The organism is Roseovarius salincola, assembly GCF_026891095.1.
Taxonomy (GTDB): Bacteria; Pseudomonadota; Alphaproteobacteria; order Rhodobacterales; family Rhodobacteraceae; genus Roseovarius; species Roseovarius salincola.
Genome location: NZ_JAPTNL010000011.1, coordinates 1 through 55,803 on the forward strand (window position 1 = coordinate 1; position 55,803 = coordinate 55,803).

59 protein-coding genes and 1 pseudogene (1 of these 60 only partly in view) are annotated in these 55,803 nt (G+C 62.4%); 31 read left to right on the forward strand and 29 right to left on the reverse strand.

The window, feature by feature from the left end; translation table 11 throughout:
• Positions 1-184: 184 nt before the first annotated feature.
• Positions 185-385: a hypothetical protein gene (locus tag N5A93_RS12380; protein ID WP_268955420.1), complete on the reverse strand. Its 201-nt coding sequence runs from the start codon at positions 383-385 to the stop codon at positions 185-187.
• A gap of 215 nt (positions 386-600) precedes the next feature.
• Between N5A93_RS12380 and N5A93_RS12385 the strand changes: the two genes are divergently transcribed.
• The 7 genes from N5A93_RS12385 (at position 601) to N5A93_RS12415 (ending at position 8,900) form a co-directional block, all read left to right on the forward strand.
• Positions 601-1,224: a VPLPA-CTERM sorting domain-containing protein gene (locus N5A93_RS12385; RefSeq protein ID WP_268955421.1), complete on the forward strand. Its 624-nt coding sequence runs from the start codon at positions 601-603 to the stop codon at positions 1,222-1,224.
• A gap of 669 nt (positions 1,225-1,893) precedes the next feature.
• A complete protein-coding gene (locus N5A93_RS12390) occupies positions 1,894-3,132 on the forward strand; it encodes an efflux RND transporter periplasmic adaptor subunit (protein ID WP_268955422.1) in 1,239 nt (412 codons plus the stop codon).
• On the forward strand, positions 3,132-4,337 hold the full coding sequence (locus N5A93_RS12395; RefSeq protein ID WP_268955423.1) for an ABC transporter permease: 1,206 nt from the start codon (positions 3,132-3,134) through the stop codon (positions 4,335-4,337). Before N5A93_RS12390 ends, N5A93_RS12395 begins: the two co-directional genes overlap by 1 nt.
• A complete protein-coding gene (locus tag N5A93_RS12400) occupies positions 4,334-5,011 on the forward strand; it encodes an ABC transporter ATP-binding protein (protein ID WP_268955424.1) in 678 nt (225 codons plus the stop codon). Before N5A93_RS12395 ends, N5A93_RS12400 begins: the two co-directional genes overlap by 4 nt.
• Before the next feature lie 34 nt (positions 5,012-5,045).
• On the forward strand, positions 5,046-6,623 hold the full coding sequence (locus tag N5A93_RS12405; protein WP_268955425.1) for an ABC transporter substrate-binding protein: 1,578 nt from the start codon (positions 5,046-5,048) through the stop codon (positions 6,621-6,623).
• 531 nt (positions 6,624-7,154) lie between these two features.
• On the forward strand, positions 7,155-7,748 hold the full coding sequence (locus N5A93_RS12410) for a hypothetical protein (RefSeq protein WP_268955426.1): 594 nt from the start codon (positions 7,155-7,157) through the stop codon (positions 7,746-7,748).
• 252 nt (positions 7,749-8,000) lie between these two features.
• The gene (locus N5A93_RS12415; protein WP_268955427.1) at positions 8,001-8,900 is read left to right on the forward strand and encodes a methylenetetrahydrofolate reductase; all 900 of its coding nucleotides are present in this window, start codon (positions 8,001-8,003) and stop codon (positions 8,898-8,900) included.
• A gap of 295 nt (positions 8,901-9,195) precedes the next feature.
• On the opposite strand, the gene N5A93_RS12420 is transcribed toward N5A93_RS12415, so the two are convergent.
• The 3 genes from N5A93_RS12420 to N5A93_RS12430 are packed head-to-tail and all read right to left on the reverse strand — an operon-like array spanning position 9,196 to position 12,297.
• On the reverse strand, positions 9,196-10,467 hold the full coding sequence (locus N5A93_RS12420; protein WP_268955428.1) for an MgtC/SapB family protein: 1,272 nt from the start codon (positions 10,465-10,467) through the stop codon (positions 9,196-9,198).
• A gap of 35 nt (positions 10,468-10,502) precedes the next feature.
• Positions 10,503-11,915: a dihydrolipoyl dehydrogenase gene (locus N5A93_RS12425; RefSeq protein WP_268955429.1), complete on the reverse strand. Its 1,413-nt coding sequence runs from the start codon at positions 11,913-11,915 to the stop codon at positions 10,503-10,505.
• 4 nt (positions 11,916-11,919) lie between these two features.
• Positions 11,920-12,297, reverse strand: a complete 378-nt coding sequence (locus N5A93_RS12430; protein ID WP_268955430.1) for a cupin domain-containing protein — start codon at positions 12,295-12,297, stop codon at positions 11,920-11,922.
• 142 nt (positions 12,298-12,439) lie between these two features.
• On the opposite strand from N5A93_RS12430, the gene N5A93_RS12435 reads away from it, so the two are divergent.
• On the forward strand, positions 12,440-12,769 hold the full coding sequence (locus N5A93_RS12435) for a sll1863 family stress response protein (protein ID WP_268955431.1): 330 nt from the start codon (positions 12,440-12,442) through the stop codon (positions 12,767-12,769).
• A 250-nt stretch (positions 12,770-13,019) separates the two neighbouring features.
• Here the strand turns inward: N5A93_RS12435 and N5A93_RS12440 are convergent, their stop codons facing one another.
• The 6 genes from N5A93_RS12440 to N5A93_RS12465 all read right to left on the reverse strand — a co-directional run bounded on the left by N5A93_RS12440 (position 13,020) and on the right by N5A93_RS12465 (position 15,698).
• A complete protein-coding gene (locus N5A93_RS12440; protein ID WP_268955432.1) occupies positions 13,020-13,484 on the reverse strand; it encodes a hypothetical protein in 465 nt (154 codons plus the stop codon).
• Positions 13,424-13,663: a bifunctional DNA primase/polymerase gene (locus tag N5A93_RS12445; protein WP_268955433.1), complete on the reverse strand. Its 240-nt coding sequence runs from the start codon at positions 13,661-13,663 to the stop codon at positions 13,424-13,426. The genes N5A93_RS12440 and N5A93_RS12445 overlap by 61 nt, the downstream gene beginning before the upstream one ends.
• Before the next feature lie 149 nt (positions 13,664-13,812).
• The gene (locus N5A93_RS12450; protein ID WP_268955434.1) at positions 13,813-14,157 is read right to left on the reverse strand and encodes a DNA ligase-like domain-containing protein; all 345 of its coding nucleotides are present in this window, start codon (positions 14,155-14,157) and stop codon (positions 13,813-13,815) included.
• A 54-nt stretch (positions 14,158-14,211) separates the two neighbouring features.
• Positions 14,212-14,442 (reverse strand): DNA ligase-like domain-containing protein, encoded by a 231-nt coding sequence (locus N5A93_RS12455; RefSeq protein WP_268955435.1) that lies wholly within the window; start codon positions 14,440-14,442, stop codon positions 14,212-14,214.
• Entirely contained in the window at positions 14,439-15,044 is a 606-nt protein-coding gene (locus tag N5A93_RS12460) for a DNA polymerase ligase N-terminal domain-containing protein (RefSeq protein ID WP_268955436.1), read from the reverse strand. Before N5A93_RS12460 ends, N5A93_RS12455 begins: the two co-directional genes overlap by 4 nt.
• Positions 15,045-15,119: 75 nt before the next feature.
• Positions 15,120-15,698 carry an HPF/RaiA family ribosome-associated protein gene (locus N5A93_RS12465; protein ID WP_268955437.1) on the reverse strand — a complete coding sequence of 193 codons (579 nt, stop codon included), beginning with the start codon at positions 15,696-15,698 and terminating at the stop codon, positions 15,120-15,122.
• A gap of 287 nt (positions 15,699-15,985) precedes the next feature.
• Between N5A93_RS12465 and N5A93_RS12470 the strand changes: the two genes are divergently transcribed.
• The 3 genes from N5A93_RS12470 (at position 15,986) to N5A93_RS12480 (ending at position 17,938) form a co-directional block, all read left to right on the forward strand.
• The gene (locus tag N5A93_RS12470) at positions 15,986-16,441 is read left to right on the forward strand and encodes a baeRF12 domain-containing protein (protein WP_268955438.1); all 456 of its coding nucleotides are present in this window, start codon (positions 15,986-15,988) and stop codon (positions 16,439-16,441) included.
• Between the two features lie 217 nt (positions 16,442-16,658).
• Complete coding sequence (locus tag N5A93_RS12475; protein WP_268955439.1) at positions 16,659-17,594, forward strand: DnaJ C-terminal domain-containing protein; 936 nt, start codon at positions 16,659-16,661, stop codon at positions 17,592-17,594.
• Positions 17,591-17,938 (forward strand): MerR family transcriptional regulator, encoded by a 348-nt coding sequence (locus tag N5A93_RS12480; protein WP_268955440.1) that lies wholly within the window; start codon positions 17,591-17,593, stop codon positions 17,936-17,938. The genes N5A93_RS12475 and N5A93_RS12480 overlap by 4 nt, the downstream gene beginning before the upstream one ends.
• Before the next feature lie 81 nt (positions 17,939-18,019).
• Here N5A93_RS12480 and N5A93_RS12485 read toward each other — a convergent pair whose 3' ends face one another.
• Genes N5A93_RS12485 through N5A93_RS12505 form a run of 5 tightly spaced genes read right to left on the reverse strand, consistent with a single transcriptional unit; the run spans position 18,020 to position 23,765 of the window.
• Positions 18,020-18,943, reverse strand: a complete 924-nt coding sequence (locus N5A93_RS12485) for a carbamate kinase (RefSeq protein WP_268955441.1) — start codon at positions 18,941-18,943, stop codon at positions 18,020-18,022.
• Positions 18,944-18,947: 4 nt separating this feature from the next.
• Positions 18,948-19,949 (reverse strand): ornithine carbamoyltransferase, encoded by a 1,002-nt coding sequence (gene argF / locus N5A93_RS12490; protein ID WP_268955442.1) that lies wholly within the window; start codon positions 19,947-19,949, stop codon positions 18,948-18,950.
• A gap of 22 nt (positions 19,950-19,971) precedes the next feature.
• Positions 19,972-21,057, reverse strand: coding sequence for an Acg family FMN-binding oxidoreductase (locus tag N5A93_RS12495; protein WP_268955443.1), 1,086 nt, complete (start codon positions 21,055-21,057; stop codon positions 19,972-19,974).
• A gap of 21 nt (positions 21,058-21,078) precedes the next feature.
• The gene (locus N5A93_RS12500; RefSeq protein WP_268955444.1) at positions 21,079-22,308 is read right to left on the reverse strand and encodes an arginine deiminase; all 1,230 of its coding nucleotides are present in this window, start codon (positions 22,306-22,308) and stop codon (positions 21,079-21,081) included.
• Positions 22,305-23,765 carry a YfcC family protein gene (locus N5A93_RS12505; protein WP_268955445.1) on the reverse strand — a complete coding sequence of 487 codons (1,461 nt, stop codon included), beginning with the start codon at positions 23,763-23,765 and terminating at the stop codon, positions 22,305-22,307. The genes N5A93_RS12500 and N5A93_RS12505 overlap by 4 nt, the downstream gene beginning before the upstream one ends.
• Positions 23,766-23,946: 181 nt before the next feature.
• Between N5A93_RS12505 and atpD the strand changes: the two genes are divergently transcribed.
• From atpD to N5A93_RS12555, 10 genes are read left to right on the forward strand one after another with little or no spacing between them, the layout of a single operon-like run.
• Entirely contained in the window at positions 23,947-25,347 is a 1,401-nt protein-coding gene (gene atpD, locus N5A93_RS12510) for a F0F1 ATP synthase subunit beta (RefSeq protein WP_268955446.1), read from the forward strand.
• A complete protein-coding gene (locus N5A93_RS12515; RefSeq protein ID WP_268955447.1) occupies positions 25,337-25,729 on the forward strand; it encodes a F0F1 ATP synthase subunit epsilon in 393 nt (130 codons plus the stop codon). Before atpD ends, N5A93_RS12515 begins: the two co-directional genes overlap by 11 nt.
• On the forward strand, positions 25,726-26,013 hold the full coding sequence (locus tag N5A93_RS12520) for an AtpZ/AtpI family protein (protein ID WP_268955448.1): 288 nt from the start codon (positions 25,726-25,728) through the stop codon (positions 26,011-26,013). Before N5A93_RS12515 ends, N5A93_RS12520 begins: the two co-directional genes overlap by 4 nt.
• Positions 26,006-27,229 (forward strand): cation:proton antiporter, encoded by a 1,224-nt coding sequence (locus N5A93_RS12525; protein WP_268955449.1) that lies wholly within the window; start codon positions 26,006-26,008, stop codon positions 27,227-27,229. The genes N5A93_RS12520 and N5A93_RS12525 overlap by 8 nt, the downstream gene beginning before the upstream one ends.
• On the forward strand, positions 27,226-27,510 hold the full coding sequence (locus N5A93_RS12530; RefSeq protein WP_268955450.1) for an ATP synthase subunit I: 285 nt from the start codon (positions 27,226-27,228) through the stop codon (positions 27,508-27,510). Before N5A93_RS12525 ends, N5A93_RS12530 begins: the two co-directional genes overlap by 4 nt.
• A complete protein-coding gene (locus tag N5A93_RS12535; protein ID WP_268955451.1) occupies positions 27,501-28,223 on the forward strand; it encodes a F0F1 ATP synthase subunit A in 723 nt (240 codons plus the stop codon). Before N5A93_RS12530 ends, N5A93_RS12535 begins: the two co-directional genes overlap by 10 nt.
• A 2-nt stretch (positions 28,224-28,225) precedes the next feature.
• Entirely contained in the window at positions 28,226-28,504 is a 279-nt protein-coding gene (locus tag N5A93_RS12540; protein ID WP_268955452.1) for a F0F1 ATP synthase subunit C, read from the forward strand.
• A 3-nt stretch (positions 28,505-28,507) separates the two neighbouring features.
• Complete coding sequence (locus N5A93_RS12545; protein ID WP_268955453.1) at positions 28,508-29,296, forward strand: F0F1 ATP synthase subunit delta; 789 nt, start codon at positions 28,508-28,510, stop codon at positions 29,294-29,296.
• A 17-nt stretch (positions 29,297-29,313) separates the two neighbouring features.
• Positions 29,314-30,846, forward strand: coding sequence for an alternate F1F0 ATPase, F1 subunit alpha (locus N5A93_RS12550; protein ID WP_268955543.1), 1,533 nt, complete (start codon positions 29,314-29,316; stop codon positions 30,844-30,846).
• Entirely contained in the window at positions 30,833-31,717 is an 885-nt protein-coding gene (locus N5A93_RS12555) for a F0F1 ATP synthase subunit gamma (RefSeq protein ID WP_268955454.1), read from the forward strand. The genes N5A93_RS12550 and N5A93_RS12555 overlap by 14 nt, the downstream gene beginning before the upstream one ends.
• Positions 31,718-31,992: 275 nt before the next feature.
• On the opposite strand, the gene N5A93_RS12560 is transcribed toward N5A93_RS12555, so the two are convergent.
• The 5 genes from N5A93_RS12560 to N5A93_RS12580 form a co-directional block, all read right to left on the reverse strand.
• Positions 31,993-32,154: a hypothetical protein gene (locus tag N5A93_RS12560; protein ID WP_268955455.1), complete on the reverse strand. Its 162-nt coding sequence runs from the start codon at positions 32,152-32,154 to the stop codon at positions 31,993-31,995.
• Positions 32,155-32,166: 12 nt separating this feature from the next.
• Entirely contained in the window at positions 32,167-32,715 is a 549-nt protein-coding gene (locus tag N5A93_RS12565) for an HdeD family acid-resistance protein (RefSeq protein WP_268955456.1), read from the reverse strand.
• Positions 32,716-32,762: 47 nt separating this feature from the next.
• Complete coding sequence (locus N5A93_RS12570) at positions 32,763-33,266, reverse strand: sll1863 family stress response protein (RefSeq protein WP_268955457.1); 504 nt, start codon at positions 33,264-33,266, stop codon at positions 32,763-32,765.
• A 67-nt stretch (positions 33,267-33,333) separates the two neighbouring features.
• Positions 33,334-34,104, reverse strand: a complete 771-nt coding sequence (locus N5A93_RS12575) for an SDR family NAD(P)-dependent oxidoreductase (protein ID WP_268955458.1) — start codon at positions 34,102-34,104, stop codon at positions 33,334-33,336.
• A 12-nt stretch (positions 34,105-34,116) separates the two neighbouring features.
• Positions 34,117-34,905 carry a hypothetical protein gene (locus tag N5A93_RS12580; protein ID WP_268955459.1) on the reverse strand — a complete coding sequence of 263 codons (789 nt, stop codon included), beginning with the start codon at positions 34,903-34,905 and terminating at the stop codon, positions 34,117-34,119.
• 324 nt (positions 34,906-35,229) lie between these two features.
• Here N5A93_RS12580 and N5A93_RS12585 point away from each other — a divergent pair, with 324 nt between their 5' ends.
• The 5 genes from N5A93_RS12585 to N5A93_RS12605 all read left to right on the forward strand — a co-directional run bounded on the left by N5A93_RS12585 (position 35,230) and on the right by N5A93_RS12605 (position 40,932).
• A complete protein-coding gene (locus tag N5A93_RS12585; protein ID WP_268955460.1) occupies positions 35,230-36,417 on the forward strand; it encodes a thiolase family protein in 1,188 nt (395 codons plus the stop codon).
• Positions 36,418-36,460: 43 nt separating this feature from the next.
• Positions 36,461-37,192, forward strand: coding sequence for an acetoacetyl-CoA reductase (gene phbB, locus N5A93_RS12590; RefSeq protein ID WP_268955461.1), 732 nt, complete (start codon positions 36,461-36,463; stop codon positions 37,190-37,192).
• Positions 37,193-37,237: 45 nt separating this feature from the next.
• Positions 37,238-39,124 carry a PHA/PHB synthase family protein gene (locus N5A93_RS12595; RefSeq protein WP_268955462.1) on the forward strand — a complete coding sequence of 629 codons (1,887 nt, stop codon included), beginning with the start codon at positions 37,238-37,240 and terminating at the stop codon, positions 39,122-39,124.
• Positions 39,121-39,654, forward strand: a complete 534-nt coding sequence (locus tag N5A93_RS12600; RefSeq protein WP_268955463.1) for a hypothetical protein — start codon at positions 39,121-39,123, stop codon at positions 39,652-39,654. Before N5A93_RS12595 ends, N5A93_RS12600 begins: the two co-directional genes overlap by 4 nt.
• Positions 39,655-39,723: 69 nt before the next feature.
• Positions 39,724-40,932 carry an acetate/propionate family kinase gene (locus N5A93_RS12605; RefSeq protein ID WP_268955464.1) on the forward strand — a complete coding sequence of 403 codons (1,209 nt, stop codon included), beginning with the start codon at positions 39,724-39,726 and terminating at the stop codon, positions 40,930-40,932.
• Positions 40,933-40,938: 6 nt separating this feature from the next.
• On the opposite strand, the gene N5A93_RS12610 is transcribed toward N5A93_RS12605, so the two are convergent.
• Positions 40,939-41,154: a hypothetical protein gene (locus N5A93_RS12610; RefSeq protein ID WP_268955465.1), complete on the reverse strand. Its 216-nt coding sequence runs from the start codon at positions 41,152-41,154 to the stop codon at positions 40,939-40,941.
• A gap of 151 nt (positions 41,155-41,305) precedes the next feature.
• On the opposite strand from N5A93_RS12610, the gene N5A93_RS12615 reads away from it, so the two are divergent.
• A complete protein-coding gene (locus tag N5A93_RS12615) occupies positions 41,306-41,773 on the forward strand; it encodes a CBS domain-containing protein (protein ID WP_268955466.1) in 468 nt (155 codons plus the stop codon).
• Here the strand turns inward: N5A93_RS12615 and N5A93_RS12620 are convergent.
• Entirely contained in the window at positions 41,757-42,443 is a 687-nt protein-coding gene (locus tag N5A93_RS12620) for a Crp/Fnr family transcriptional regulator (protein WP_268955467.1), read from the reverse strand. The genes N5A93_RS12615 and N5A93_RS12620 overlap by 17 nt on opposite strands.
• 269 nt (positions 42,444-42,712) lie before the next feature.
• On the opposite strand from N5A93_RS12620, the gene N5A93_RS12625 reads away from it, so the two are divergent.
• Positions 42,713-43,186, forward strand: coding sequence for a hypothetical protein (locus N5A93_RS12625; protein ID WP_268955468.1), 474 nt, complete (start codon positions 42,713-42,715; stop codon positions 43,184-43,186).
• 130 nt (positions 43,187-43,316) lie between these two features.
• Positions 43,317-43,532 (forward strand): dodecin family protein, encoded by a 216-nt coding sequence (locus tag N5A93_RS12630; RefSeq protein ID WP_268955469.1) that lies wholly within the window; start codon positions 43,317-43,319, stop codon positions 43,530-43,532.
• 62 nt (positions 43,533-43,594) lie between these two features.
• Here the strand turns inward: N5A93_RS12630 and N5A93_RS12635 are convergent, their stop codons facing one another.
• The 6 genes from N5A93_RS12635 to N5A93_RS12660 all read right to left on the reverse strand — a co-directional run bounded on the left by N5A93_RS12635 (position 43,595) and on the right by N5A93_RS12660 (position 53,810).
• Positions 43,595-46,255, reverse strand: coding sequence for a cation-translocating P-type ATPase (locus tag N5A93_RS12635; protein ID WP_268955470.1), 2,661 nt, complete (start codon positions 46,253-46,255; stop codon positions 43,595-43,597).
• A 106-nt stretch (positions 46,256-46,361) separates the two neighbouring features.
• Positions 46,362-47,486, reverse strand: a complete 1,125-nt coding sequence (locus tag N5A93_RS12640) for an ABC transporter permease (RefSeq protein ID WP_268955471.1) — start codon at positions 47,484-47,486, stop codon at positions 46,362-46,364.
• 4 nt (positions 47,487-47,490) lie between these two features.
• Positions 47,491-50,217 carry a ribosome-associated ATPase/putative transporter RbbA gene (rbbA, locus tag N5A93_RS12645; RefSeq protein ID WP_268955472.1) on the reverse strand — a complete coding sequence of 909 codons (2,727 nt, stop codon included), beginning with the start codon at positions 50,215-50,217 and terminating at the stop codon, positions 47,491-47,493.
• Complete coding sequence (locus tag N5A93_RS12650) at positions 50,207-51,196, reverse strand: HlyD family secretion protein (protein WP_268955473.1); 990 nt, start codon at positions 51,194-51,196, stop codon at positions 50,207-50,209. Before N5A93_RS12650 ends, rbbA begins: the two co-directional genes overlap by 11 nt.
• Positions 51,197-51,352: 156 nt before the next feature.
• On the reverse strand, positions 51,353-52,204 hold the full coding sequence (locus tag N5A93_RS12655; protein WP_268955474.1) for an isochorismatase family protein: 852 nt from the start codon (positions 52,202-52,204) through the stop codon (positions 51,353-51,355).
• Between the two features lie 58 nt (positions 52,205-52,262).
• The gene (locus N5A93_RS12660) at positions 52,263-53,810 is read right to left on the reverse strand and encodes a bifunctional aminoglycoside phosphotransferase/ATP-binding protein (RefSeq protein WP_268955475.1); all 1,548 of its coding nucleotides are present in this window, start codon (positions 53,808-53,810) and stop codon (positions 52,263-52,265) included.
• A gap of 356 nt (positions 53,811-54,166) precedes the next feature.
• Between N5A93_RS12660 and N5A93_RS12665 the strand changes: the two are divergent.
• Positions 54,167-54,599 (forward strand): annotated as a pseudogene (locus N5A93_RS12665) (transposase); the annotation flags it as partial.
• 98 nt (positions 54,600-54,697) lie between these two features.
• Here the strand turns inward: N5A93_RS12665 and N5A93_RS12670 are convergent.
• Positions 54,698-55,597, reverse strand: coding sequence for a MurR/RpiR family transcriptional regulator (locus tag N5A93_RS12670; RefSeq protein ID WP_268955476.1), 900 nt, complete (start codon positions 55,595-55,597; stop codon positions 54,698-54,700).
• 135 nt (positions 55,598-55,732) lie between these two features.
• Between N5A93_RS12670 and N5A93_RS12675 the strand changes: the two genes are divergently transcribed.
• A protein-coding gene (locus N5A93_RS12675) for an N-formylglutamate amidohydrolase (protein ID WP_268955477.1) crosses the window boundary here: on the forward strand, positions 55,733-55,803 show its 5' portion. The gene runs 709 nt beyond the window's last position; 71 of the gene's 780 nt are visible here — the first part of the coding sequence; its start codon is at positions 55,733-55,735; its stop codon lies beyond the right edge, outside the window.

Consider the following 55,803-nt stretch of genomic DNA (forward strand, 5'->3'; position numbering starts at 1 on the left):
CATAGGCGTATCGTTCCTCTTGGAAGTTCTGGCAGGCTTGATCACCCGCCACGATACGCCGCCTTCTCAAACCCCGTCACCCAGTTTCCCGCATAGCTCATCATTGTTATAGAAACTATCCTTGGGGCTGGCATCATCGGACTGAAATATTCTGAAGCGCCTCTTGTCGTAACCTGCAACGTCCTTAAGCCGTTAACACGCCGACGTTCAGCGTCTTCGCGTTGAAGCCCCGAGTGTGTTTCCGCGCCATCCGCGCCCGGTAAAGAGCGGCAATACTGCGGTCATCCCCGATGAGATCGTTCAACGCTCCGACGATATTGGCGAACTCCGGCGCGTTCTGACCGGATGTCTGGCCCTCCCGGGCTGATATTGTGGTTGCCGTCATGCTTTTTGGAACAATTCCGGTTTTTATCAGACATTGTTTCTTAGCGTGGTCGATCGGCACAATCCCCGCGTGTAATGCTGTTGTTTCGTTGGTGATTGGCGCAGATTGTGTTACAAATAAGGCGTGGCGTTACAACAGTTGGTCACGCGAGCAATTGTTATGCGCAAATTGTGCCAGACGTTATCTGGTTTTTGGATTTGGAAGGAACTTTAATAATGAAAGCATTAATCTTTGCGGCGGGCTTCGCCCTGATGAGCGCGGTCTCTGTGCAAGCCGCTACAGTGACCAATCTTGGCGATGGACAAGATGCATATGACCTGGTGGATACCTCCGCCGGGACTGATCTTGCGGCAGGCCTGACTTTCGATGCAATGACCCGCACAGGAAGCGTCGGTGTTTCACGGTCCCCCTATGACAACTCCGGATCGGCAGGCGTAGCCGGTTTCGAGAATCTGTCTTACTTCAGCGTTGGCCCCGACAATGAGCCATCGCCCGCGACTTTGACCATAACCGGCGGCGCCAACACCTTGAACTTCCTTTGGGGTTCCATTGACGGGTACAACTCGATCGCGCTGTATGACGGTGGGTCCTTGCTTGATACGATCTCGAATACAGACATCAGCCCGTCATCCTCGGAGTCCGCAGGGGTGGGCGCGTCCTACGTCAGCATTTTCTCGAACGCACGGTTTGACCGGGCCGAGTTCAGATCGACATCCAATGCTTTTGAGGTGGCGAACATCAGCGTCTCAGCTATTCCGCTGCCAGCCGGCGCTCTTCTGATGCTGACAGCATTGGGCGGGTTGGGCGTTGCATCGCGTCGCCGCAAAGCCGCGTCCTGACCCGTTCTTCGTAAAGAAACTTGTACAGGGATTTCCTGTGCACCGTACACGATGAGGCCCCCGCGCATGACGTTGGGGGCCTCAATTATGACCAGGCACAATCGGTCGAGCGGTGTCGCTTTCTGGAACACACGTCATAGCGAAGCGTCTGAAAAATGCGACTCGACGCTCAAGCCTGTTTTGTCCTTCATGGCCGGTGCGGACAGCCCTTTTCATGCTGCTTTTTGCCGTCAGGTCGCCTCGCTTTCTCTCCTTTGGGAACATCGACTTGATGGACTGGCTGATTGCTGACGCACTATTGGTGCGGGAAACTGAAGCGCGAGGCGAATATGTAGATCCAAGCTCGCTTCGAGATGCTTCAGATGCCCTGACCGCTACCCCGTTTACTGACGTGGTCCTGCCTTTTGGACAGGTTCGCGGGTGGCCACGCAGCGAAACGTTGAGCCGCCGTGGACTGGCTTTCCGCCTATTGTCAGGCGCGTTCCGAGCTGTGCAACAACGTCGATGGCTGGCGTGATAGACGCGGGTTTTCGCCCGACGAACGAGCGTCTCGACAGATATGCTCCCGACTGAATGAAAAGTCAGTGGCAGGTCAGTAGAATCCCAGTGAAACCGCGCCTTGCGAGGAAATTGATGATTTGCGTCAAGGTCGCGCCGTCGCAGTCATCTATGCTGCATTTAATTGACGGCCCCGCGCCCGTGTCGATGCACCCGGATTCGCGCCTTGTCGAAGAGGAGGCCAATTTGGCCCCGGCTGATGAAGAATCCACGACTGAGGCCGGCTCGAAGATGTCCGAGCCGCAGCAGACGCGCGGGCAGCTTGTCCCGGCGACACCGCGCGCGCGCAGCAGACCGTCGCGCCGCTGGCAGGTCTGGGCCGTGGTCGGCGCTCTTATCCTGGCGTTGACCGCGCTGGTCCTCGCCCAGAATTGGATGATCCGCCCGCCGGTTGTGCCGATCGAGAGTGTCGCGCCTGCACCGGTCACCCGCCTCCTTGCCGTGAACGGGCGAATCGCGGCGGAGAACTCGGTTGAGATCACCCCGACCGTGACGGGCATCCTTACCGGCCTGCCCGTGACCGAGGGCGACGCCGTCGAGGCTGGTGATATCCTCGCTCAGGTCGACCCGGAGGCGCAGCGCACGCTGTTGCGTCAGGCGCGCGCCCAGCTCGAATCGGCCCGGGATGCGCAGGCCGAGGCCCGTGCGGAATTCGACCGTGCCGCCGCGCTTGACTCCATCGTCGCGCGTTCAGTGCGCGATACCTACGCCCACAGGCTCGAAGCGGCCACGCAGGAGGTGGCGCGCCTCAGCGCCGCACTTGATCAGGCGCGCATCGCGCTCGAGAACCACACCATCCGCGCACCTGTCGCGGGCCATGTGGTGACGCTGGACGTCAAGCAGGGGCAACTTGTCAGCCCTTCCCGTCCCCTGATGACCCTCGCCGATCTTGGCACCCTGCTGGTCGAGGCGGATGTGGATGAGGCCTATGCCACGCAGATCGCCACCGGCCAGCCCGCCGTGCTGCAACTCGCCGGAGAGACTCAAACCCGTGCCGGGCGCGTCAGCTATGTCTCGCGCCGGGTCGATATCGCCACCGGCGGGCTGGCTGTGGAGCTGTCCTTTGACACGCCGGTCTTGGCCCCGGTGGGTCTGACCGTGACGACCAACATCATCGTGGAGACACGCGCGGCGGCGCTCACCGTGCCGCGCAGCGCCCTGACGGAGGCAGAGGGAGAGACCGGCGTTTTCCTTCTGCGAGAGGGCCGCGCCATATTCCGCCCCGTCTCTGTCGTGGACTGGCCCGCCGCCCGGCTCATTGTGACCGAGGGCCTGGCCGAGGGCGACCGCCTCGTGACCGAGGCCACCGGCATCATCCCCGGTCAGGCCGTAACGACGGAGCGGCGCTGATGCTCTACGCGCTCAAGATCGCGGCACGTTACCTCACCGCGAACAAGGCGCAGACCGCGCTTCTGGTGCTGGGCGTCGCGGTCGGGGTGTTCATCTTCATCTTCATGTCAGCGCTGATCGGGGGGCTTGCGCAATTCATCCTCGCGCGCACGGTTGGCGATATCGCGCATGTCACCATCGAGGCCGAACCCGACAATCCGGCCATCCTGATCGCGCCGGAAGGCCATGTCCTCGTCGTCGCGCAGCGCGGCCGCACCCGCACCGCCTCTCTGGCCGAGGCCGCCACCTGGCTGCCGCTGATCGAGGGCGTGCCGGGGGTCAAGGCCGTCTCGCCGCAGATCAACGGGGCGGGATTCCTCACGCGCGGCGCACAGGTCGAGCAGGTCAGCGTGACCGGTGTCGTCCCCGGTCGCGAGGCCGCGATCCTCGATCTGCCGGGCTACATGGTCGAGGGGCGCGCAAGTATGCGTTCGGGCCTGATCGTCCTTGGCCGCGACCTGGCCGAGGAGCTCGACCTGTCGCTCAATCAACCGCTGCGCCTGCAAAGCTCCGAAGGGGTCACCGCCCTGCTTACCCTCTCGGGCATATTTGAAACCGGCAACGGCGCGATCGACGGGGCGCGTGCCTTTGTCAGCCTCTCGACCGCGCGCACGCTGTTCGCCATGCCGCAGGGTGCCAGCAGGATCGAGATCAAGCTGTTCGATCTCCAGGCCGCCGATGCGACGGCCGCGCGCATTCGCAGCCTGACCGGCCTTGATGCCGTGCCCTGGACCGACGGGGCGGAACAGCTGATGGAGGCGCTCGATGCGCAGGCGCAAACCGGCTATTTTCTCAAAACCTTCGCGCTCATCACCATCGTGATCGGCGTTGCTTCGGCGCTCCTGCTCTCGACATATCGCCGCCGCCCGGAAATCGGCATCATGCGCGCCATGGGCGCGGGGCGCGGCTTTGTCGTCTTCGTCTTCGTGGCACAGGGCGCACTTGTCGGGCTGATGGGGGGCGTCACGGGGGCGGTGCTCGGCTATCTGGCGCTATTGCCTTTCCCCCCGCGCGAGGCGTTCGAGCCAGGCAGCTTGCCGATGGACATCACCCAAGGATCCTACGGGCTGGCCATCACCCTCACGGTGCTCGGTGCGATCCTGGCCTCGATCCTGCCCGCCCGCTCGGCGGCGCGGGTCGATCCGGTCACGGCGATCGGCCAATGACCGCGCTGCTGGACGTACGCGATCTGGTCAAGACCTTCGGGACCGGCGAAGCCGAAACCCGCGTGCTGCGCGGCCTCTCCCTGCATCTGGAGCGGGGCGAGATGGCAGCCCTGCTCGGCCCCTCCGGCTCGGGCAAGAGCACACTTCTGACGATTTTGGGTACCTTGATGAAACCGACATCGGGAAAGTATCTGATGCTGGGCCAGGATCTCATCGCCGCCGACGACCGCGCGCTGACCGAATTTCGCAACCGCCATATCGGCTTTGTCTTTCAGTTCCATAATCTGCTGCCCGATTTCACCGCGCTGGAAAACGTGATCTTCCCCACCGCGGTGCGCGAGGGCCGCGAGACACCGCAGGCCCGCGCGCGCGGGCGCACGCTGCTTACCCGCATGGGGCTGGCGGAAAGGATCGACTTTCCCGCCACCAACCTGTCAGGCGGCCAGAAGCAGCGCGTTGCCGTTGCGCGCGCCCTGATGAACGGCCCCGAACTGGTACTGGCGGACGAGCCAACCGGCAATCTCGACCGCGTCTCGGCGATGCAGGTGATGGACCTCATCGGCCAAATCAACCGCGAGGAAGGCACCACCTTCCTGATCTCCACCCATGACGAAAAGATCGCAGCACTCTGCCAACGGCAGATCGTGGTGGGCGACGGAGTGGTGACGGGCTAGATCCGTTACCAAATGTGCAAAACTGAGGTTCTCCATGACATATCGCATCCCCTCAAATCGTGACGTCAACCGTCGAAGCATCCTGAAAGGGGCCGCCGCGTCCGGTCTCGCCGCCGGGCTGCTCGGTGTCTCGTCAGCCCCGGCACGCGCGACACCGTCGCTGGGCGGGACATTTCGCGTCGGCGTGCATGACGGCAGCAGCACCGACAGCTGGGACCCGGCCACGACGGCCAGCATCCTGATGATCCACAGCAGCCACGTCGCCCGCGCCTACCTGACCGAGATCACCAACGAGAACACGCTTGGCCCCGATCTGGCCACCGACTGGCAAGCGCTGGCCGATGATGGCAGCGAATGGCGCTTCGACCTGGCGCGCGATGCGACCTTCCATGACGGGCGCCCGGTGACGGCAAAGGATGTGATCGCCTCGATGAACCATCACCGCGGACCCGAGACGACCTCGGCGGTCGCGCCGCTTCTGGCGGACATCACCGATATTCGCGCCGATGGCGACCACGCGGTGATATTCACGCTCGCGGGCGGCAATGCCGATCTGCCCTATCTGTTGTCGGATTATCACCTCGTGATCCAGCCCGCGACCGAGGATGGCGGCATCGAGTGGGCAGACGGCATCGGCTGCGGCCCCTACCGTGTGGTCGATTTCAAGCCCGGCATCAGCGCCCGGTTCGAGCGGCATCAGGGCTGGCACCGCGCAGGCAGCGGGGCGTGGTTCGACGCGATCGAAATGACGGTGCTCAACGACCCCAACGCCCGGCAGGCGGCGATCGTCACCGGCGATGTCGACGCGGTGACCGATATCGACCTAAAGACCGCCTCGATGCTGGCGCGCGCACCCGGAGTCATTCTCGACGATGTGCCCTCGGGTACGCATATCACGATGCCGATGTTCTGCGACGTGGCCCCGTTCGACGATGTCAACGTGCGGCTCGCGCTCAAGCACGCCATGAACCGGCAGGAGATCGTCGACAAGATCCTGTTCGGGCGCGGCACGATCGGCAATGATCATCCAATCGGCCCGACGATCCCGTATCATGCGGACCTGCCGCAGCGCGAACAAGACCTCGACCGCGCGCGCTATCACCTCAAGAAGGCCGGGCACGACCGGCTTTCGGTACAGATCTCGGTCAATGACACGCTCTTGTCCGGGGCGACCAACATGTGCTCGCTCTTCGCCGAACAGGCCCGCTCCGCCGGTCTGGACATCGAGGTGCGGCAGGAACCGGCCGATGGCTACTGGTCCGATGTCTGGCTGAAAAGGCCGTTCTGTGTCGTGTCCTGGGCGGCACGCCCGACGCCGGACTTGATGTTTTCGCTGGCCTACAAGGCCGGGGCCGAGTGGAACGAGAGCCACTGGGAGAACGTGCGGTTCAACACGCTGTTGCTTCAGGCCAAGTCCGAGATCAACCAGGAGCTTCGCGCCGAGATGTATGCCGAGATGCAGTCACTGTGCAGGGACGACGGCGGCACGATCGTGCCGTTCTTCCGCAATCGCACCTCGGCGCGGCGCGATAACGTGATGCACTCCGAAAGCATCGCCTCGGTCTGGGAACTCGACGGCGCGCGCGGCTATCACCGCTGGTGGTTCGCCTGACCCCGACCGGATGTTTACCGACTGACGTCTCGCGACATCGGTCGACCAATCAGCATGGGCAAGACAGTCGACCCATGATGAAAGGAGCGCGATGGCCGCTTCAGCGACTGGTTCGCGAGCGGAACGGTCCCGGATACGATCAACATTCACTATAGATACATTCTGGACGAGCTGGCCCGGTCGGACCGTGAGCCGGAGTTTGAAGGGTGGCACTGCGAACAGGCAAAGCCCGTTGCTCGGTTTTGCAACGGGATCAGGTGCGGCCAGTCGCCAATTGCGATCGGCAACATGGTCGAGGCCGGATACCCTGCCGCCCGTATCTTTTATTATCGGGGCGGCATGCGGGTCTGGCGCCTGCCCGGCCTTGCGGTCACCGGTGATGGGTAAGGGAGCAGTCGCACGCCTCACATTCGCGCGCGCACAGGAACAGAGGCTTAGTCCCTCATGCAGAAAGAGGCATGATCGTGATCAAGGCGATCACACGGCCGATCTGCTATGCACTCACGAAACTTACGCGGATACGGATAGTTGATGGAGGATGAAATGGTAGCGCCGGAACAGGACAACGCAGATCGGGTCACTGTTATAAAGGTGCCCGAAGCGGTCGGGGTGTTCGACACGTTCGAACACTTGCAAGCGGCATTCTATGACCTGCGCAGCGTGGGGTTCCACCATTCCGACATCAGCCTTCTCGGAAAACAGGACACATTGGAGGAAAAACTCGGGCAGGCCTATTGGCGGGCACCCGAGCTCGAAGATGATCCCAGAGCCCCTCGAGCCCATTTCGTCTCGGAAGAGGCGATGGGCGAACTTGAGGGGGCCATTGCGGGCGGGTTCTTCTTTGTCGGCTCCTATATCGCCATGGCCGCGATGCTGACCCCGTTGAGTACGCTTGCTGCCTCGATCGCCGCCATCGCAATCGGGGGTGGGCCTTCAGCGGTGATCGGGACACTTCTTGCCCGCCGCGTCGCCAAGCATCACCGCGAATATTACGAAAACCAAATCCGGCATGGTGGCATTCTCATGTGGGTGCGCACCCGTGACAAAGAGCACGAGGACCTGGCGGTCAAGATCATGAAAGAGCATTCCGGACGGGACGTGCATGTGCACCCCTGGAGCGAATAGAATCTGGTCGCAATGTTTGAACAGGCCAATGCCTGCGTTGGTCAGGTTCTGATCCCCAGATGAATCCTGACACTGATACTTTGCACCGGCTTCAACGAATTTCGATATTCTTGATCAAGCGGTTGCGCAGGCGAGCATTCATGAAACCAGCAAGAGGCCCAATGCAGACCTGGGAGCGCAAGCGTCGCCACCGATTCTGACGACGTAGCGATGCAGACATGCGACGGCGCGCAACTTGAAAGCAAAAGATTCATGGTCGACAGAATACGCGCAGGTCAGACCAAAGAGGCGCTGCTGCAAGACCTGTACGAGATGCGGGGGCGCATTCCCCTGAGTTTCGAGGTGTTTCCGCCCAAGAGTTCTGACCTTTGCGTGGCACTGCATGACACTGTCGATCGGCTCGCTCCGGTGGCCGGTCGCGGATTTTCAGTGACCATGGGTTCAGGGGGCACGACACGAGACCGAACCGTTGACACCGCGATCACGATCGCGGCGCGCACGGACCGCCCGGTGATGGCGCATCTGGTATCGCTGGGCCTGTCGCGCGACGAGGTGCTCAAGACGGCTGACACGCTTTGGGTGCGTGGTATCCGGCAGATTCTGGCGCTGCGCGGGGATTGCCCCAAGGGAGAGTCCGGCGCCTTGCCGCCGGGCTTTGATCATGCGTCCGATCTGGTGGCGGCGCTGCGCAAGCGGCATGAGTTCGAAATCGCTGTGGCGGCCCATCCCGAAACGCATCCCGAAGCCGAAACGCCGGGCCGGGATATTGAGTATCTCAAGCGCAAGCTGGATGCCGGGGCCGGAACCGCGTTCTGTCAGTTCGTGCTGGACCCGGCGGCCTATGGGCGGTTTCTCGAGGCCTGTGGACGACGCGGGATCGACGCACCGATCATTCCCGGGCTGATGCCGCTGGAAAGATGGCCCCGCCTGAAACGCTTTGCGCGGATGAACGGTGCCATGGTGCCGGATTGGCTGAACCAGCTCTTCGCCCGCGCCGAGACCGCGCCCGAGCTTGAACCCTACCTTGCCGCAGCCATGACGATCGAACATGCCCGGCAGCTGATCGCCTATGGCGCGCCCGAGATACATGTCTACACGATGAACCGCTGGCCGCTTTCGATGGCATTGGCGACGTTCATGGGACACAAGTGACGTGTCACGAAAGGTGCCTGGCCAGACGTCACGGCGAATACCCGGGAAGGTCGCCGAAGACAGGTCCGCGCCGACCTTAAAGCCGGAAGAGTTCGGAGGCCTCTAAGACGGGTCGACCGTTGTCAATCCGGCGTATGTTGTCCGATTGCCGCGCTGCCCGAAAGGTCGGACCCGCCTTCATCGGCACGTTCCCGGCCAGATCGCGCAAAACGCTGAGTAGCACCTCTTTCGGAACCTGGTGGTAGCGGGGCACCACACTGAGTTTAGGTGTGAACACTCTCATGTTGCCACGCGATCATCCGCCCCAGCCAAATAGCCACAGACTGACGGCACCCGCAGTGATAACCCCTGCATAGACTAGCCCGACGCGCAGGCCCAAGGCACTGCCGCCGACCGCGAACGATATGCCGGCCTTGACCACAGTGTTGACAGTTGCGGCGATGAAGATCGCAGTCGCGCCGTCTGTGGTTGCCATATCGTCCCCGATCAGTTTTGCCACCGAGATCGTCAGCGCATCGACATCCGTCACGCCCGACAGGGCGGCGGCCGCGTAAACGCCGCTCGACCCCATCCAGCTCTTGAGGGTCTGGACGGCCAGCAGCACGACCGTGAGCAGCGCGCCGAATCCAAGCGCCGCGCTCAACTCGAGCGGATTCTCGATTTCGTCCAGTCGCCCCTGCCCCTCCTTTGATTCTCTGGCTGGAAACGAGAGAAGACCGGCACCCGCCAAACCGAAACCCGCCATCACGCCCATCGGTATGGTCAAAGGGGCAAGCAGGCTCGGCTGAAAGACCGCCACCAGCATCAGGATGCGCAGAAACGTCACCGATCCCGCGATCACAACTCCCGCCGCCGCGTGCCGGATCAGTTCAGTCTCTGCGCGCACCAGGCGCGACAGCGCCAATGTGGTCGTCGTCGATGAGGCAAGACCACCAAATAACCCCGTCACGAGAAGACCAAGGCTCGCGCCGCCAAGCCGGATCGCGGCGTACCCAAAAAACGACAAACCCGCAACAAGGACGACCGCCCACCAGATCTGATAGGGGTTGAGCGCCGCGCCGGGTCCGTAGCCCTGATCAGGCAAGATCGGCAGGATCACGACCGATAAAAGGCCGAGCTTCAGAACCGCCTCCAATTCCAGCCGTTTGATACGCGCCACCCACCTGTGCAGCCGTTTCTTCATCGATAACAGAAACGCCGCGATCACGGCGACGGCCGCAGCCGCAGGCATGTTTCCCAGAACCGACGCCGCCCCGAGCGAGAAGGCGAGCAGGAAGGCAATCTCGGTCGTCAGACCGGCATCATCATCCTTCTTAAGGCGCGGCCAGTAGCTCACACCAAGAAGCACCGATAACCCCAGAAACGCCAGTGCGAGAACGACCGGTGCGGTGAGCGAGGCGAGCCAGCCGATGACCCCGCCCAGAAGCCCGGCGATCGCGAATGTCCGCACGCCCGCGATACGATCACCCTCGGACTGGTCGCGCTGATGCCGGCCGCGTTCGAGGCCAAACAGAAGCCCGATGGCCAGCGCGATTCCAAGTCGCTGAAATATCTCGATATCATCCATGGCTTTGGCGCTCACTCCGGGGCCTCGAGGCCGGGTCAGTCCAGCGCATCATGACCGATCGCCTCGCAGTCCGACAGGTCGGATCCACCGGCACCGGGCACAGCCTTTGCCAGATCACGCAGAGCGCTGCGCAGGCCCTCCTCGAGAACGGGATGATAGAACGGCATCGCCAGCATGTCTGCCACGCGCAACCGCTGTTCGACCGCCAGGGCCAGCAGATGGGCCAGGTGCTCGGCGGCGGGCGCGCAAATTTCCGCACCCAAAAGCCGTCCTGTGTCACGCGTGGCATAGATGCGCAATACGCCGCCGCTGGTTTGCGCCATGCGCGCCCGTGCCTGTTTTGAGAAATCGAAGCTCCCCGTTTCGAAGTCGCCCTCTTCCAGATCGGACAGCGTGGCGCCGATTCGCGCGACCTGTGGAGTTGAAAACACGATGGATAGGGACGTGCGTCGGGCAAGCCCGGTTCCAGCCGCATCCGGCGCAGCCATGCGGCCGGCGATATGGCCTTCGTCGGCGGCCTCGTGCAGCAGCGCGCGGATGCCATTCGCGTCACCGGCCATGAACACCGACAGATCGCCGATCTGCAGTGTGCAGGGGTCGATTCCGGGCATGCCCTTCTCATCAAGTGGCACGCCCAGTGTATCTAGCCCGAGATCATCAATATTGGGCCGCCGCCCGATTGCGGCCAACACCGCGTCAGCCTCGAACGCGCCGCCTGCTGCGGACACACGGATTGTATCTCCTGTGTCCTTCAGATCGGCTTCGGTGCCAAGATACAGATCGACGTCTCCGGCGATCAGCGGGCGGAAGGCGTCAAGCACCTCTGCGTCATCAATACCAGCCAGACCTTCAGTCGCATCGAACCCGGCCACTTCCAGCCCCAGGCGGGCCAGAGCCTGCGCGATTTCCACGCCGATGGCCCCCATGCCGATGACGGCGATGCGGCGCGGCAGGTCTCGCTGGTCGAATAGGCTGTCGGTGGTCAGGATACGGTCACCTAACTCGCGCCACGGCCCCGGCATCACCGGACGGCTGCCCGGCGCAAGGATGATCGCACGCGCCTCGATCTCTTTGCCGTTCACCTCAAGCCGTCTGGGGCCGAGCAGCCGCGCGCGCCCCGACAGGGCGCGATCACCAAGCTTTTCCGGCACCGCTTTTGGCCCCTTCACAAACTGATCACGCATCTTGCGCACCCGCGCCAGCACTGCTGGAATGTCGGCGCGCAGACCCTCGCCACCACGGATGCCGAATTCGTCAAAAGCCCCGCGCTGATGGAACGCGTTCGCCGCCTCGATCAGTGCTTTGGATGGCATGCATCCCACGGCGGCACAGGTGGTGCCCCAATGGCCGTCGTTGACCATCAGGAAATCGTCGGTATATCGGCGCACTTCGCGCAAGGCCGAGAGTCCCGCAGTGCCCGCGCCGACGATGACGGTATCGACTTTCATGGGCTCACTCGTCCGCGTCAGCTTCGGCCTTGGTTTCGTGCTCTGTGCCGGGCTCGTGTTCGGGCGGACTGTACGTGGTAAAGAGCTTCAGCATCCCCGAACCGGTATTCCTGAAGTTGTGAAACTTGCCCGACGGCACGATGCTGACATCACCATCGGCGATTTTGGTTTCCACGTCCCCGATCTTGGCGACGCCGGAGCCTGCCACAAAATAGAGCAACTGGTCGTGCCCTTCGTGCACCTCGCCGCCGATCTCGCCACCCTCGGGAATCGCCATCAACACAAGCTGGATGTTATCGCCGGTCCACAGCACCTTGCGGAACTCGTCATTCTCGCGAGCGAGCATGACGACCGGCAGCGTCATCTTTCTTGTCTCGGACATTTGTTCGATCTCCCCTGAGTGCGTGCAAGGATTGCTTGCAGAGTTACCAACCGTCATTAACGCGGATCAATCCAGCAGGCGCATTTTCCGACTATCGTGAAGCTTCTCATGCCACCCGTTCAGCATCAACAGGAGCATACGAATGCCCGAGCGCGAGGCGTATATCGAAAAAGCCAAGGCACGCATCGACCATTGGAATGCCGATATCGAAAAATTGCAGGCCAAGGTTGACGCGGCAGAGGCCAATGCGAAGATCAAGCAGATCGCAGGCTCGGGCGACGAAGCGTGGGATGACATGAAAGCCGGCTTCGATAGGGCATGGGACAGAATCTCGGATGCCTTGGACAGTGCGATGTCGCGATTCAGTAAACTGTGCCGAGATGACAACTCCGGGACCCCTTCGCGGGCTTCCAAGCGATGCAGCATTCTGTGTCACCCTTCCCCGCGCTGGCGCAGGACAACGCCACCCTGACCACGACACGCAAGGCGATGCCTCCCTCGATGCAGAAATCGTGCGGCGTGGACAGGCGGTGAGAAACAACTGGACAGCAGTGCGTGAGACACGCGGAAGCGCCTCTGGGCGAGTCGCCCAAGCGTTTTGACGGGCGCTACGGCGCTCTTGAAGCCGGTAGAAGAGCGCGTGGGGCGAGTTGTAGGACGGCTTCTCCGGCGCATGAAAACATCTCTCCGGATTGTCGTCGCCGCGGCGCTTGTCACTGCGATCATGACCCGTGCCATGGCGCTTCGGTTCCTTTTTTCCGCAGGCCCGGCGAGCGGAACGTCGGCTGGTGGAACGCCGCCGTGGCCGGAATTCGGCGTTGGTCCGGATCACGGATACCGCCCTGCAGGGTATTTGCGATGGTGGTTGCCGTTCTGGCGTCGATACTCCGTTCAACAGGCTTCGGCCGGCTTTGTGACGTCCTGTGGATCCGCATCGATGCCGGCCAAGGGTCCATTGTCTGCCAAGATGCCGGAAAGTCGAAGCAATGAACAAGCGTATCCGGCACCATGTCCGAGAAGAGGCCTAAGGCCAGCGCAGGGGTGTCGCCACGGGCGGCGCCCTGCCTGGCCTGCGCCGCATTGGATGCGACGGCAGTCTGAGCGTGAAACGTGCGAACGCTGTCGATCAGAACCCTGTCGCCCCGCCCCGCCTTGCGCTGTTCGGTGGCGGCGAGCGCCGGATGCACGCGGCGACTTTCTCGGCCAGCGCGCGGGCGAAGGGCGGCAGCCGCCCGATCCCGAGCCAGGCATCGAGGTCGAAGACCATCCGATCGGGCTTGCGCAGGGTCCCCGGCACGGCCGGCGCGAGATGAGGTCTGATGCAGCCCTGATCCGCCATATGGGCAAGGGCGGCCACTGCGGTCACGGAAGGCACCATCGTCGCTGATGCCCACCTTTCCCGCATACCTTGGCTCGTCATCTTCGAAGGACCCAAGCAAGAGCGCACCAAAGCCCTCACAGCCCCCTTGGGCTCTGTGAACACGCCGATCATCAGGTCCTGCCCGTTCGCACATCTTAACTTGCGCCATTCGTACGAGCGGTCTTGGCTGCAACGCACCATCGCGTCACGGCGATCAGACCGTCCCGCCCCCCTCCCCTCGCGCAAGCCCGTTCGAAGAACGCCTCGTCATCCGCGTTGCGATGCAGAATGAAGCGGAGCGGATCGCCAAAGCGCAGCGCCCTCCTTAGCAGGGATTTCCTTCGCCGCGGCGGATCGTTCAGATCATGGCCGACAAGATGAACGGGGTCGAAAAGATAGAGATGCACCACAATGGCGCTGACGCGCACCCTGTCCGGGTCGGTGATCCGCTTCCTGCCCTGCAAGCTTGAAAAGCTGGTCAGGTTCCCATCGAAGGCCATAAACGCATCCTCGGCGGCAAAGCCCCGCGCGGACTGCCTGGGCCAGCGCCTCGATCAGTCGCGATAGGTATCGTTCACCTCGTTGCGGTCCGGCGTCATCAGTCTGGTCCGGTCGCCGTCGCGAAACACCCGCAGCGGCACACCGTCGTGCCTGCGCTCGAAGGTCCAGCCGGGGTCGGCGAACCACATGTCGGTCAACATGGCGAACATGAGCATTATCCACTCGGGATGAGCGCTCGTGGGCTGGTCCGCGATCCGCGCCGCAGTACCTTCGATGCCGCTCATTCACCCTCACGCGCCGCGATCTCGTCAAGATTACAACCCGAGACCACTGACTTCGGTTCGGTGGAAACAGGGTTTCGCCGAGCGTCCGCCGCCTCGTCGTCAATCTTGATCAGCAGCCACTGATCCGCGTCATCATCGATCCGCTGCAAGGCGTAACCGCCATGGATCTTCTCACCGCAGAGCCGGACCAAAGCATGCCCCTTCGCCAGCGCCTCGGACATCGAGCGCGGACCATTCTCCGTTTCGGTGATATTCTCATAGGTGCCACGATCCCAGATCAGCACGGTCCCTGCACCATATTCGCCCTCCGGGATCACCCCTTCGAAATCGGCATAGTCGAGCGGATGGTCCTCGGTCGCTATGGCAAGCCGTTTCTCGCGCGGATCAGTGGAGGGCCCCTTGGGCACCGCCCAGCTTTTAAGCACACCGTCCACCGCCAGCCGCAGATCGTAGTGCAGGTTGCTGGCGTCGTGCTTCTGGATCACGAAAACGGGGTTTCCTGACGTGCCGCCGATATCCCCGGTGGGTTCGGTGCTGCGCGAAAAGTCACGCCTTTCGCGGTACCGCTCCAGCTGATGGCGGCGACGCTGGCCTTTCACCATGCTCCAGTCCCTTCCGCATCAGGAGGCCCACGCCGCCCAGTCGAGTTGACAGCTCAGCCCCGGAACCCCGTGCCATCACCGTCCGGGGTCATATTCCATTCCGCCGATCGGGCGCACGGTGCTTGCCTGCGGCCCAATCGCGCTTTCCTCGGTCTGCACGACCATTTCAACGGGGTCGCCCTGTGCCAGATCGCCAAAGTCGCCATCCACGACACTGTTTTCGTGGAAATAGATCAACCGGTTATCGCTCGCGATGATCTGACCATAGCCCTGATCGTGACGGATCTCGACGATCTTGCCCTGCAAGAGCCCGGCATGATGCTTGACGTCACCCTGCAGCTTGCGCGCGGCGCTTTTCAACTCCTGCTCCATCGCAGAGAAAGCGTCCCGGATCGCAGCTTTCAGATGCGCGCGCTCGGGCTGATCATCCTGATGACGCCGCACAGCCAGTTCCTGGCCTGGCACGCGAACCTCAATCGTGATCTCGTAGAGATTTCCCGTTTTCTGGCTCTGATGCGGGGCACGGATATAGACATGGCAGCTGGTGATGCCATCATGGAATTTATCAAGCCGCGCAGCCTTTTCCGAGATCAGCGCCTTGAGCTCATCCGTCGGCTCGACATGCTTGAACGCAATTTCGATGGGTGTCTGCATCGAGCGACTGTCCTCGTTTCCATGACGCCTGCGATTGATCCTCAAGATGGATGCCGTTTCTCGATCCGTTGCGCCTTAACCTGCGTCAAGGTGCGATGGTCTGCTGTTTAATAGATTTGGCAAATTGGGTGTCACTTCTTGCCGGCCGAGAAAATGCCATGCCGAACTTGAACTCAAAACGCTTCGCAAGAGAAGATGTCCAACGCGCGCGGGACGGGCAACGCGCCGCGCACCCCTGCCAAGCGCATACTTCAGAAGGCAGGCCAACCTGTGCAGGAAAGACATAAATGAAACTCGAACATGACACCTTGATGGTCGCGGCCGACGGTGAGAAATTTCTTTTGCTGCGGAATATCAGCGATCAGGAGTTCATTCACCTGGGAGTCATCGATAACGATGCCAGCACAAGCGCACCGGCCCGCGAGCTTGCAAGTGATCGCGCAGGGCGCCAGCATGACGCCAAGCGCAAGGTAAGTGTTGGCGCCGAGCCATGGGGCAAAAGCGCCATGCAGGGGACCGACTGGCACCACGTCGCCGAGAAGCGCTCTGCAGAAGATGTTACCGAAAGATTATTGGACTTAAGCCCGGCGGGGTCGTTTCGACATCTGGTCGTGATCCCTGATCCCCGCTCGCCTGGTGCGATGCGTAATGCCTGTGACGACCGCCTCGCTTCGGGCATGGTGGCAGAGATCGACAAGGACCTGAAGAACCTCCTGCTCAACAAGATCGAGGCGTCGATCTAGCCCTGGGATGCCAGCGAACGACCGAACATACCGCAGGAACCGTGACCGGCCAGCGATAAAGAAACCGATCTGTTGGCGCAATCCCAAGCGAGATTGATCCAGGGCAAGGCAGCCCTCGGATCAGCCTCGTATAGCTTAGCAAAGGAGTAGGTCGCGGTCTCACGCACCGCCCGGCCTTGACCTCAGTCGGGGCGGATTTGAATGAGGGGGTTCAAACATGGGACAAGACCCGTATGAGGTTCTGGGCGTTAAGAAGACAGCGACTCAGAACGAGATCAAGAAGGCCTATCGCAAGCTTGCCAAGAAGCTGCATCCGGATCTTCATCCCGGGGATGAAGACAAGAAGGCTGAGTTTCAGGCGGTCGCGGCGGCCAATGACCTGCTGAGCGATCCCGAAAAGCGCAGACGCTTCGATGCCGGCGAAATCGATGCCAGCGGGCAAGAACGCCCTGAACGCCAGTTCTACCACCAATACGCCGATCAGGAGGCCGGACGCCGCTATGATCCCGGCGCTGGCATGGGCGGGTTTCAGGACGCATCCGACCTGTTTTCCGATCTGTTCGGACGCGGTGGCGCGGGTGGCGGCGGTCAATTCCGGCAGGATTTTCACGCCCGCGGCCAGGACGCCCGATACCATCTCGAGGTCGATTTTCTGGACGCGGCGCAAGGAACCAAGCGCAGCGTGACAATGCCCGACGGCAAGAACATCGAGATCGCCATCCCTGCCGGTCTCAAGAACGGGCAAACCCTGCGCCTGCGCGGCAAGGGTGGCCCGGGATTCGGAGACGGGCCACCCGGTGACGCGCTCGTGACGGTCGCCGTCCGCCCGCACGCGGTGTTCGAGCGGGACGGCGACGATATCGAGGTCGAGTTGCCGATCACCTTCGATGAGGCCGTGCTCGGTGCGAAGGTGGACGTGCCGACGATCTGGGGGCCGGTCTCCATGACCATTCCCAAGGGCGTCTCTTCTGGTCATCGCTTACGGCTTAGAGGCAAGGGAATCAAGACCGGTTCTGCCTCAGCCGGTAACCAGTATGTCCGTCTCAGAATCGTCCTGCCGGACAAGATCGATGACCAGATGGCGGATCTGGCGCGACGCTGGCGGGATCAGGCCGGTTTCGACCCGCGAACAGAGCTTCGGAGGAAAACATGAGCTTCGATGAATATACGGTTGTCGCCCGTGTCGAGCGGCTCAACCTGAGAGATCTGCGCTTCTGGGTGCGGCAAGGCTGGCTTTGCCCGGCCGAAAGTGAGACCGGCCCCCTTTTCGACGAGTTGGACATCGCGCGTGTCCGGCTTTTATGCGATCTGAGAAAGGAGATGTCTCTGCCCAACGACGCCGTGCCGGTCGTTCTCAATCTGATTGATCACCTGCACCAGACCCGCCGAGAGCTTCGCGCGCTGACAAGAGCGATCGAAGAACAGCCTGAAGACGTGCGGCACGCGATCGTGTCGGTATTCCACGACCTTCACGCCCGCACCGCGCGTGGAGATTAGGGCCGCGAGCGGTGATCACGGTGATGACAATGTCGAACAGTCGGGACATATGCGCGCCGGTCAGGCGACGCGTCTGACACGCTATCGCGAACGGGGTGCCGAGATCCGAGTGCCTTTAGTGCCCTCGAGGATCGCGAGCGCGTCTGCCAGCCGGCCGATCCCGGCAATCCGGGCTGTTCCGCCGCTGGCAAAGCTTGCCGCCGCCTTTGCCTTCGGGGCCATCGAGCCCGCAGGCAGATTGAGCGCTGGCACCTCATCCGGTGCAAGGTTTGCGATGCGTTCTGCCGAGTCGGTGCCAAAGCCACGATGGATGCCATCGACATCCGTGAGCAGGAGCAGCGCGTCGGCCCCCAGCCCCTCAGCGAGCAGAGCGCTTGTTGCATCCTTATCGATCACCGCCTCGACGCCGGTCAGGGCCCCGTCAGGGTTCTCGATCACCGGGATACCGCCGCCACCGGCGCAGATCACGATCGTGCCATGCAGCAAAAGCAGGCGGATCACCTTGAGATCCGGGATTTCGACAGGCGCCGGCGAGGGCACGACGCGGCGCCATTTCTCGCCATCCTGCGCGATGGACCATTTGTGCCGTTCTGCCACGCGCTCTGCCTCCTCGCGGTCATAGACTGGTCCGACGAATTTCGTCGGACTGGCAAATGCCGGATCGTCCGGATCAACGCGCACCTGTGTCAGCAGCGAGGCCACCGTTCGGTCATGGTTCAGGGCATTTTCCAGCTCCTGCTCGATGAGATAGCCGATCATGCCCTCGGTCTCGGCCCCCATCATATCGAGCGGATAGGTCTCGTCAGGCTTGTATGCCATACCCTGCAGCGCCAGCAGCCCGACCTGCGGGCCGTTGCCATGGGTGACCACCAGATCATGCCCTGCGCGTGCCACCTCAGCCAGCGCTCGGGCGGCTGTGCGGGCATTCTCGCGCTGGTTTTCGGCGGTCAGACTCTGATCCCGGCGGAGCAACGCATTGCCACCAAGGGCGATCACGACGAGCATGGCCCTAGTCCCCCAATGTGGCGACAAGCACCGCCTTGATCGTGTGGAGCCGGTTCTCGGCCTGATCGAAGACGATGGACGCCGCGCTTTCGAACACCTCATCGGTCACTTCCATCTCGGGAATGCCGAATTCCGCCTCGATCTGCGCGCCCATCTCGGTCTCGGCGTTGTGGAAGGCGGGCAGACAATGCAGGAAACGGGTGCGCGGATTGCCAGTGCCCAGCATGACATCCGTCGTCACCCTGTAGGGCTTCAGCAGCTCGATCCGTTCGGCCCATCTTTCCTTGGGCTCGCCCATCGACACCCAGACATCCGTATAGATGAAATCCGCTCCAAGCGTCGCCTCGGCCACGTCCTCGGAGATCATTATCTGCGCACGGGTCTCCTGTGCAATCTCGCGCGCCTCGGCCTCGATGGCTTTGTCGGGCCAGCAGGCACGCGGTGCGCAGAGCCGCACGTCCATGCCCATCTTGGCCCCGCCGATCAGAAGGCTGTCGCCCATGTTGTTGGCGGCATCGCCCATGAAAGTGAAGGAAATCTCGCGCCACGGCTTCTGCGCATGTTCCTGCATGGTCAGGAAATCGGCGAGGATCTGGGTGGGATGAAACTCGTCCGTCAGCCCGTTCCAGACCGGCACACCGGCGTATTTGGCCAGTTCCTCCACTACCGTCTGGCCGAAGCCGCGATACTCGATCCCGTCGAACATGCGTCCCAGCACACGCGCGGTGTCCTTCACCGTCTCCTTGCGCCCGATATGCGAGCCCGACGGGCCGAGATAGGTGACATTGGCCCCCTGATCATGCGCGGCCACCTCAAAGCCCGCGCGGGTGCGGGTACTGTCCTTTTCGAAGATCAGCGCGATTTCCTTGCCTTTGAGCAATTCGCGCTCGGTGCCGGCATATTTCGCCGCCTTGAGATCCGCTGAAAGCTTCAGCAGAAACGCGATCTCGGCGGGTGTGAAATCCCGCAGGGTCAGAAAATGGCGGTTCTTGAGGTTGAAAGCCATGTGAAGGGTCCCTTTCTTGGTGTCAGCCGGATGTGTCCAGTACCGAGTGCAGGTCGCGCCGTAATGCGTAGGGCATGTCCACCGCCCTCCCCAATCGGATGACGAGCGATGGCCGACCCGCGCACGCACCCACCACGCGGCCCAGATCGCTGTGATACTCGGACCGCTCGACAGGCTGGTTGAGATGGGCGTGTTTCAGCCCGTGCTTTGTCGCCGCAAGCGCGACGCGCTGAAAGGCCCTGCCGGTTCGGAACCAGCTTTTCGGCGTGTCATCGCGACTGATGAAGACGGCGAGCGCGGCGGAGCTTTCGATCTGGGATGCGATCTTGCGGCTTTCGCCGGCCGGCCGCAGGACGAGCGGAAAGATCAGGCGCCCGATCCAGTCGGGAAGCGTCGGGCTTCCGGTCGCCCGCGCGAAAAGCCCGTCACGGCTTTGCAGTGCAGAGGCCTCGCTGAATCGTATCCAGTCGCGCAGTTCGCGGACGAAATCACGGTCACGCAATTGCGTGGTGTTGGCCGCGACGATCAAATCGCGCAGCTGGGTCTTGGTCTCGGCATCCTCGACCAGATGGAGGGTGGTGGCTCCGCCCTCTGCCGCCTGCCGCAGCGCGCGGCGCTGCTCTGCCGACAATAGACCGCCATCATAGAGCGAGCGGGTCGATTGCCGGGATCGGATCGCTTGGATCAGGGGCGAAGCCGCGCAACCTGTATCCTTCAACGTCACCTCGGCGCAGGGCAGGCCGTCGGTGTTTTCGCGCCACGAGACCGACGCATCCATCCCATAGCCCGTGGCGGCGATGGCCAGCGTTTCGGCCACACAGCCCAAGCTCACGAAAAGATGATGATCGTCGGGATCGACCACCGGGCAACGCCGCCTTGCATCCGGCCGGATCGCAAGCCGGTCCGGCCCCAGAACCTGAAACGTCCAAGGCTGGGTGTTGTGGCTGTTGGGGGCCAACGTCGCGAGACGCACCAGTTCGTCCAGCCGCGCCTGTCCCATCGCCGTCCGATCCGGGGCGGCTCGGGTGGCGCGAACCGCGGCGGCATAGCCAGGCGAGACCCGTGTATCGAAGGTATCCGTACCAGCCTCTCCGCTCAGTTCAGACATGTCCGCTCTTCCTCCACCGCCTCAGGCCGGATCGCGGATGGTGGGACAGCTCATGCAGCGTCCGCCGCCGCGACCGCGGCCAAGCTCGGCACCCGGCACCTCAAGCACCTCAATGCCTTCAGCGCGCAGGGCGGCATTGGTGTCATCGTTGCGGTCATAGCCGACAACGACGCCCGGTCGCAGGGCCAGCACATTGTTGCCGTCGTTCCATTGTTCGCGCGATTCCTCGAAGGCGTCGTTCCCGCCGGTGGGAACGATGCGCAGGCGCGCATATCCCATCGCCTCGGCCAGAACCACGAACATCGGCGCATCGCTGCGCCGGATGTCGAGCGGCGCCTTGCCCTCGCCGGGACGCAGGTCGAACACCCGCATTTCGTCGGCCACCTCGGTAAAGCTGGTGACCACGTCCCCGCCACAGAAGGTGAAGACCGTATCGAGGTGCATCGCCGCGCGCGATTTTGGCAATTGACAGGCCAGCACGCGGGTCGCGCGACCTTGGTCGAAAAGCGCCTCTGCCAGCAGCCCCACCGCCTGCGGCGAGGTCCGTTCGCCCATGCCGATCAGCACCAGCCCGTTGCCCACCGGCATCACGTCGCCGCCTTCCAGTGTCGCGCGTCCAAAATCCCGCGTCGGATCGCCCCAGAGCACCTCGGCCCGGCCCGCGAATTTCGGGTTGAACCGATAGATCGCTGCCATCAGCAGTGTCTCGGGGCGGCGCGCCTGCCAATACATCGGGTTGAGGGTGACACCCGAATAAATCCAGGCGCTGTTGTCGCGGGTAAATAGCGTGTTGGGCAGCGGCGGCAGCACAAAGCCAAGCCCACCCAGATACGCTCCGAACATGCCCGCGGGCTCGAACGGCAGATCCCCTACCGTCAGCCCGCCCATCAGGAATTCGGCAAGTGTGGGACCCGGAAGTTCATCCATCCAGGCCCGCAGATCCTTAAGCATGCCGACCCCGATCTCCTGTGGCGTTATCCGGTGATCAAGCACCCATGCACGCGCCTCCGGAATGTCGAGCACCTCACCCAGCAGGACCCCGGTATCGAGCACATCGATGCCTTCGCCTCGCATCAGGTCTGCAAAGACGTCATGGTCCTTCTGCGCCTGCTTCACCCAGAACACATCGTCGAAAAGCAGATCATCGCAGTTCTGCGGCGTCAGGCGCCTATGCGCGAGTCCGGGTTTGCAAACGATAACCTGTCGCAGCCGCCCGGTCTCGGAATGCACGCCCAGTTGGTCCTCGCTCATGCCACACCTCCCATCGCAGCACCAACCGCCAATACCCCCATGATGAACACCGTCAGGATCACCAGCAGCGGCCAGATGAAGACGATCCAGCGGTCATAGGGCACCCGCCCGATGGCCAGCCCGCCGATTACCACCGCAAATGTCGGGTTGATCAGGTTCACCAGCCCGTTGGCGGATTGATAGGCGGTCACCACGAGATCGCGCCCGACGCCTGCAAAATCGGCCAGCGGTGCCAGAATCGGCATCGACAGCACCGCAAGACCCGACGACGAAGGCACGAAGAAACTCATCGCGACCTCTATCCCGAACATCGCTGAGATGAAGGCGACGCTGGAGAGATCGCCCAACGTCTCCGCCGCAGCGTGCAGGATCGTGTCGACGATCAGACCCTGTTCCATGATCACGACGATCCCGCGCGCCAGTCCGATGACCAGCGCCACGCCCAAGAGATCGCGCGCGCCATCGACGAAGGCACCGGTGAGGCCCTTCTCGCCCAGCCGTCCGATAATGCCGATCACGATGGCCGAGCCCACGAACAGCGCCCCCATGCGTGCCATCCACCAGTCCTGTGTCGCCACGCCCCAGATCATCGCGCCGAATGTGGCGGCAAAGATGATCAGGATGATCTTTTGGGTGCCGCTCAGGGTGTCGTCCTCGTCCGCAGTGTCGCCATCTTTCAGGAAATGCCGCTCATGCGCCGGCCATTGCCGTGCGACGGCCGATCTGTCACGCTCCGCCTTCACCCGGTGCGCATAGCGCATGACATAGGCGATACAGATCGCCAACCCGCCCAGCAGGATGACGAAACGCAGCACGATGCCATCCGTAAAGGGGATCGAGGCTGCGTCAGAGGCGATGATCGTGGCGAAGGGATTGATCGTGGAGCCCAGCACACCGATGCCCGCACCAATCAGAATGATCGCCACCCCGGTAACCGCATCATAACCAGCGCGCAACACCACGGGCAGCAGGATCGCGTAGAAGGCCAGCGTTTCCTCGGCCATGCCGTAACTCGTGCCGCCGGCCGCGAACAGCGCCATCAGGATCGGGATCATCCAGATCTCGCGCCCCTCCATGGCCCGCATCGACTGTCTGATGCCCGTATTGATGGAGCCGGTCGCGTTCACCACCCCCAGAAATCCGCCCAGCATCAGAACGAAGAGCGCCACATCGATGGCATTGGCGGCGTAGCTGTCGGGATCGTAGAACCCGCCGATCGGGGCAAGCAGAACGTCGATCAGGTTTTGGGGATTACTCTCGACCGTCTGGTAGGTGCCGGACACGGCAACCTCGCGGCCGACGTCCTCGTTCATCTCGCGGTCATATTGCCCGGCGGGGATGATCCAGGTGAGTACAGCAACCAGAATGATCAGCGCAAAAAGGATCGTGTAGGCCGTCGGAAAGCGTGATTGCAGGTCGGCCTCCGGATCCTGCGGCGTTTCGGATGACTCGGACATGATCGCTCCCGCATGCTTTCAAAAACGTCGGCAAACTTTAGGAGCATAAGGCCGCTCGACATTAACCTGCGTTAAGCACCGCCGAGAAACCGAGGGCAGACATCTTTTGGGTTTAACTTCGATCAAGGTCAACGCCGGCAGCCTTGCATTACTCTCATAATGCAAGCAGCGGAGGCAGCACATGCCAGTGCAGGACAAGGACTTGGGCCATATCATTGCCATCGAGGGCGGCATCGCCGATATCCGCTTTGCGCATGGCCTGCCGATGATCGCATCGCGGCTCGTCACCCTGAGCGATCCGGAGATCACCATCGAGGTGGCCGCGCTGCCCGCCCATGACATCGCGCGCGGTCTGGTGATGAATCCGACCGGCGATCTGCGGCTGGGGCTTGGCGTTCGGGACACGGGCGCCCCCATCGAAGTGCCGGTGGGAGATGCGGTTCTGGGCCGGATGTTCAACCTCTTCGGTGAAACCATCGACGATGGCGACCCTTTGGACGATGTCGCCCGCAATCCGATCCTGCGCGATCCGGTGCCTCTGTCGGATCGCCGGGTCGAAGGCGATATCTTCGAGACAGGGATCAAGGCGATCGACCTGCTCAGTCCGCTCGAACGCGGCGGCAAGGCGGGGCTCTTCGGCGGGGCGGGCGTGGGCAAGACCGTTCTGATCACCGAGATGATCCACAACATGGTTGCCGAATACCAAGGGGTCTGCCTGTTCTGTGGCATCGGCGAACGCTCGCGCGAGGCGGAGGAGCTTTACCGCGAGATGGGAGAGGCCGGTGTCCTGGATAACACGGTGATGGTGTTCGGTCAGATGAACGAGAGTCCCGGCGTGCGCTTTCGCGTCGGCCACGCCGCCCTGACCATGGCCGAGCATTTCCGCGACGAACAGCGCCGCGATGTGCTGGTGCTGATCGACAACATTTTTCGCTTCGTGCAGGCAGGCTCTGAGGTGTCGGGGCTCCTCGGGCGGATGCCGAGCCGGGTAGGATATCAGCCGACGCTTGGCACCGAACTGGCAGAGCTTGAAGAGCGGATTTGTTCGACCGACCGTGCCGCCATGACATCCATACAGGCGGTTTATGTGCCCGCCGATGATTTCACCGATCCGGCCGCCACGCATACCTTCTCGCATCTGTCGGCTTCGATCGTTCTGTCGCGCAAAAAGGCCTCCGAAGGACTCTATCCCGCCATCGACCCGCTGCAATCCTTTTCGCGTATGCTCACGCCCAGCACGGTCACCACCGAACATTACCGTGTGGCGCGCGCGGTGCGCAACACGCTGGCAGAATACGAGGAGCTGAAGGACATCATCGCGATGCTCGGGCTGGAGGAACTGTCGGAAAAGGATCGCGCCACCGTGCGGCAGGCGCGCCAGCTTGAGCGGTTCCTGACCCAGCCCTTCTTCACCACCGAGGCGATGACCGGCACCAAGGGTGTTCTTGTCGCACTGGAAGACACGGTCAAGAGCTGTGCGCGCATTCTCGACGGTGAGTTCGGTGAGCGAGACGAGGGCGATTTCTACATGATCGGCACGGTGGACGACCTGGCGGACAAAGGGGATTCGGATGGAGCTTAGGATCATCACCCCGGAGCGGGTCACCCGGCATGATCATGTGCATCGGATCGTGGCCGAGGCCTCCGACGGCGTCTTTGGTATTCTGCCGCGGCATATGGACCATGTCACGCAACTGGTGGCCGGGGTTCTGGTGTTCGAGACCAAGAATGGCGTGGAACAGTTCGTGGGGGTGAATGCCGGAACATTGGTAAAAGCCGGACCGACGGTGATGGTGGCCGTGCGCGACGTGATCATGAGCGACGACCTCGGACATCTGCGAGAGCGCGTCGCGGCCGAATTCCGCCGCCACACCGAACAGGAGCGCGAGGCGCGTTCGGCACTGGCGCGGCTCGAGGCGCACATGATCCGCCGGTTCCGCGAATTGCAGGGGGTGCATCAGTGACGCGCGATCCCGAGGACGAGTCCGAGACCATTACCCGCAAGGCGGCCCGCATGCAGGAGGCCCGAAAGCGCCGCAAGGAAAGTGCATGGCGCGGGCTGGGTATGTTCGGCCTTGTCGGATGGGCCGTGGCCGTGCCGATCATCGCCGGAATCGCCCTGGGCCGCTGGATCGACGCACGCTGGCCGGGCGAGACCTCATGGACATTGGCGCTGCTTCTGGCGGGGGCCTTTCTCGGCGCGCTGAACGCGTGGTTCTGGGTGCAACGGGAGGGGCGTGATGATTGACACCGGCGAGCCACATGCCGCAATCCTGTTGCTCATGGGGCTTGTAAGCCTGCTGGCAGTGCCGATGCGCGCGGTGTTTACCCGCGTCTCGATGCCGAGTATGATCGGCTTCATCCTGCTTGGTGTGGCCTTGTCGCTTGGCTCCACCATGACCGGGTTCGCGGAAGGCACGTTGAACGAGCAGGTGCCGTTCCTGGCAAAGATCGGCATCGTTGTGCTGTTGTTTCGGATCGGGCTGGAGAGCGATCTGGGCAAATTGCGCCGGCAACTCGGACGCGCGGCGCTGATCTGGCTGCCAAACATGGTGCTCGGGGGGACCGCCGCATTTGCACTCGTGGTGTTGTGGCCGGGGCTGGGGCTGATCCCCGCCCTCTTTACGGGGATTGCCGCGAGCGCGACGAGTATCGGCATCTCTGCCGGGATCTGGGAGGCTACAGGCGCACTCGACAGCGACACCGGTGCCCTGCTGCTGGACGCGGCAGAGCTGGACGATGTCTCGGCCGTGGTGCTGCTCAGCGTGTTGTTCGCCGTGGGCCCCCTGCTGAAACAGCCCGAAGGGGCCGCGATCCTTGTGCCGGCACTCAAAGCGGGGGCGATACAGCTACTGCTGGCGGCACTGTTCAGCATCGCCTGTTACCTGTTCTCCCGTTGGCTGGAAAAACCGCTTTCCGACGGCTTCGCTGAATTGTCGCCAACATACGGGCCGATTGTCCTTGCGACCGGTGCGGCCTTCGTGATCGCGTCCATGGCCGAATTCATGGGCCTCTCGATAGCCATTGGCGCGCTCTTTGCGGGACTGGCTTTCAGCCGCGATCCGGCGGAGCGGAATATCGACGAGGCGTTCGGCGTTCTGCTGACGGTGTTCGGGCCATTCTTTTTTGTGGCCATAGGGCTTTCGGTAGATACAAACTTGGTGAGCGGGGCGGTCGGGCTCGCAGCCGCCCTTGCCGGTATGGCCGTGGTTGGCAAGCTCTTGGGCGCAGGTTTTCCTGCGGCCGTCATGCTCGGCTGGCGGCAGGGCGCACTGATTGGGTTCAGCATGGTGCCGCGTGCAGAGATTTTTCTGCTGGTCATGCTCTTCGGTTTGACGCTCGGTGCCTGGGCCGTACCGCAAGCCCTCTACAATGCTGCTGTGCTGGCTAGCATCGTCACCTGCATCATCGGTCCGGTCATTGTCGGGGTGATGCTTCGCCCGACAGAAGGAAACGCGATATGACGGAGAGCCTCGCAATATTGGCCGGAGGCGTATTCGGCTTGCTTTACATGGGCGTGTTATGGGCCGCGGTGCGCATCCTGACATCGGGGCAAAGCGTGTGGCTCTTCGCGGCCATGGGGTTGCTCCGGGCGGGTTTGCTTGTGGGCGCGCTCTGGCTGGTCCTGCGGAGCGGCGCAACAGCCTCGAACCTCGTGTTTGGCGTGCTGGGGTTCATTGCCGTCCGGCTGCTCGCCACGCGTTTTGTGAAACCTGCACATCCGGAGCGCGCATCATGGAAATAAGTCCCGACGTCTGGGTTCTCTACGAATGGCGGGGGCTGCGTCTCAATGCCACCATCGTGTTCACATGGGGCGTCATGGCGCTGCTGGTGGTTTTGTCATGGATCATCACCACGCGGCTGAGCGAGGGCGAAACCGTGTCGCGCTGGCAGGTCATGCTGGAGGTGGTGGTCACCACGATCCGCGACCAGATCGACGAGGTCGGCGCGTCCGACCCTGAACGGTACCTGCCATTCATAGGCACGCTCTTCCTGTTCATCGCGACCGCCAACCTGCTCACCATCCTGCCCGGCTACCAGCCACCGACCGGGTCGCTCTCGACCACCGCGGCGCTGGCGATATGCGTGCTTATCGCGGTGCCGCTATTCTCGATCACCCGGCGCGGGCTGCGCGCCTATCTGAAATCCTATCTTCGGCCAAGCCCGTTCATGCTGCCCTTCAATCTCATCAGCGAGCTGTCGCGCACGATTGCGCTGGCGGTCCGGCTGTATGGAAATGTGATGAGCGGCACGGTGATCGTCGGTATCCTGATCAGCGTGGCACCCTTCTTTTTCCCGGTCCTCATGCAATTACTGGGTCTGCTTACCGGCCTGATTCAGGCCTATATCTTTGCCATTCTGGCGATGGTCTATATCGCGTCCGCAAGCCGCGCCCAACACAAGAACGATCCCGCCCCTGATGCCGAACACTCCCGAACATCGCGAAAAGGAGACTGACCATGGACCCCGCGACAATCATTGCCATGATCTCGATCATCACGGCGGGTCTGACCATCGCCATCGGCTCGATCGGGCCGGCATTGGCCGAGGGGCGTGCGGCAGCGCAGGCCCTGCAGGCGTTGGCGCAACAACCCGATGCTTCGAATACCATCACTCGCACGCTGTTCGTCAGTCTCGCGATGATCGAATCTACGGCCATCTACTGCTTCGTCGTCTCGATGATCCTGCTCTTCGCGAACCCGTTCGTCGATCTGACGGCCCTGGGTGGTGGAGGCTGATCCATGCAGATCGACTGGCTGACCGTTGCCGCCCAGATTGTCAATTTTCTTGTTCTTATTTGGCTGCTGCAACGGTTTCTTTACCGCCCGATCACCGATGCCATGGCCCGACGCGAGGCCCGGATCGAAGAGCGGCTTTCTGATGCAATGTCCCGCCGAAAGGAAGCCGAGGATGAGGCCGAAGACCTGCGCAAGAAGCGTGAGGAGCTTGAGAAATCAAAGCAGGAGATGCTTGAGGAGGCGCGCGAGGAGGCCGACGAGCTCAGGCAGCGGCTGGAGCAGGACATCCGCGACGAGGTCGAGCAAAAACGCGAGACCTGGCACGAGATGCTCAAGGATGAACGCGCCGATTTTGTCCGGGAGTTGCAGCGCCAGGCCGGGCACAAGCTGCTGAATATCTCGGGTCGGCTGGTGGCCGAGTTCACATCGGGTAAGTTGGACGACCGGATTGCGCAGAGCTTCATCGCAAATCTGAAGGATCTGGACACAAACACACGCAAGAAGATGGCCGCCGCCGCCGACAGCGCGGACGGCCCTGCGCTGGTGGAAACCGCGGCTGCGCTGGAAACGGCTGACCGCGGAAAAGTCACCCGTGCGATCCACGAAGAGTTCGAGACCGACATCGAGGTGGATTACCGGGTGGATGACGAGGTGCTGCTCGGTGTGCGCCTGACCATCGGCGAACAGACCGTCGAATGGTCGGCCGCCCGGCATCTCAATCGGTTGAACCGCGAACTTGACGCGCTTCTGGACTCTGCCAGAACGGTCAGGCGCAGAAAGACCGCGGATTAGATATGGGTGGCGTGAAAATGCTCGAAACCCTGCGCGACACGCTGTTCGATCCACTCGACAGGGCGCTCGAAAACATCACCCCTCGCCTTGAGGTGACCGAGGTCGCGCATGTCGTTTCGGTCGGGAACGGCGTGGCGCAGGTGGCGGGCTTTACTGATCTGCACGCCGACGAGCTGGTGGAGTTCGAAGGCGGGCTGATGGGGATCGCGTCGAACCTGCGCGAGGATCGTGTTGGCGTGATCGTTCTGGGCAATACCGGTCATCTGCGTCCTGGCGACAGGCTGCATCGCACTGAACGGGTGGTGGATGTGCCGGTGGGCGAAGGACTGCTGGGCCGGGTGCTCGACCCGCTCGGGCGGCCACTCGACGACGCCGGCGCCGTCGAGGCCGAAGCACGGATGCCTGTCGAACGGATCGCTCCACCGATCATGCACCGTGCTCCCGTGAACGTGCCGCTACAGAGTGGGATCAAGGCAGTCGATGCCGCCATCCCCATCGGGCGCGGACAGCGCGAGCTGATCCTGGGGGACCGCCAGACCGGCAAGACCGCCATAGCCGTCGATGCCATCCTAAACCAGACAGACACCGGCGTGATCTCGATCTACTGCGCCATAGGGCAACGCGCCTCGGCGGTGGCACGCGTCCTGCGCAGCCTGCGCGATCACGGCGCGATGGAGCGCACTATCGTCGTCGTGGCCAGCAGTCAGGACGCACCAGGCCTGCAGTTTGTGGCCCCCTATGCCGCCACTACCATGGCCGAGCAGTTCATGGCCCAGGGGCGTGATGTGCTGATCGTGTATGACGATCTCACGCGCCATGCGCGGGCCTATCGTCAACTGTCGCTGCTACTGCGGCGTCCACCCGGGCGCGAAGCCTATCCCGGCGACATCTTCTACATCCATTCGCGGCTGCTGGAACGCGCCACCCACCTGCGCGAGGAACATGGCGGCGGCTCGCTGACCGCCCTGCCCGTGATCGAGACGCAGGCGCAGAACATCTCGGCCTATATCCCCACGAACCTGATCTCGATCACCGACGGGCAGATCTACCTGTCGCCGGATCTGTTCGAGAAGGGCCAGCTACCGGCGGTGGATATCGGTTCCTCGGTCAGCCGCGTCGGAGGCAAGGTGCAGCTTCCCGCGTTCCGGGCGGTCGCGGGAAATTTGCGGCTGATGTATTCGCAATTCGAGGAGCTGGAGGCCTTTGCGCGCTTTGGCACCCAGATGGATGACGAGACGCGTGCAAAGCTGACGCGCGGCCTGCGGGTCCGTGAGGTTCTCAAACAGCGCGAACAGCATCACCTTGCAGTTCCTGAACAGATCGCGGCGCTGCTGGCCGCGACCGAGGGCCTGTTCGACGATATCGAACCACAGGATGTGGCCGGGGCCGAAGAGCGCGTGCAGCACGCGGCGCGTGACCGCTGCCCCGACATCTGCGCGGCGATCGAAGCTGGTGAGAAGCTGACCGAAGACCATCGCGGAGCGCTGATCGAGGCGATGCGCGCGGCACTGGACCACGCGGATGAGGATGACGTTGATGCAGACGCTTGAATCCCTCTCCGATGCTCTGGACACCGCCGGGGACATACACTCGATCGTGCGTACGATGAAGGCCCTGTCAGCCGCCAGCATCCGGCAATTCGAGCAGGCCGAGGAGGCGTTGGGCGATTACGCGCGCACGGTTGATCTGGGCATGACGGCGCTGCTGCATGACCGCCGCGCCCGCGGCCTGCCATTGCCCCGGACCGGCGCGGATGGATCATCGCGCACGGCGCTTATCGTCATCGGTTCCGAGCGGGGGCTCTGCGGGCGCTATAACGAGACCGTCGCGCGCCATGCCCTTGACAGGATCGACGGGCGCGACACGCTGCTGGCCGTGATCGGCCTGCGCGCAGCGGCCCGGCTGGAATCGGCTGGCCACAGCGTCGACAAGCTCTTCACCCTGCCCGGATCGGTGGCCGGTCTGTCCGATCTGGTGCAGTCCGTGATCGTTCAGAGTGACCGTTGGCAGCGCGAGGACGGTATCGTCCGCATCCGGGTGGTCCATAACCGCCGCGAGGGCCGCACGCTGGCAAAGCCGGTCGAGCGGCAGTTGCTCCCGCTGCCGGACAGCTATATGAAATCGCTGCTCGATAAGCCGTGGCCCGGACCGGGGCTGCCCTTCTTTCGCATGTCCCCGCCCGCACTCTTGTCCTGGCTGGTGCAGCAACGGCTCTTTGTCAGTCTCTACCGTGCTCTGGCAGAGGCCCTCGCCAGCGAGCACGCAACGCGGCTGGCGGCGATGCAAGGCGCCGAGCGCAATATCGAAGAGCGACGCGCGGACCTGATGCAGATCTATCGCGTCAAGCGGCAGGAGACGATAACGCGCGAGCTGATGGATGTCGTCTCGGGGTTCGAGGCCGTGAACACCGTCGAGGAATGAGAGCCTGCCGCTCGATCAGGTGCGATGTCCGGGATCGCGCAGGTCCGACATAAAAGCCGCGATCCTACCGTCCAGTGCGCCGCCAACGATCTCGTCTGCGTTGACCGCAAGAGCGGCCACGGGCGGTGTCCCAACCGGCGCTTCATTCGCGCCCGCGTCCCTGTGCCTGTCGATACATATTCGGCCAAGGCGAATGGCTGAGCATTTATCTGAACGTCATGACCTTGGATACCCACAAGACGTACGATTGATGTCAATCACCAGGCCGTGTGGGATCACTCAAGCAAACGATCATGCGCAGAGTGATGCCTGTCGGTCCGAAGTTCCGGGGCCGGTTCTATTTCCGGCACGGCCAAATCAACATCCCTGCGGCTGACCGTTCCCGCCACGCGGATCGCGATATTGTCGTCTTGTCGGCTATGCTCGATCTCGATCATAAGCTCTCTTCCTCAATCTCGCTCAATGGCAGAGGCCAACGCGATCTCGGCGACACCGAGAAAGATCAGGTCGATGCCGACCAACAGCCCGACGGCCCACAGCGCGGTGCCGGGCAAACCAAACAGCAGGAGAAACCCCAGCAGCACCGATAACGCACCCGAAAACCCGATCCAGCCCCAGCCCGGAAACGGCCGCAGACCGAAGCCCGCGATGAGCTTGAACGCGCCGCCAAGCAGAAGGAAGACGCCCAGAACGATTGTCAGCGTCACTATCCCCTGCAACGGCCATGCCAACAGGATAACTCCTGCCACCAAGGCCGCGAGACCAAAAAGCGCATTCCAGGTCAGGCTTCCGTTGTGCCGCATCGCGAAAGCCCTAACCAGTTCCAAGACCCCCGAGACAACGAGGATCGCGCCGATCACAAGCTCTGCGGCGAGGGTCGCGGCAAAGGGAAAGAGTACTGCAAACCCGCCCATGACAATCGAGACGACACCAGCGATCCAAAGCCATGCCTTGAGTCCGCGCGGCGCGGTTTCATGTATCATTTCCTGATCTGTCATCTGCGTTCCTTCCTGCTTGCCGAACCTTTGTGCTTGTCCGCAAGGGATCAGTTTTTGTCATCATTATTATCGGAGGCGTCAAAGACCGCGTTCCATGCGCCCTTCACTTCGGACCAGGCATTCGCCACCCCGTCCTGAAGCTCGTCCCAAGCCGACTCGCTCCCCTCTTGCATGGTACCGAACGCCTCGCTTAGCTCATTCCTGCGGTCGCGCAGCGCTTCCAGCGTCTCGCGGGTCTGCTCTTGCGTAGTTTCCGACATCTCGGCCCAGTTCTCGCGCGCCCGCTGTTCGAGCTGAGCAATCTCGGCATCGACCTGCGAAAGCGTCTTGCGCATCGCCTTCACTGCCTCATCACGCTGGTTCTCCGAATAGGTGCGAATCGTCTCGAACGCCTCGTCGAATTCGGCCTGCACTTCCTCGGCGGTCACACGCTCGGTTTCCTGGTTCTCTTGCGAAGCCTCCTGCGCCGCAAGCGGCAGCGCGAGGACCAGGGCAAGCGCGAGCATGCTCCCGGTCAGTATGCGGGTGATTGGCATCATCGCAGTGGTCATCTGAGTGGATCCTTTGCACTTTTCCGGTTGAAGCTTGGATGGTTCCGGCGCTGATCGGATGATCGCCCTAGCGCGCCGTGTAGCCGCCATCGATCACGAGTTCCGACCCGGTCACGAACTTCGCGTCCTCCGAGGCGAGGTAGGCGATCCCCGCAGCGATGTCCTCGGGCTCGCCCACATGGCCGATAGGGTGTAGATCGTCGAGCCCCTTGCGGAAGGCTTCGACCCCCTCCTCAGAGCTTTTTGCCAGTTCCTCGACAAGCGGTGTCCATATGAACCCGGGATGGACCGAGTTCACGCGAATGCCTTCCGTGGCATACAGCAGCGCGTCGGTCTTTGTCATCAGCCGGACGGCACCCTTGGAGGCGTGGTAAGGTGGCAGATCCGGCGCTCCGACAAGACCGTAGATCGACGACAGGTTCACGATGCTGCCGCCTCCCGCCTTCTTCAGGTGGGGGATAGCTGCCTTGGTGCAGTAAAATACGCCGTTCACGTTGATATCGATCACCTTGCGCCACTCTTCCTCACTGATCTCGTGGGTCGGCGTGTTGACCCCGGAAATACCGGCGTTGTTCACCACGACGTCGATCTGGCCGAACCGCTCGGCGACCGCATCAAAGACCTTGCGCACCGCATCGGCATCGGCCACGTCGAGAGCCCACGATGCGGCGGTGCCGCCCTCTGCCGTGATGTCCTCGCAGACCGACTTGGCATTGCCGTCGTCGATGTCGGTGACGGCGACATGCGCGCCCTCTTTGGCCAGCCGCAGGCAGGTCGCTTTGCCGATGCCACTTCCAGCACCGGTGACGATGCAGATCTTCCCGTCGAGACGTTTCATGGACTGATCCTTTCAGTTTAGCGGATGTGAGTTGAGGGGCGCTGGTGTCGCGGCGAGCCATCGACGACCAAGCACATCCCCATAAGAGCGATTGGGCATATGCCCAAGGCACAGGGCATTGAGCGTCGCGAGCGCGCTGTCGAGATCGGGATCCTCGATGGCGAGGGTCAGCCGACTCCGGCCAGCCACACTGACACGGCATATCTCGGCGCGGCTGCTACCCTTGCGGAACAGCAGCCGCGACTTGCGGACCGCCATCGGCAAGATCGCCGGGGCCATATCGCCAAGCCGCGCCACAAAATGAGCTGGAGATAGCCCGGCATCAGGCATCAGGCTCGACAGACCCAACTCCTTTTCAAAGGTCCGCAGCGCCGTCCGGGGGAGCGGAAACAGCGGATAGGCATGATGGGTCCAATGCTGGAGCGGGCCACGATCATGGTCCCGGCTTTTTACTTCGAGCCGCTTGCCGTCGCGCAGTTTCACCAATCGCAAAGTGCTGTGCTCCGTCGCCAGATAGAGGTCTGTTCGCCGTTCTGCACCCACAAGCGGCCAGTAACGCTGCAGCAGCGAGGCCGCCTTCGGCGTATCATGCGGCCAGACGCGGAATTCATACCGTCCCGTCGCAGTTTCCTGCCCCGCCGGCTCCGATTGCGGTTGTGCATGGGTCTCGTCGCTGAGAATCACGAAATTTCTCGTAACCATGATGTCATAACCTCCATCGCGACCCTTCGGCACCGATTGCCACTGGGCATGACCCCGGTCGAAAGCCGGGCGCGATATCTTCGCCTCGCGCAGACGCATGACATTGTCCGAGCACGGGCCGACAATCGACTTTTGGGCAAACCGGCAACAAATCCATTCCAATTATGAAACTAACGTTACCCGCTTGCGCCAACATTAACGCGGGTTAATGGGACTACGCTGGCATCGGCCTAGTGTTCCCGGCGAATCCTGCGGCGGCTTGGTTCTGCTTTGATGTCCATCATGCCGGGGTTCGTGAAAATTGCGTGTGTGCAGCCCCGACCGGGGGAAGAGGGTCCAAGACCATTCGGTCAGGTCTGCCTCACCTCTTGGAGGCTTCTTGAAAGCCCTGAGTGAACATCCGAGACCGAAGGGCAGCGCACCATGAAAATTTCCGACATTGTTCTTTGCCATCCGGTTCGCACACCGATCGGAAAGTTTGGCGGCAGTCTCAAGGACATCACCGCACCTGACCTCGGCGCACGGATCATCCGAGACGTGCTGCGGCGCAGCGACGTGGCGCCGGACAAGGTATCTTCGGTAGTATTCGGGAATGTGATTCAGGCAGGTACAGGCATGAATCCGGCGCGGCAGGCCATGCTGAACGGGGGTCTTCCCGAAAGCGTACCGGCGATGACCGTCAACCGCGTCTGTGGTTCGGGGGCCGAGGCAATAGCCGCAGCCGCCCGCCTCGTGCTGCTAGGCGAGGCGGATTGCGTCGTAGCGGGTGGCATGGAGAACATGGATCAAGCACCACATCTGCTGGACCGGGCTCGATGGGGCTACCGGATGGGACCGGGCACGATCGACGATGCGATGCTGCGCGACGGGCTGAACGACGCCTTTTCCGGCAAACATTCCGGCTGGCACACCGAAGACCTCGTCTCGGAGCGCAAAATCCCCCGCGAAACGCAGGATGCCTGGGCGGCGCGGTCGCATCAGCGATTTTCCAAGGCGCAAGAGGCGGGCCATTTCGCCGCTGAAATCCTGCCCATCGAGATCAAGTCGAAATCGGGCGGGCCGGAACTCAAGGCCGACGAGTCGAACCGCCCGGATGCCACCGCCGAGGGGCTCGCAAAGCTGCGTCCTGCGTTCCGCGAGGACGGCACGATCACCGCAGGCAATGCGCCGGGGCTTAACTCTGGCGCGGCGGCGATGATTGTCACGACTGCGCGCTTTGCCGCCGAACATGGGCTCGACGTTGCCGCGCGGCTGGTGGCCAGCGGCGTGGGGGCGGTCGCGCCGGGGATGTTCGGCCTTGGACCGGTGCCCGCGGTTCATCAGGCGCTCGATCGCGCCGGGTGGTCGGCAGGCGATGTGGAACGCGCCGAGATCAACGAGGCGTTTGCGGCCATCGCCATTGCGTTAACCGACGAGTTGGACCTGCCCGAGGACATCGTCAATGTCGAAGGCGGTGTCATAGCGCACGGCCACCCGATCGGGGCGACCGGGGCAGTGCTGACCACCCGGCTGCTGCACTCCATGGCGCGCGACGACATCCGGCGCGGATTGGTAACGCTTTGTATCGGCGGCGGTCAGGGCATCGCCTTGCTGCTGGAACGCGCGGACTGATCCGTCCGCATCGCAATGGACCACTACGGAAAGGACAATACCAATGACCGACCGGAACCGATCCGCTCTTGTAACGGGCGGCGTTCAGGGCCTTGGCGCGGCGGCGGCAAAAGCCCTTGCCGACGCCGGCGTGACCGTGGCCGCAACCCATCTTGGCGCAGGTGACCGGGCCAAGGCCTTTGCGGATGAGAGCGGCATTCCGGTCTTCGAATGGGATGTGAGCGATTACGACGCCTGCGCACAGGGTTTGAAAGACGTGGAAGAGGCAATTGGGCCGCTCGACATCCTGGTCAACAATGCCGGGGTCAACAGGGACGTCATGTTCCACAAGATGGACCGGGATGACTGGAATGCGGTTATCGGCGTTGATCTCGGCTCGATGTTCAATGTCACGCGGCAGGTCATCGGCGGCATGCGCGAGCGCGGCTTCGGGCGCATCATCAACATTTCCTCGGTCAATGCCGCACGCGGTCAGATGGGCCAGACCAATTATTGTGCGGCCAAAGCCGGTGTCGAGGGCTTCACCCGCGCCCTGGCCCGCGAATCCGCAGCCAAGGGCATCACCGTCAACGCGATCGCGCCAGGATATGCCGACACGGCGATGGTCGAGGCGGTGCCGGATGAAATGATCGAAAAAATCCTCGACATGGTGCCAATGTCGCGACTGGCCGAACCCGACGAGATCGGACGTTGCGTGCGTTTTCTCGCCGCAGACGACGCGGCCTTCATCACCGGGGCGACCTTGCCCGTGAATGGCGGCATGCGCATGGGCTAGCCACATCCTGATGCCACAGGTTTTCCAGAAATATGAGAGGTTTCTATGCCCGACACCCGGACGCAGACCCGACGCAAGACCAAAGAACACCGCAAGAGCGCAGACAGCGCTGAAGCAGAATCGCAGGCGACACCGGATGAGCAAGCCGAAGCGCGGGGCGAACTCGCGCCAGAGCCGCCTGAAATTGTCCATCATTCACCCTTCGAGCTGCCGGATCGCTACAGCACCAAAAGCCTTGACCGCGCGGCCAATGCGCATCTTGCGCGCTTCACTCTGGGGGTGACGCCTTACGGGATGGCGTCCACGTTCTTTACCTGGGGCGTTCACCTGATGGGCGCGCCCGGCAAGCAGGTGCAACTCGCCGAGAAAGCCGCTCGCAAGGCGATGCGCTTCGGCGTCTACATGAATCAGCTCGCCCGCGACCCGAATACACCGGGCTGCATCGAACCGCTGCCGCATGACCACCGGTTCGATCACGAGAGCTGGCAGCGCTGGCCCTACAACCTCATCCACCAGAGCTTTCTGTTGACCCAGCAATGGTGGTACAATGCGGCCTGCGACATCGACGGCGTGACCGAGCGCGAGGAACATGTCGTCTCCTTCGTGACGCGCCAGATGCTCGACATGGTCTCGCCCTCGAACTTCATCCCCACCAATCCCAAGGTTGCGAGCGCAACCCTCGATGAGGGCGGCGGCAACCTGATGCGCGGGATGCAGAACTTTCTGGAGGATTGGGAACGCGCCGTGTCGGGAAAACCGTCCGTTGGTGCGGAGGAGTTCGTGCCCGGCCGCGATGTGGCAACGACCCCGGGCAAGGTGGTGTTCCGCAATCACTTGCTGGAACTGATCCAGTACGCACCGCAGACCGACAAGGTTAAGGCCGAGCCCATCCTGATCGTGCCGGCCTGGATCATGAAATACTACATCCTTGATCTCAGCCCACACAACTCGCTGGTCGGGCACCTGGTCGAACAGGGCTACACGGTTTTCATGGTGTCCTGGCGCAACCCCACGGCAGAAGATCGCGACATGGGGATGGCCGACTATTTCGATGCGATCGAGGAGGCCTTCGGCGCGGTCGGGGCGATCGTGCCCGAGCAGAAGGTGCATGCCATGGGCTACTGCCTGGGCGGCACGCTGATAGCAGCCAAGGCCGCACAGATGGCCCGCGACGGACAGGACAGACTGGCCTCGCTCAGCCTGTTGGCCACGCAGGTCGATTTCACCGAACCGGGCGAGTTGCAGCTCTTCATCAGCGAAAGCGAGGTCACCTTTCTGGAAAATATGATGTGGGATCAGGGGTATCTGGATACCAAGCAGATGGCGGGTGCGTTTCAATTGCTGCGCTCGGCCGATCTGATCTGGTCGCGCTACACCCACGACTATCTGATGGGAAAACGCCAGGACATGTTCGACCTCATGGCATGGAACGATGACGCGACGCGCCTGCCCTATCGCATGCACAGCGAATATCTCCGCAAGCTCTATCTGGGGAACGAACTGGCACAGGGGCAATATCACATCGGCGACAAGCCGGTGACGCTGGATGCGATCAAGGTGCCGCTCTTCTGCGTCTCGACCACCTCGGATCACATCGCGCCGTGGCAGTCTGTCTACAAGCTGCACCTTCTGACAGAGCCATCGCTCACCTTCGTGCTGACCAGTGGCGGCCACAATGCCGGGATCGTCAGCGAGCCGGGGCACAAGGGGCGAGCGTTTCACATCCACACCACCGAAAAGGACGATCCTTACATCCCGCCGGAGACGTGGGAAACCGTGGCAGAGCCGCGTGAGGGGTCGTGGTGGCCGGCACTTGTCGACTGGCTGAACGAACGATCGAGCGGTGAGACGGCACCGCCGAAGCTGGGTGCCGGAAATGGGACATATCAGCCGCTCGAGGATGCCCCGGGCACTTATGTGTTCCAGACATGAGCCCGCTCGACACCATCACCAACCGACCTTTCGACAGTCTGGAGCCGGGTGACGGGGCAAAGATCGAACACCGGGTCTCGATCGGCGACATGCGCCGATCCGCGACCCAAGCCGCCGACACAACGGACCACGGCATCGACCGTGTGCTGGTCTCAGAACCGGACTTCCGCGCCGCGCTGGCGCAGGGCGGGATTGCCGTGACCCCGCTCATCACGCTGATGATTGCCCGGATCCCGGGCCGGGGCACTCTGCTCGACGCCCTGTCGCTCGATTTCCCCGGGGTGCTCAAGCAGGGCGACATGGCAGTTGCCGAGGTGGGCATCGCCTTGCTCGATACCGCATCGCGCAAGGTGCAGCTTGACTGCCGGTGTCGCCGCGAGGACGGGACGGTCATGCTGACGGCCCGATCCGGAGTCAGGCAACATCTTGGCCAAGAGCCTCAACTATCCGGCCCGGGCCGATGCGGCGGCGATCGCGCTCGGGGCCCGTGTGCCGATCGCGCTGATCAGCCGGGGCGACAGCGCGCGTGAACGTCGCGCATCGGCAGCAATCACCGTTCTGGTCGCGGCGCGCAACAGACGAGGAGATTGAACAAGGTTATGGAAAAAGATGTGATTGTCACCCTGAACGCGGGCTCGTCCAGCCTTCGCTGCGCAGTTTTCGAATGCGGTCAGGACGGTATGGAAGCCCGGCTGCGTCTCAGCCTTCGGGGTTTGCCGGACGCGATGATCTGGGAGCGCAAGGACACCAGGACCGGCGAGACGGAAGACGCAAGGCTTGACCCGCCCGCGACCCCGGACAAGGCGCAGGAGACCGCATTGGCCGAAATGACCGACCGGCTGCTTACGGCGGTCGACCCCACGCGGATCGCCGCGTTCTCGCACAGGGTGGTGCATGGCGGGCAGGAATTCACCGCGCCGGTGCGGGTGGACACCGAGGTGATGAAGCGCCTTGCCAGACTTTCACCGATGGCACCGAGTCACCAGCCGCATAACCTTGCCGCCATTCGCGACCTTTCCCTGCGTTTCCCGGATATCCCGCAAATCGCCTGTTTCGACACCGCCTTTCACAAGGATTTACCGCATAATGATCGCGTTTTCGCCCTGCCGAAGGAAATGGCAGAGGACGGCATTCTGCGTTATGGGTTTCACGGCCTGTCCTACGATCACGTCGCCTCCGCTCTCCGCGACATGGCCCCCGGGATTGCGCAAGGGCGCGTCGTGATCGCACATCTGGGGCATGGCGCGAGTATGTGTGCCCTGCATGGCGGCAGATCGGTGGCCACGACGATGGGCATGACGGCACTGGACGGTCTGCCGATGGGGCGCCGCTGCGGTGCGCTCGATCCCGGTATCGTGCTCTACCTGATCGAGGAACGGGGCATGGCACCGGCGGATGTCCGTGAGACTCTCTATGAAGGCTCCGGTCTTGCCGGTCTCTCCGGGATCAGCGGCGAGATGATCGAGTTGCTGGAAAGCGACGCATCCGCAGCCAGTGCGGCGGTGGCGTTCTTCACCTACCGTTGCCGACGCGAGATCGGTTCGCTCGCCGCCGCGCTTGGCGGGCTGGACGCGCTGGTCTTCACCGGCGGGATCGGCGAAAATGCCCCCGCTATCCGAGAAGGGATCTGTGCGGACCTTGGCTGGCTCGGGGTCGGGATCGACCGGCAGGCCAATGCCCAAGGCGCATCAAGGATTTCGCCCGAGGCCGGAAAGGTCGGCACTTTCGTGATTCCCACGGATGAAGAACAGGTCCTCGCCCGCGGTGCCGAAGAGATTTTGCAGGACCGCGACGGCGCGACGGGCTGACCCCGGTCAGGGACTGACATCGATTCCCCAGTCCTCTCGCAAGGTGGTTATCATGTCATGCGGAAGGTCGTAGTAACGGCCGATTTCATCGTCGCTCAGCCCGTAATCGATCATGGCCGCAAGCGCCGCCGCCGGCATCGGGCCGAGCGCGTCAAGGATGCGATATGCGTCTTCCACCGACACCGCGGGCGACCGGTTAGCGAACAGCGAACGACGTTTCATGGCCTCCTCCAGGTCATGACCCGAGTCTTAGCAACGATAATGGTCCACGCATTGACCCGGATTAATGAGATCGGTAACCCGATGGGCCAGTCTTGGACCCGCAGATGCGACCCGAGCGTATCAAGGCAATCAGGAGGCAAGGAAATCAACCATGCTGGTCAGGAAAGTCATGTCCTCTCCGGTCATCAGTGCAACACCCGAAACCACGATCCGCGACGCGGCAGAGCGGATGCGAGAGAATGATGTAGGCGCATTGCCGGTGCTTCAGGACGGAAAGCCAATCGGCATCGTGACCGACCGCGATATCGTCATACGCGCGCTGGCCGCCCCGGGCATCGCGCTTTCGCTTGATACAAGCGTCGCTGACATCATGGCGCGCAATGTGATCACCTGTATCATCGATCAGGACGCGGCCGAAGCCGCGGCAATGATGGGTGAGGCGCGTATCCGGCGTGTGCTGGTGGTCGACAGGTCAGGTGCGGCTGTCGGTATCCTGTCGGTTGGCGACATTGCCGAACATGTGTCCGAGGAACTGGCCGGGCAGGCCTTGGGCGAAATCAGCGAAGCCCGCGCGCGCGACTTTGCGCAACTGATCCGGGGCGTTACGCGGCCCCGGTGATGATCTCGTTGCGAAGCGCCGCGAGATCGACTTGTGCAAGCTCCGCCAGCGCGGGCAGATCCCGGATCAGGATATCCATGTGATCGCCGGTTCTGATGACACCTGCCCGGTTCAGACGACGCAACGTCCGGCAGACATGTACGGATGAGAGTCCCGCGAAATCGCCGAGTTGCTGCTGGCCCAGCGGTACATGGAACTCGCCTTCAAATTGCGTGCCTCGTCCGGACACACGTATGCACAACTCTATGAGAACGTAGGCAATCCGGGTCTCTGCGCTCGCTTGACCGAGCCGCAGCATGCGTTCCGATTGCCGGGCTTGCGCGGCGATATCCCGCTCCCGTTCGGCATTTCGCAGATCGTGATCTTCGTGAAGCAATAGCGCCCAAGCGGTCTTGTCGATGGAGACGATCACCGCATCGCATAGCGCCTCGATCTGGAGGAAGCTGGTCTTTCCGTCGGCGGCGGTAGGATCATAAGTCTCGCCGGGCAGAATGAATTCGATGATCTGCTGGTCCCCATCCGTGAGCGATTTCGATGCGGCCAGCCAGCCCTCTGCAACATAAAGACGCGAGTGCGATTCGTCGCCCTCGCTCTTCAGTATCGTTCCCTTGGCCACAGCGCGTTGATCGTGTCGCAGGATGTCTTCGAACTTTGAATACGTATTCAGCACCAAAAATCCTCCTTGACCAAACTTTTCAAACCAATGTCCAGCCCTCTCATGGGCCGAAAACTATTATTCCTAGCGCCAAAACGCGCCTCATGATGCGAATCTGTACAACCAAAATGAGCTCTCTTCATATCACTTGACGCGAATATTTGATAGCCGACAGCCTGTCTTACCCGACGAATTGACACGGGTTAATGCCGACACCTGAAAGCCGGTGTTCAAATCATGAGCAACTCAGACAACCGCAATCATATGGATAAGGGAGTTACTCAGTGGCAAAGGATCAACCTCAGACAGACATTACCGATCTGGCGCGTCAGGCACAGGCGCTGTTCATGCTGAACGGGGCGGCAACGCCCCGGATCGAGCAGGTAATGAAAGTGCATGAGGGCATGCTCGAAGAAGCCGGCACCTTCACCCGACACTGGATCGAACGCCGGCAGGAAGCGGTCGACACGGCCCTCGAGGCCCTGAACGAGATGAATTCCAAAGACAGGCCCGACCCCGTGGCGGCCATGCAGACGATTGCCGACTGGCAGCGCGGATCACTCGAGCGTCTGACCGAGGATTTTCGGGAATGGATGACGTTGTGCATGCAGGCCACGCAACTGGCCGCCGGAGCACCAAGCGAGACCGGGCAAGACGATGCGGCATCGTCTGGCACCGTTCAGGACAAGACCACGACCAAATCCAAGGGCCGGGCTGCCTCGTCGCGCTCCAAATCGGACCACGCGACGCCGGTGTGACCGGTCGCAGTGCTGAAAAACCTCACCTCCCGGCCCTGGCTCATGCCGTGAAAGGTCATTCGCCCCGGGCCGGGACATCCAGCGCAGCGGCGGTGCCGCTGCGGAACCGAAACCAGAAGGAGAAATCAAGATGTCCATGCTCAAGGTGATCGAAGTCCTCGCGGAATCCGACACGGGATTCGAGGATGCAGCGCAAAATGCGGTGACACAGGCCTCGCAGTCGGTGCGCAACGTCAAGTCTGTCTACATCAAGGACATGAATGCCGCCGTCGAGAACGGCCAGATTACCAGCTACCGGGTGAACGCCAAGATCAGCTTCCTCCTCGACGATCAGGATGCCGGTTAACCTCGGGTCACTCGTGCCAATCTAAGCCGCCCCGGCGCGCGCCGGGGCGGTATTCTTTTGGGTCACGGTTGCGCGCGCGACACCATGCTCAGAACAGCCTGCCCGACCACCAGCGGCACAAGGCTGCCGCCCAGAACAAGCATCCATCCAGACAGGCCAAGCGGCACGACACCCAGAACCGTCGTGAGCCCGGGCAGGCCTGCGGCGGCGGCCACCAACACAGCCGACAAGCCAATCGCGTACCAGACCCATCGGTTCCGCACGACGGAATTGCGGATCAGATGCGTGCCCGCGTCACGCATGTTGAAAACATGACATAGCCGCGCGAGCGCAAACGTGACAAAGCCGATCGTCACGGCGGCGTCCTCACCCAGACCCTGCCACAGCGCGATAAAGAACACCGACAGGACCGACCCCGCGATCAGCGCGCCCCAAAGGCCCGTCGCCATCCAGTGTCGCCGTGTCAGAACGGGTTCCTTCGCGTCGCGCGGGGGGCGGTCCATGATATCTGTGGGGCTTTCCCCGACACCGAGAGCCAGTGCCGGAAAGACGTCGAGCACGAGATTGATGAACAGGATCTGAAGCGGCAAGAGCGGTAGCGGAGCGCCGATCACGGCGCAGAGGCCAACCGCCAGAACCTCACCCAGATTTCCGGACAGAAGATATACGATGAAGCGGCGGATATTCTCAAAGATCGTGCGACCCTGTTCGATCGCCACGATGATCGTGGGAAAGGCATCATCCTTGAGCACGATATCGGCTGCCTCGCGGGCGACATCAGTGCCGCGCTTCCCCATGGCAATGCCGACATCGGCCTTCTTGAGTGCCGGCGCATCGTTCACGCCGTCACCCGTCATCGCCACCACGGCCCCCGAGTCCTGCCAGTGCCGGATCAAGTCCAGCTTCTGCTCGGGCGAGACGCGGGCGAAGACCTGATACTCGAGCAGGTTCTCTTGCTTGCCCTCGGCCTGGCCGCCGCCCGTCTGCGGCAGGTCGGTGCCCACCAGAGCTCGGGGGTCATCCGCCAGCCCCACATCCCGCGCAATCGCCGCCGCGGTGACGGGCTGGTCACCGGTGACCATGATGACCGAGATACCGGCCCTGTGACACTGGTCTATGGCCTTTGCCACGTCACTGCGGGGAGGATCGGCCAAACCGACAAGGCCCAGCAGGGTCAGATCGCCATAGGGATCAGTGTCTGGGCTGTCCACCTGCCGTTCCGCGAAGGCCAGCACGCGATACCCCTGCCCTGCCAGCGCCTCGACGCGCTCCGCCCATTCGTCTCGCTCCCGATCCGAAAGCGTCCCGACCTCGCCCTCGTTGGTGGCGACATGTGTCACAACCTCCAGAACAGCCTCGGGCGCGCCCTTGACGGCCACACGGTAACCGCTTGCAGACTTGTGAAAGGTCGCCATCATCTTCGTCTCTGCGTCAAAGCTCTCCTCGCGTTCCTCGGGTTGCTCATCGAGTAGCTGATCGCGCCTTATGTCCACAGCAGCGGCCGCGTGCAGCAGGGCTATTTCCATCGGGTCGCCGGTGCCTTTCGGCTGATCTTCTGCATTTGTGTCCTCGGTGTCCTTGTCCAGTTCGGCATTGGTGCACAGGGCCGCAACTTCTAGCAGCCGACAAGCCAGCCGCGGGGGCGAGTCCGGCCGTTCGTCGTCTGTCCAGGAGATATCCTCGTCGTCACCCGGCAATGCCAGCCGCGCCACCCGCATCCGGTTCTGCGTCAACGTCCCCGTCTTGTCGGCAAAGATCACGCTGGTCGATCCGAGTGTCTCGACCGCCGCCAGCCGTTCCACCAGTGCATTGCGTTGCGCCATCCGCCACATGCCGCGCGCCAGCGCCACCGTGGCCACGATCGGCAGACCTTCGGGAACGGCGGCCACGGCAAGCGCCACTGCGGTCTCGAGCATCGGTATGATGTCCCGCCCCCCCAGCACGCCCAGAAAAGCCACGACCGCTGCGACGATCAGCGTCAGCACGACCAGATTGCGCCCGAGCCGGTCCAGCCGCTTCTCCAGCGGGCTTGCCTCCTGTTCCGCCTCGGTGGTCATCTTGGCAATGCTGCCCAGTTCGGTATTCATCCCGATCTCGACCACCACGCCTGTCCCGCTGCCATCCGTGACCGCCGTGCCCTTGAAGGCCATCGAGGCGCGTTCGGCCAGCGGTGCGTCCCTGTCCACCGCGTCCGATGTCTTGGTAACCGGAACGGATTCGCCCGTCAGCGCCGCCTCGTCACAGGCCAGCCCGTTGGATTCGATCAGCCGCAGATCCGCCGTCACCACATCGCCTGCATCAAGCAACACGATGTCACCCGGCACGAGAGTCTCTGCATCGACCGTGGCACTCTGCCCGCCGCGCCGCACCCGCGTCTGCACCGTTCCCAGGCTGCGCAAAGCCTCCATCGAGCGAACGGCCTTCCATTCGGTGAAAAACCCTATGACGGCATTGAACAGGAGAGCCGCGAGGATCGCGAGCATCTGCACGATCTCGTTCATCGCGAAGGAGACGATAGCGGCACCGACAAGAATAGCGATCACGAGGCTCTTGAACTGGTCCGCCAGGATTTTCCAGGGGCTTGCAGTTTCAGCCTGGCTCAAACGGTTGCGGCCATGTTGCTTTCGCCGCCGCCGCACCTCGCCGTCATCAAGGCCGCTATCCGGTTCGACAGAGATATCCTCGAGCACCTTCTCGACTTCACGGGAATGAACTGGCGTCATATTATGCGTCCTGTTCCTGATTGCGGCTTTCCACGGACCCGCGAAAACAGCGACCTGGCCCGGATGATCCGCCCCTGAACTCCATGCATAATGACACAGCTGCGCTTCATCGCGCCGCCGCCATCGTCTTGCGGAACCGTCCGAGCGCGAGGCCCAGAAAGACGGTACCGATGCAGATCACCGCGAGAAGATCCTTCCAGACCAGTGAAAATCCAGCCCCCCGGTATAGAACCGCCTGCGCAAAGCTGGTGAAATGCGTCGCGGGCGACAGTTGCATAAGGCTGCGCAGCGGCTCCGGCATCGCCTCGAGCGGCGTGACACCGCCCGACAACAGGTAGAGCACGACGAAAACCGGGATGGCAAGCAGGCCGAATTGCGGCATCGTGGTCGCGAAGGTCGCCAGCATGATGCCCAGGGAGGTGACCGAGAAAAGGTAGATTGCCGCCCCGGTCGCAAAGACCGCAATCGAGCCTGGCACCGGGATACCCATCAGCGACTCGACCACCAGCAGGAGCGACAGCACCGCCGCGCTGACGATGACCAGACCGTTGGCCCAGATCTTGGACAGCATGATCTCAAGCGCGGTGACCGGCATCACCATGAGATGCTCGATCGTGCCGTGTTCACGCTCGCGGATCACCGCCGCGCCCGACAGCACCACGGCCAGGATCGTGACATTGCCGATCACCTGCATCACGGCGAAAAACCACTGCGATTGCAAGTTCGGATTGAACCGCGCGCGCGGCACGAGGCTGGCCGGAAGTAAGGTTTCCGCGCCACGCACCGACAGATACTCCGCCAGTTCATCCTGCACGATCCGGGTGACATAGGCGGTGCCGTTGCCCGCCAGCGTCATCGCCGTGGCATCGACATTGAGTTGCAACACGGGTTGGTGCCCGGCCAGCAGGTCGGCCTCGAAACCCGCCGGGATGTGCAGAACGAAGCTGTAGCGCCCTTGATCCATCGCCGCGTCCAACTCTTCGATCCCGATCAGCGCGGCCCGCTGGAAATAGGGGGGCAGAAAGGCCTCGCGGACGCGGTTGGAAACAGTCGAGCGGTCCTCGTCGATCACGGCGATCGCGGCGTTGCGCACCTCGGTCCGCACGCCGTGGGCAACGGCGTACACTGCGGCGGTAAACGTGTACGCAACCAGCACCATCAGCACCGGATCACGGAACAGGCTCCATAATTCCTTCAGGCCCAACCGGAAGATGTTGTGAAGGCTGCGCATCGTTTCACCCCTCCTGCTTTTGCAACAGCAAGGTGGCGAGCACGAGAAAACCGCCACAGAATCCCGCAAGGATCAGGTGGTTGAGGTAGAGATCGCCCAGGCTCAGCCCCTTGTTAAACACTCCAGTGCTGATCCGCTGGAAATAGAGCGCCGGGAACGCCTCGCCGATCAATTTCGCAACTCCGTCCAGCGTGGAGACCGGGTAGAGCATGCCCGAGAAGTTGACCGTCGGGATGATCACGATGATCGCGCTGCCAAAGATCGCGGCGATCTGGCTGCGCACGAAGGTCGAGATCACCAGCCCGAACGCCGTGGCCGCACTCGTGTAAAGCAAGGCCCCGGTCACCAGCGCTGGCAAGCTGCCCTCGATCCGCAGCCCGAACACCACCAGCAGCATGCCGACCAGAGTGAAGAAACTGACCATGGCGACGGCGATGTAGGGCATCTGCTTACCGATCAGGAATTCCAGTTTGCGCACCGGGGCCGCGTAGAGATTGGTGATCGAACCCATCTCCTTTTCCCGCACGACACCCAGGGCGGTCATCATCGTCGGGATCATGATCAGCATCATCATCAGGACGCCGGGCGGGATCGCATCGGCCGAATCGAAGCTCTGATTATAACGAAAGCGCGGCTCGATGGTGGCCGGATAGAGCTCGGGCACCCGACCGGATTCGGCCTGCGACATCTCGACCAGAAAGCCGTTGAAGGTCGCCTCGGCATAGCGCCGCGCGGATTCGGCGCGCACCGTGTTGGATCCGTCCAGCCAGAGTGCCACTTCGGGCTGCTCACCGGCCAGCAGATCGCGTCCGAAATCGGGCGGAATGACGAGGGCCAGCGTGACATCGCCACCGCGCAACAGGACGGCCATCTCGGCGGCGGAGCTCAGTTCGCCATACGTCTGGAAATAGCGCGAGCTGGAAAACTGACGTCCCAGGGCACGGCTTTCGGCGCTGCGATCCTGATCGACAGTCACGTAAGACAGGTTTTCCACGTCGAAGGAAATGCCAAAGCCGACCGCGATCATCAAGATCACCGGCCCCAACAGCGCAAAGGCCAGTCGGATCGGATCGCGTTTGAGCTCGATCCCCTCGCGGCGGGCAAAGGCCCAGACCCGGGCAGAGGAGATCAGGCCGCGCCGGCCCCCGGCACGGCGTTTTTGACGGTCAGGTGCAGGCGTCTCCGCATCTTCGTCATCGCCCGCAGCCTCCTCTAGATACTCGATGAATGCATCTTCCAGGCTTTCCGCGCCGCGCTCACGGCGCAGCGCATCAGGGGTCCCCACGGCCAGCACCTGCCCCGCATGCATGAGCGAGATGCGGTCGCAGCGCTCGGCCTCGTTCATGAAATGGGTCGATATGAATATCGTCACCCCATCCTCGCGCGACAGAGAGATCAGCAATTCCCAGAACCTGTCGCGCACCACCGGATCAACGCCGGATGTCGGCTCGTCAAGGATCAGCACCTCCGGTTCGTGCAGGACGGCCACGGCCAGTTGCAGGCGCTGGCGGACGCCAAGCGGCAGATTGCCGGGACGGCTGTCGACAATGTCTTCAAGCTCGAAGCGTTCCAGCAATTCCCCCACCCGGGCGCGTTGGCGTGCGGCGGGCAATTGGAACAGCTGCGCGTGCAGCACGAGGTTTTGCCGCACGGAAAGCTCTGAATAGAGAGAAAACGACTGCGACATGTAGCCGACGCGGCGCCGTGTCGCCAGGTCGCTGCTGTCCATCGGCTTGCCAAAGAGTCGTGCATGACCCTCGGTCGGATCCAGCAGACCGGTCAGCATCTTCATCGTAGTGGTCTTGCCGCAGCCATTGGATCCGATAAAGCCGAAAATCTCACCCTTCCCGATCTCGAAACTGACATTTTCAACAGCGGTGAAATCGCCGAACCGTTTGGTCAGCCCCTCGGCCTTGATGGCGGCGGGGCCTTCGGTCCGGTCGCGCGGGGGCAGATGCACCGATCCGTGACCCTCGCGCTTTTCTTCTGGCAGGAACGCGATGAATGCCTCTTGCAGCGTATCGGCCCCGGTCTCGGCACGCAGGTCCTGCGGTGTGCCGGTGGCCAGAATCCGGCCCTCATCCATCGCGACCACATGATCAAAGCGTTCGGCCTCGGACATGTAGGCCGTGGCGATGGCCATGGTCATGCCCTGGCTGCGTGCGCGAATGCGGTCGATAAGCTCCCAGAACTGTTTGCGCGACAATGGATCGACACCGGTCGTGGGCTCATCGAGGATCAGCAGATCGGGGTCATGGATCAAAGCGCAGCAAAGCGACAGCTTCTGCTTCATGCCGCCCGACAGCTTGTCCGCCGGACGTGCCGCGAAGGGGGCCAGTCCGGTGCTCTCCAGAAGCTCCCTTATCCGTTCCTCCCGCTCAGACCGGCCCTGACCGAAGAGCCGACCGAAGAAATCGACATTCTCGTGAACCGAGAGTGTGGGATAGAGGTTCCGGCCAAGGCCCTGCGGCATGTAGGCAATGCGCGGATAGCTTGCGGCGCGATGCGCGGGATTGGCCATGTCACCGCCCAGCACCTCGACCCGTCCGTGCTGTATCCGCCGGATTCCGGCCATAAGGCCCAGAAGCGTGGATTTGCCAACCCCGTCCGGGCCAATCAGTCCCACCATGTCACCCTGCGCGAGGCGCAGACTGACATCATCCAGCGCCAAGATCGCCCCGTAGCGGTGGCTGATACGCGCCAGATCCGCGGTGACCGCCTCAATCGACATCGGGCAGCCGGACAGCGAGCGCCTTGGGCCATTCCGCGTCGGGATCGACGCGCACATGGGCCAGACCGGGGACACCGGTCTTCACCACGTCCTGATAATCGGCAAGTATCTCGGGCGGGATCCGCAGCTTGACCCGGAACATCAGGTTCTCGCGCTCCTCCTCTGTCTCGACAAACTTGGGAGTGAACTGCGCCTCACCGGCGACAAAGCTGACGCTGGCCGGGATCACGTATTGCGGGGCCGCATCGAGCACCAGCCGCGCCTCCGCCCCATAGCTCAGCCGTCCTGCCGCGCCTGTGGGCAGATAGACGGTCATCACGACGTCGGTCAGATCCAGCAGCGTAAGAACACGCGCGCCTGCGGAAAGCACCTCTCCCGTGTCGGCAAGGCGATACTGCACCCGTCCCGAACGGGGCGCACGCAGGACATATTCCTCCAGATCCGCCTGCAGCCGGTCAACAGTGGCCTGCGCAGCCTCGATCCGGGCCTCTGCGGCGGCGATACCCGCCTTCGCCGAATCCACGGCCGCCTCAGCCGATTCCTTCTTCGAAAGGCTTAGATCGATGGTTTCCTCGGGCGCAAACCCGCGCTCGCCCAGCTCTTCGGCGCGGTAAAGCTCCTTTTCAGCATAGGTCAGGGTGCTTCTCTTCTCTGCAAGCATCGCACGACGTTCCGCAAGCGTCTGACGCGCTTCGCCAACCTGTGCTTTCGCCTCGCGCAATTGGGCCTGAAGCTGCGTATCATCGAGCCGGGCCAGCACCTCGTCCGCATCGACGCGATCACCCTCGCTCACCATGATCTCTGTCAGGCGACCGCTGAATTTCGTGGCCACATCCACGCGTTCCGCCTCGATCCGTCCGTTTGCAGTCGTGAATCCCGGCGGCGGGCCGTCATCCGCGGTCATCACCCAATAGAGAAATCCGGCCCCGAAAAGCACGAGAATAGCCGCCCCATACAAAAACCCATTCTTCATGGACATAGCAGCACGTCTTTCCTGTAATGGTCTGTATCAGCAAGGCCCCAGCTGCTTTTGTCCTCAGCAAACCAGACGCATTCGGGCACATACACAGCCGAACAAAACCTGCAGGTGATCGAAAGCGCCGGTTGCAGACCCCCGGCACGCCACGGACCCATGTCAACTTTCCTTTCGGCCGTCGGGAAAGCGCGTGCCCTTCACTGCCCCCGGCTTTCCCGTGACAAAGTCTTTTTGCATGTAGTGGACGACGTCCCCGGTCGATAGCACCTTAGCGACAGTGCTGTCGGCGACCGTGAGCGCGATCTGCTGGTTGGCCGTCGCCGTCGCGACGGCATCGCCGACCACAACCACATCGTAACCCCGGGAATTACCGGCATATGCGGTGCTCAGCACGCATTCATCCGTCCACAGCCCGACGATGACGATCGTGTCGATATCATGGGCCTTGAGCTTCTTGTCTAGATAAGACGCGCCGTCCTCGTCGAATGTCCAGAACATGTCGAGATGCTTGCCATGATAGAACCAGCCATCTGCCACCTCGTGTTCCGTTGGCGCGATCTCGGTCAGAGGTTCCAGCCCGGGTGCCCCGGTAAAGACATAGGCCGCGTTCTCCGGGTTTTCCGGGCGCAGCCCTCTCGGGCCGTACCAGCGATCCATGGCGTTCGATATTCCATCATCGAAACGCCGGCTCCAGGCACTCCAGGCAATGCAGACCCCGTCACTCCGGGCACGCGCCGCCCGGAAAGCATCGACGATTCTGACCATGTTTGGCAGAATGTCGTTGGCGTAGGCGCGATATTCTTCCTGACAATCATCAAGAAGCAGGGCGATCCGGCGCGAACGATCCGCCAGATCCCACGAAGCCCAGAACGCGATCGGGGTGTCGTTGGGGCCATCCGGGGTGCTGTCGTAATTCCGCATCGGCTCGATCGCAAGCTTCATGTCGCGAAACTTGCAAGGCTGTTGCAGCGCCTCTTCCAGGGTGGGGATTTTGGTGTCGTCTTGTGCCATCATCATTCTCCTGTCGGGTGCCAGACCATGTCGCGAACGCTGCTTGAGCGGTCATATGTCAATGACGGCGGGACGGCCTGTCGCTGGCCCCGGTCACTATCGCAAGGATCCTGTTCAGACTGTCCGTGACGGTCCCGATGGTTGAAACGGCCTGCCAGTCGGTCACTTTCGGGGCGCGGGCAAGTTGGTTGGCCAGCACATCGGCATCGGCATCTGACGCGCCGGGATCGCGTGTTTTCAGCCGCGCGTTCAGGGCCTCGGGATCGGCCTGCAACCAGAAACCGTCAAACGGCGCGCCTGCCGCAGCGGCCACGGCCTCGATACGGGCACGGTCCTCGGCGCGGTCATGCACCGCCTCGACGATCACGGTAACGCCATCTTCAAGCAGTCGTTTCGACCGCGCGGCAATCGCGCTATAAACCCGCGCAGAGACCTCGGCGCTGTAGGCCTCGGGTGGCAGCGGCTGATCGGAGGCGGTGTCAAACATCGCCTTTCGCGTCCGGTCGCTGCTGATCACCCGCGCACCCGGCGCATGGCCCAGATGCGGCGCGAGCGCCGCGGCAATCGTCGATTTACCCGACCCGCTGAGCCCCCCCAACGCCAATAAACGCGCGGGCGCGGGCTCAAGGAGGTGCTCGGCCAGATCGAAATAAGCGCGCGCCTCCTGCGCCAGCCTGTCCTGCTCGCGTTCCGCGGTTTCGGACTGTTTCGCGATGACATGGGTCCGCACCGCAGCACGCAGGGCCATGAAAAACGGCATCAGCACATAACCGTCTTCCTGCCCGGATGCGTCGCAATAACGGTTAACAACCTGCGACGCCTCGCGCCGCAGGCCGCGATGCCACAGGTCCATGGTCAGAAACGCGAGATCGTAAAGCACATCCACGGTCGCAAGCGCGTCGTTGAACTCGAGGCAGTCAAACAGCCGGACCCGACCCTCGTAGAGGCAGATATTGCGCAGGTGCAGATCACCGTGACAGCGCCGCACATGACCCACGCGCGCTCTTTGGTTCAAGCGATCAGCATGGGTGCGCAGAGCCGTCTCGAAAGCGGCGTCAAGGCGGGAGATGTCGGCCTCGGCAAAGACAGTGCCCTGCCGGAAGGACTCCGCATTGACGCGCAACACCGATGCGATGTTGTCGGCACCGCCAGCGTCGTCATCCACCGGTGTGGTCGCATGAAACACCATGATCTCGTGTGCCAGTTCATCAAGATGCCGGGATGTCAGCGCCCCGCGTTGCGCCATTGAATCGAACAGCGCGTCCTGATCGAACCGGCGCATTTCGACCACCGCATCGAGAAGCCCCCCCGAGCCGTCGAATTCAGGCCGCCTTGCACCGGCGGTGATCCGGCGAACCCCAAGATAAAGCTCGGGCGCGGTGCGGCGATTGAGGCGCAACTCCGTCTCGCAGGCGGCCAGCCGCAGCTCCGGGGTAGAGAAATCGAGATAGGGCAGACAGACAGCCCGCTTGAGCTTGAACACCCGCTCGCCCGCCAGAAACAGGTGCGAGATATGGGTGTCGATCCGCTCGACGACGCTTGTCATCCCGTAGCTCCGGGAATCCGACAGAAATGCCTTGGCCATTCCCTGGTCGTCTTGACGCATTCTTGTTCCCTGCCACCGCGATGTCGCGAACTTTATCCCATTGCTGACGGTCTGCCTTAACATCGGTTAATCGAGCCAGACATGGCCTGGTGTCCCTTTGCTCTTGCAGATTCTGCCGCAAACCTTGTGGCGCAACTATCCTGAAACTGGAAAATGCAGCAGGGATAGTCACGGTTTCGAAGACGCACGGGTCACCGGGAAGCGATGTCTCGTTCCGAAGCGTCAAGCGAAGTGATGCTGGCGGATGGATTGGATCCGGCACTCTGGCACCAAAGGCATCTGCCCGGAGCGTAGCTTGCATTCGCGACGACGTGACGGATGGCGCATCGGCGGCTGCAGGATCTTCCCGCACATGGAGAAGGGGTCTGAGCGGGATTATTTTCATCAACCGCAATGGGTTACCTTGGCGGGATGCGCCGAAGGAATTTGGCCCTCACAAGACGCGCTGCAACCGTTGGAAGCGCTGGAGTGGCACGGGCATCTTCGCGCAAATGATGGTTGCTTTGGCCACAGAGCAGGCCGAGGAGAAGACCGTTATGATCGACGCCAGCTGCCTGACGGCTCAGATATGCGTTGAAAGACAAAGGGATACGCGCCTGTATTCCTGGCCGGAAACAGTGCCAGACGACAGTCAGATACGACAAGCGCCGCCATGAACGGCGCAACCGGATCGAGATCATGTTCGGCAGGCTCAAGGATTGGCGGCGCGTCGCAACCCGGTATGACAGGTGCCCGATGGTCTTCCTGTCCGCAATCGCACTCGCGGCAACCGTCATCTGCTGGTTATGAGTCCTGACCCCAAGGCAACCGGTTCGCGAAAATCGACCTCTGGGAGCCATCTTTTCGGATTGCGCCCGATTTCGCCCATGCGCCCATACCTGTCCTGTTCAGGGCTTGCGAAACAGCCGGGTCAGTTCGAACAGGCGGTCCAGCCGCTCGAACCGCTCGCGCGCATCGGGCCAGCGTGCCTCCTGCGTGGCGGCGATCAGCGCCTCCAGCAGCGACAGCGTGGCGATGTTGGAATCCCAGGCCGACGGGATCTCGCCCCAGCAATTGAAGGTGATCTCGGCGACACCGGCCACCGGGCTGGCCCATTGATCGGTGATCAGGATCACCCGGACCCCGCGCTCCGCAGCGATATCGGCCAGCCGCAACAGGTTCTCCTCATAGCGGCGCACATCAAAGATCAGCAGCGTATCGCCCTCGACCATGTCCAGCACGTAATGCGGCCATGTTGCGGGCGACGAGGTGAGATGCACGACGCCCTCGCGGATCGCCTGGAAATGGGTAAAGGCATATTCCGCCAATGACCGTGTGATCCGCCCGCCCACCACGTAAAGCCCCGCCTCGCTTGCCAGCAACCGTGCCGCGGTGTCGAATTGCCGGGAATCGATATTGGCGAAGGTCTGGCTCAGGTTCTGCGTCACCGAATCGGCGAACCGGTTGAGCATATGCGATTCCGGCGCCTCGGCGGCCCAGACCGCGCGTCGCGCGGTCGGCCCCGAGACCTTGGCCTGCAATTCCTGAAGCAAGGCCTGATGGAACTGCGGATAGCCCTTGAAGCCCAGCTTCTGCACCATCCGCGCCACCACCGGCGTCGACACCCCCGCCCCCGCCGCCGCCAGCGTGATCGTCGCCAGCCCGGCGCCGGGATAATCCTCGACCAGCGCATTGGCGAATTTGCGTTCCGACTGCGTCAGCTGCGGGTAATGCTTGCGGATCAGCTGACGCACCGTGGCTTTCGCTGCTGTCTGGTGGGGCGTTCCGGTGGGCTCGCGGTCGGTCAAAAGCGGGGCCTCATCTGGCTGTTTTTTGTGCAAATCTCCGGCGCGCAGGCACGGGATCGACTTCCCCCGCCAAGCCACTGGAAAATTATTGACATAAATATTTCTGCGTGGAAAGGTTTTTCCAATAACAGGGGGATGACCGTGGCCGAAACCGCCGAACTGGCCTTTGACGTGATGAATGCCACGGGCACGGGTCCGGCGGTGAT

Coding starts and splice junctions, on each gene's coding strand:
- N5A93_RS12380 (WP_268955420.1), bottom strand. CDS start 385: ATGACGGCAACCACAATATCAGCCCGGGAGGGCCAGACATCCGGTCAG.
- N5A93_RS12385 (WP_268955421.1), top strand. CDS start 601: ATGAAAGCATTAATCTTTGCGGCGGGCTTCGCCCTGATGAGCGCGGTC.
- N5A93_RS12390 (WP_268955422.1), top strand. CDS start 1,894: ATGCTGCATTTAATTGACGGCCCCGCGCCCGTGTCGATGCACCCGGAT.
- N5A93_RS12395 (WP_268955423.1), top strand. CDS start 3,132: ATGCTCTACGCGCTCAAGATCGCGGCACGTTACCTCACCGCGAACAAG.
- N5A93_RS12400 (WP_268955424.1), top strand. CDS start 4,334: ATGACCGCGCTGCTGGACGTACGCGATCTGGTCAAGACCTTCGGGACC.
- N5A93_RS12405 (WP_268955425.1), top strand. CDS start 5,046: ATGACATATCGCATCCCCTCAAATCGTGACGTCAACCGTCGAAGCATC.
- N5A93_RS12410 (WP_268955426.1), top strand. CDS start 7,155: ATGGAGGATGAAATGGTAGCGCCGGAACAGGACAACGCAGATCGGGTC.
- N5A93_RS12415 (WP_268955427.1), top strand. CDS start 8,001: ATGGTCGACAGAATACGCGCAGGTCAGACCAAAGAGGCGCTGCTGCAA.
- N5A93_RS12420 (WP_268955428.1), bottom strand. CDS start 10,467: ATGGATGATATCGAGATATTTCAGCGACTTGGAATCGCGCTGGCCATC.
- N5A93_RS12425 (WP_268955429.1), bottom strand. CDS start 11,915: ATGAAAGTCGATACCGTCATCGTCGGCGCGGGCACTGCGGGACTCTCG.
- N5A93_RS12430 (WP_268955430.1), bottom strand. CDS start 12,297: ATGTCCGAGACAAGAAAGATGACGCTGCCGGTCGTCATGCTCGCTCGC.
- N5A93_RS12435 (WP_268955431.1), top strand. CDS start 12,440: ATGCCCGAGCGCGAGGCGTATATCGAAAAAGCCAAGGCACGCATCGAC.
- N5A93_RS12450 (WP_268955434.1), bottom strand. CDS start 14,157: ATGGCCTTCGATGGGAACCTGACCAGCTTTTCAAGCTTGCAGGGCAGG.
- N5A93_RS12455 (WP_268955435.1), bottom strand. CDS start 14,442: ATGAGCGGCATCGAAGGTACTGCGGCGCGGATCGCGGACCAGCCCACG.
- N5A93_RS12460 (WP_268955436.1), bottom strand. CDS start 15,044: ATGGTGAAAGGCCAGCGTCGCCGCCATCAGCTGGAGCGGTACCGCGAA.
- N5A93_RS12465 (WP_268955437.1), bottom strand. CDS start 15,698: ATGCAGACACCCATCGAAATTGCGTTCAAGCATGTCGAGCCGACGGAT.
- N5A93_RS12470 (WP_268955438.1), top strand. CDS start 15,986: ATGAAACTCGAACATGACACCTTGATGGTCGCGGCCGACGGTGAGAAA.
- N5A93_RS12475 (WP_268955439.1), top strand. CDS start 16,659: ATGGGACAAGACCCGTATGAGGTTCTGGGCGTTAAGAAGACAGCGACT.
- N5A93_RS12480 (WP_268955440.1), top strand. CDS start 17,591: ATGAGCTTCGATGAATATACGGTTGTCGCCCGTGTCGAGCGGCTCAAC.
- N5A93_RS12485 (WP_268955441.1), bottom strand. CDS start 18,943: ATGCTCGTCGTGATCGCCCTTGGTGGCAATGCGTTGCTCCGCCGGGAT.
- argF (WP_268955442.1), bottom strand. CDS start 19,949: ATGGCTTTCAACCTCAAGAACCGCCATTTTCTGACCCTGCGGGATTTC.
- N5A93_RS12495 (WP_268955443.1), bottom strand. CDS start 21,057: ATGTCTGAACTGAGCGGAGAGGCTGGTACGGATACCTTCGATACACGG.
- N5A93_RS12500 (WP_268955444.1), bottom strand. CDS start 22,308: ATGAGCGAGGACCAACTGGGCGTGCATTCCGAGACCGGGCGGCTGCGA.
- N5A93_RS12505 (WP_268955445.1), bottom strand. CDS start 23,765: ATGTCCGAGTCATCCGAAACGCCGCAGGATCCGGAGGCCGACCTGCAA.
- atpD (WP_268955446.1), top strand. CDS start 23,947: ATGCCAGTGCAGGACAAGGACTTGGGCCATATCATTGCCATCGAGGGC.
- N5A93_RS12515 (WP_268955447.1), top strand. CDS start 25,337: ATGGAGCTTAGGATCATCACCCCGGAGCGGGTCACCCGGCATGATCAT.
- N5A93_RS12525 (WP_268955449.1), top strand. CDS start 26,006: ATGATTGACACCGGCGAGCCACATGCCGCAATCCTGTTGCTCATGGGG.
- N5A93_RS12530 (WP_268955450.1), top strand. CDS start 27,226: ATGACGGAGAGCCTCGCAATATTGGCCGGAGGCGTATTCGGCTTGCTT.
- N5A93_RS12535 (WP_268955451.1), top strand. CDS start 27,501: ATGGAAATAAGTCCCGACGTCTGGGTTCTCTACGAATGGCGGGGGCTG.
- N5A93_RS12540 (WP_268955452.1), top strand. CDS start 28,226: ATGGACCCCGCGACAATCATTGCCATGATCTCGATCATCACGGCGGGT.
- N5A93_RS12545 (WP_268955453.1), top strand. CDS start 28,508: ATGCAGATCGACTGGCTGACCGTTGCCGCCCAGATTGTCAATTTTCTT.
- N5A93_RS12550 (WP_268955543.1), top strand. CDS start 29,314: ATGCTCGAAACCCTGCGCGACACGCTGTTCGATCCACTCGACAGGGCG.
- N5A93_RS12555 (WP_268955454.1), top strand. CDS start 30,833: ATGCAGACGCTTGAATCCCTCTCCGATGCTCTGGACACCGCCGGGGAC.
- N5A93_RS12560 (WP_268955455.1), bottom strand. CDS start 32,154: ATGATCGAGATCGAGCATAGCCGACAAGACGACAATATCGCGATCCGC.
- N5A93_RS12565 (WP_268955456.1), bottom strand. CDS start 32,715: ATGACAGATCAGGAAATGATACATGAAACCGCGCCGCGCGGACTCAAG.
- N5A93_RS12570 (WP_268955457.1), bottom strand. CDS start 33,266: ATGACCACTGCGATGATGCCAATCACCCGCATACTGACCGGGAGCATG.
- N5A93_RS12575 (WP_268955458.1), bottom strand. CDS start 34,104: ATGAAACGTCTCGACGGGAAGATCTGCATCGTCACCGGTGCTGGAAGT.
- N5A93_RS12580 (WP_268955459.1), bottom strand. CDS start 34,905: ATGCGTCTGCGCGAGGCGAAGATATCGCGCCCGGCTTTCGACCGGGGT.
- N5A93_RS12585 (WP_268955460.1), top strand. CDS start 35,230: ATGAAAATTTCCGACATTGTTCTTTGCCATCCGGTTCGCACACCGATC.
- phbB (WP_268955461.1), top strand. CDS start 36,461: ATGACCGACCGGAACCGATCCGCTCTTGTAACGGGCGGCGTTCAGGGC.
- N5A93_RS12595 (WP_268955462.1), top strand. CDS start 37,238: ATGCCCGACACCCGGACGCAGACCCGACGCAAGACCAAAGAACACCGC.
- N5A93_RS12600 (WP_268955463.1), top strand. CDS start 39,121: ATGAGCCCGCTCGACACCATCACCAACCGACCTTTCGACAGTCTGGAG.
- N5A93_RS12605 (WP_268955464.1), top strand. CDS start 39,724: ATGGAAAAAGATGTGATTGTCACCCTGAACGCGGGCTCGTCCAGCCTT.
- N5A93_RS12610 (WP_268955465.1), bottom strand. CDS start 41,154: ATGAAACGTCGTTCGCTGTTCGCTAACCGGTCGCCCGCGGTGTCGGTG.
- N5A93_RS12615 (WP_268955466.1), top strand. CDS start 41,306: ATGCTGGTCAGGAAAGTCATGTCCTCTCCGGTCATCAGTGCAACACCC.
- N5A93_RS12630 (WP_268955469.1), top strand. CDS start 43,317: ATGTCCATGCTCAAGGTGATCGAAGTCCTCGCGGAATCCGACACGGGA.
- N5A93_RS12635 (WP_268955470.1), bottom strand. CDS start 46,255: ATGACGCCAGTTCATTCCCGTGAAGTCGAGAAGGTGCTCGAGGATATC.
- N5A93_RS12640 (WP_268955471.1), bottom strand. CDS start 47,486: ATGCGCAGCCTTCACAACATCTTCCGGTTGGGCCTGAAGGAATTATGG.
- rbbA (WP_268955472.1), bottom strand. CDS start 50,217: ATGTCGATTGAGGCGGTCACCGCGGATCTGGCGCGTATCAGCCACCGC.
- N5A93_RS12650 (WP_268955473.1), bottom strand. CDS start 51,196: ATGTCCATGAAGAATGGGTTTTTGTATGGGGCGGCTATTCTCGTGCTT.
- N5A93_RS12655 (WP_268955474.1), bottom strand. CDS start 52,204: ATGGCACAAGACGACACCAAAATCCCCACCCTGGAAGAGGCGCTGCAA.
- N5A93_RS12660 (WP_268955475.1), bottom strand. CDS start 53,810: ATGCGTCAAGACGACCAGGGAATGGCCAAGGCATTTCTGTCGGATTCC.